This is a genomic window from Cellulomonas sp. (assembly GCF_035634735.1).
GTDB lineage: Bacteria > Actinomycetota > Actinomycetes > Actinomycetales > Cellulomonadaceae > Cellulomonas.
This window is the reverse complement of the sequence record NZ_DASQCJ010000234.1, coordinates 1-56,695: the sequence shown is the minus strand read 5'-3', so window position 1 is coordinate 56,695 and position 56,695 is coordinate 1. Positions and strand designations below refer to the sequence as shown.

Annotated in this window: 51 protein-coding genes (1 of these 51 cut by a window edge); 17 read left to right on the top strand and 34 right to left on the bottom strand. The window is 76.9% G+C overall.

What is annotated here, in order from left to right; genetic code table 11:
• From VER05_RS19180 to VER05_RS19160, 5 genes are all read left to right on the top strand, one after another.
• Positions 1-925, top strand: partial view of a hypothetical protein gene (locus tag VER05_RS19180; RefSeq protein ID WP_324846907.1) — the 3' portion only. The gene continues 257 nt to the left of window position 1, outside the view; 925 of the gene's 1,182 nt are visible here — the last part of the coding sequence; its start codon lies off the left edge, out of view; its stop codon occupies positions 923-925.
• Positions 926-1,031: 106 nt separating this feature from the next.
• Complete coding sequence (locus VER05_RS19175; protein ID WP_324846906.1) at positions 1,032-2,258, top strand: inorganic phosphate transporter; 1,227 nt, start codon at positions 1,032-1,034, stop codon at positions 2,256-2,258.
• Positions 2,258-2,560 carry a hypothetical protein gene (locus VER05_RS19170; protein ID WP_324846905.1) on the top strand — a complete coding sequence of 101 codons (303 nt, stop codon included), beginning with the start codon at positions 2,258-2,260 and terminating at the stop codon, positions 2,558-2,560. The genes VER05_RS19175 and VER05_RS19170 overlap by 1 nt, the downstream gene beginning before the upstream one ends.
• Positions 2,561-2,570: 10 nt before the next feature.
• Positions 2,571-2,897 (top strand): DUF3349 domain-containing protein, encoded by a 327-nt coding sequence (locus VER05_RS19165; RefSeq protein WP_324846904.1) that lies wholly within the window; start codon positions 2,571-2,573, stop codon positions 2,895-2,897.
• A gap of 52 nt (positions 2,898-2,949) precedes the next feature.
• Positions 2,950-3,183 (top strand): hypothetical protein, encoded by a 234-nt coding sequence (locus VER05_RS19160; RefSeq protein WP_324846903.1) that lies wholly within the window; start codon positions 2,950-2,952, stop codon positions 3,181-3,183.
• 93 nt (positions 3,184-3,276) lie between these two features.
• Here the strand turns inward: VER05_RS19160 and VER05_RS19155 are convergent, their stop codons facing one another.
• The 18 genes from VER05_RS19155 to VER05_RS19070 all read right to left on the bottom strand — a co-directional run bounded on the left by VER05_RS19155 (position 3,277) and on the right by VER05_RS19070 (position 26,462).
• Entirely contained in the window at positions 3,277-3,573 is a 297-nt protein-coding gene (locus tag VER05_RS19155) for a hypothetical protein (RefSeq protein WP_324846902.1), read from the bottom strand.
• Positions 3,574-3,641: 68 nt separating this feature from the next.
• Positions 3,642-5,138, bottom strand: a complete 1,497-nt coding sequence (locus VER05_RS19150) for an RNB domain-containing ribonuclease (protein ID WP_324846901.1) — start codon at positions 5,136-5,138, stop codon at positions 3,642-3,644.
• Positions 5,139-5,340: 202 nt separating this feature from the next.
• Entirely contained in the window at positions 5,341-6,747 is a 1,407-nt protein-coding gene (locus VER05_RS19145) for an alkaline phosphatase family protein (protein ID WP_324846900.1), read from the bottom strand.
• Positions 6,744-7,973: a metabolite traffic protein EboE gene (eboE, locus tag VER05_RS19140; protein WP_324846932.1), complete on the bottom strand. Its 1,230-nt coding sequence runs from the start codon at positions 7,971-7,973 to the stop codon at positions 6,744-6,746. Before eboE ends, VER05_RS19145 begins: the two co-directional genes overlap by 4 nt.
• Positions 7,974-7,975: 2 nt before the next feature.
• Entirely contained in the window at positions 7,976-8,851 is an 876-nt protein-coding gene (locus VER05_RS19135; RefSeq protein ID WP_324846899.1) for a TatD family hydrolase, read from the bottom strand.
• Positions 8,851-9,600, bottom strand: coding sequence for an EboA domain-containing protein (locus VER05_RS19130; protein ID WP_324846898.1), 750 nt, complete (start codon positions 9,598-9,600; stop codon positions 8,851-8,853). Before VER05_RS19130 ends, VER05_RS19135 begins: the two co-directional genes overlap by 1 nt.
• A gap of 152 nt (positions 9,601-9,752) precedes the next feature.
• On the bottom strand, positions 9,753-10,652 hold the full coding sequence (locus tag VER05_RS19125) for a sugar phosphate isomerase/epimerase family protein (RefSeq protein ID WP_324846897.1): 900 nt from the start codon (positions 10,650-10,652) through the stop codon (positions 9,753-9,755).
• Entirely contained in the window at positions 10,649-11,812 is a 1,164-nt protein-coding gene (locus VER05_RS19120; protein ID WP_324846896.1) for an SCO3242 family prenyltransferase, read from the bottom strand. Before VER05_RS19120 ends, VER05_RS19125 begins: the two co-directional genes overlap by 4 nt.
• Positions 11,809-12,978 carry an inositol-3-phosphate synthase gene (locus VER05_RS19115; protein WP_324846895.1) on the bottom strand — a complete coding sequence of 390 codons (1,170 nt, stop codon included), beginning with the start codon at positions 12,976-12,978 and terminating at the stop codon, positions 11,809-11,811. The genes VER05_RS19120 and VER05_RS19115 overlap by 4 nt, the downstream gene beginning before the upstream one ends.
• Positions 12,975-13,985, bottom strand: a complete 1,011-nt coding sequence (locus VER05_RS19110) for a sugar phosphate isomerase/epimerase family protein (RefSeq protein ID WP_147796588.1) — start codon at positions 13,983-13,985, stop codon at positions 12,975-12,977. The genes VER05_RS19115 and VER05_RS19110 overlap by 4 nt, the downstream gene beginning before the upstream one ends.
• 79 nt (positions 13,986-14,064) lie before the next feature.
• Complete coding sequence (locus tag VER05_RS19105; RefSeq protein ID WP_324846894.1) at positions 14,065-15,222, bottom strand: DUF916 domain-containing protein; 1,158 nt, start codon at positions 15,220-15,222, stop codon at positions 14,065-14,067.
• A 166-nt stretch (positions 15,223-15,388) separates the two neighbouring features.
• A complete protein-coding gene (locus tag VER05_RS19100) occupies positions 15,389-16,663 on the bottom strand; it encodes a hypothetical protein (protein WP_324846893.1) in 1,275 nt (424 codons plus the stop codon).
• 19 nt (positions 16,664-16,682) lie between these two features.
• Entirely contained in the window at positions 16,683-17,690 is a 1,008-nt protein-coding gene (locus VER05_RS19095) for a sugar phosphate isomerase/epimerase (RefSeq protein WP_324846892.1), read from the bottom strand.
• 75 nt (positions 17,691-17,765) lie between these two features.
• Complete coding sequence (locus VER05_RS19090; protein WP_324846891.1) at positions 17,766-21,167, bottom strand: PQQ-dependent sugar dehydrogenase; 3,402 nt, start codon at positions 21,165-21,167, stop codon at positions 17,766-17,768.
• A gap of 254 nt (positions 21,168-21,421) precedes the next feature.
• On the bottom strand, positions 21,422-22,609 hold the full coding sequence (locus tag VER05_RS19085; RefSeq protein WP_324846890.1) for a Gfo/Idh/MocA family oxidoreductase: 1,188 nt from the start codon (positions 22,607-22,609) through the stop codon (positions 21,422-21,424).
• A gap of 58 nt (positions 22,610-22,667) precedes the next feature.
• Entirely contained in the window at positions 22,668-23,726 is a 1,059-nt protein-coding gene (locus VER05_RS19080) for a substrate-binding domain-containing protein (protein WP_324846889.1), read from the bottom strand.
• Between the two features lie 94 nt (positions 23,727-23,820).
• Positions 23,821-24,939, bottom strand: a complete 1,119-nt coding sequence (locus tag VER05_RS19075; RefSeq protein ID WP_324846888.1) for an ABC transporter permease — start codon at positions 24,937-24,939, stop codon at positions 23,821-23,823.
• A complete protein-coding gene (locus VER05_RS19070; RefSeq protein WP_324846887.1) occupies positions 24,936-26,462 on the bottom strand; it encodes a sugar ABC transporter ATP-binding protein in 1,527 nt (508 codons plus the stop codon). Before VER05_RS19070 ends, VER05_RS19075 begins: the two co-directional genes overlap by 4 nt.
• A 116-nt stretch (positions 26,463-26,578) precedes the next feature.
• On the opposite strand from VER05_RS19070, the gene VER05_RS19065 reads away from it, so the two are divergent.
• The 3 genes from VER05_RS19065 to VER05_RS19055 all read left to right on the top strand — a co-directional run bounded on the left by VER05_RS19065 (position 26,579) and on the right by VER05_RS19055 (position 28,885).
• Positions 26,579-27,775: an ROK family transcriptional regulator gene (locus VER05_RS19065; protein ID WP_324846886.1), complete on the top strand. Its 1,197-nt coding sequence runs from the start codon at positions 26,579-26,581 to the stop codon at positions 27,773-27,775.
• Between the two features lie 143 nt (positions 27,776-27,918).
• Complete coding sequence (locus VER05_RS19060; RefSeq protein ID WP_324846885.1) at positions 27,919-28,206, top strand: hypothetical protein; 288 nt, start codon at positions 27,919-27,921, stop codon at positions 28,204-28,206.
• Positions 28,199-28,885 (top strand): DUF6338 family protein, encoded by a 687-nt coding sequence (locus tag VER05_RS19055; protein ID WP_324846884.1) that lies wholly within the window; start codon positions 28,199-28,201, stop codon positions 28,883-28,885. Before VER05_RS19060 ends, VER05_RS19055 begins: the two co-directional genes overlap by 8 nt.
• A gap of 245 nt (positions 28,886-29,130) precedes the next feature.
• Here VER05_RS19055 and VER05_RS19050 read toward each other — a convergent pair whose 3' ends face one another.
• The 4 genes from VER05_RS19050 to VER05_RS19035 form a co-directional block, all read right to left on the bottom strand.
• On the bottom strand, positions 29,131-30,093 hold the full coding sequence (locus VER05_RS19050; RefSeq protein WP_324846883.1) for a 3-methyladenine DNA glycosylase: 963 nt from the start codon (positions 30,091-30,093) through the stop codon (positions 29,131-29,133).
• The gene (locus VER05_RS19045; protein ID WP_324846882.1) at positions 30,090-31,124 is read right to left on the bottom strand and encodes a DMT family transporter; all 1,035 of its coding nucleotides are present in this window, start codon (positions 31,122-31,124) and stop codon (positions 30,090-30,092) included. Before VER05_RS19045 ends, VER05_RS19050 begins: the two co-directional genes overlap by 4 nt.
• Before the next feature lie 308 nt (positions 31,125-31,432).
• Positions 31,433-32,131 (bottom strand): TetR/AcrR family transcriptional regulator, encoded by a 699-nt coding sequence (locus tag VER05_RS19040; protein WP_324846881.1) that lies wholly within the window; start codon positions 32,129-32,131, stop codon positions 31,433-31,435.
• A gap of 63 nt (positions 32,132-32,194) precedes the next feature.
• Positions 32,195-33,898 (bottom strand): bifunctional 3'-5' exonuclease/DNA polymerase, encoded by a 1,704-nt coding sequence (locus tag VER05_RS19035; protein WP_414647660.1) that lies wholly within the window; start codon positions 33,896-33,898, stop codon positions 32,195-32,197.
• A gap of 50 nt (positions 33,899-33,948) precedes the next feature.
• On the opposite strand from VER05_RS19035, the gene VER05_RS19030 reads away from it, so the two are divergent.
• Positions 33,949-34,812 (top strand): PAC2 family protein, encoded by an 864-nt coding sequence (locus tag VER05_RS19030; protein ID WP_324846879.1) that lies wholly within the window; start codon positions 33,949-33,951, stop codon positions 34,810-34,812.
• 83 nt (positions 34,813-34,895) lie between these two features.
• Positions 34,896-35,393: a hypothetical protein gene (locus VER05_RS19025; RefSeq protein ID WP_324846878.1), complete on the top strand. Its 498-nt coding sequence runs from the start codon at positions 34,896-34,898 to the stop codon at positions 35,391-35,393.
• A 43-nt stretch (positions 35,394-35,436) separates the two neighbouring features.
• On the opposite strand, the gene mshC is transcribed toward VER05_RS19025, so the two are convergent.
• Positions 35,437-36,699, bottom strand: coding sequence for a cysteine--1-D-myo-inosityl 2-amino-2-deoxy-alpha-D-glucopyranoside ligase (gene mshC / locus VER05_RS19020; protein ID WP_324846877.1), 1,263 nt, complete (start codon positions 36,697-36,699; stop codon positions 35,437-35,439).
• 148 nt (positions 36,700-36,847) lie between these two features.
• On the opposite strand from mshC, the gene VER05_RS19015 reads away from it, so the two are divergent.
• Positions 36,848-37,837, top strand: a complete 990-nt coding sequence (locus VER05_RS19015) for a CorA family divalent cation transporter (RefSeq protein ID WP_324846876.1) — start codon at positions 36,848-36,850, stop codon at positions 37,835-37,837.
• A gap of 30 nt (positions 37,838-37,867) precedes the next feature.
• Here VER05_RS19015 and VER05_RS19010 read toward each other — a convergent pair whose 3' ends face one another.
• Positions 37,868-38,749, bottom strand: coding sequence for an undecaprenyl-diphosphate phosphatase (locus VER05_RS19010; RefSeq protein WP_324846875.1), 882 nt, complete (start codon positions 38,747-38,749; stop codon positions 37,868-37,870).
• 112 nt (positions 38,750-38,861) lie between these two features.
• On the opposite strand from VER05_RS19010, the gene VER05_RS19005 reads away from it, so the two are divergent.
• Complete coding sequence (locus VER05_RS19005) at positions 38,862-39,824, top strand: aldo/keto reductase (RefSeq protein ID WP_324846874.1); 963 nt, start codon at positions 38,862-38,864, stop codon at positions 39,822-39,824.
• A gap of 53 nt (positions 39,825-39,877) precedes the next feature.
• Here VER05_RS19005 and VER05_RS19000 read toward each other — a convergent pair whose 3' ends face one another.
• The gene (locus VER05_RS19000; protein WP_324846873.1) at positions 39,878-40,195 is read right to left on the bottom strand and encodes a primosomal protein; all 318 of its coding nucleotides are present in this window, start codon (positions 40,193-40,195) and stop codon (positions 39,878-39,880) included.
• A gap of 62 nt (positions 40,196-40,257) precedes the next feature.
• Here VER05_RS19000 and VER05_RS18995 point away from each other — a divergent pair, with 62 nt between their 5' ends.
• The gene (locus VER05_RS18995; protein ID WP_147796572.1) at positions 40,258-40,503 is read left to right on the top strand and encodes a DUF5703 family protein; all 246 of its coding nucleotides are present in this window, start codon (positions 40,258-40,260) and stop codon (positions 40,501-40,503) included.
• An 81-nt stretch (positions 40,504-40,584) separates the two neighbouring features.
• Here the strand turns inward: VER05_RS18995 and VER05_RS18990 are convergent, their stop codons facing one another.
• From VER05_RS18990 to VER05_RS18970, 5 genes are all read right to left on the bottom strand, one after another.
• Positions 40,585-41,934, bottom strand: coding sequence for a M20/M25/M40 family metallo-hydrolase (locus VER05_RS18990; protein WP_324846872.1), 1,350 nt, complete (start codon positions 41,932-41,934; stop codon positions 40,585-40,587).
• A 152-nt stretch (positions 41,935-42,086) separates the two neighbouring features.
• Entirely contained in the window at positions 42,087-44,168 is a 2,082-nt protein-coding gene (locus VER05_RS18985) for a M3 family metallopeptidase (RefSeq protein WP_324846871.1), read from the bottom strand.
• 8 nt (positions 44,169-44,176) lie between these two features.
• Positions 44,177-44,764 carry a GNAT family protein gene (locus VER05_RS18980; RefSeq protein WP_324846870.1) on the bottom strand — a complete coding sequence of 196 codons (588 nt, stop codon included), beginning with the start codon at positions 44,762-44,764 and terminating at the stop codon, positions 44,177-44,179.
• Between the two features lie 59 nt (positions 44,765-44,823).
• Positions 44,824-45,942: an alanine dehydrogenase gene (gene ald, locus VER05_RS18975; protein WP_324846869.1), complete on the bottom strand. Its 1,119-nt coding sequence runs from the start codon at positions 45,940-45,942 to the stop codon at positions 44,824-44,826.
• Positions 45,943-46,117: 175 nt separating this feature from the next.
• On the bottom strand, positions 46,118-47,203 hold the full coding sequence (locus VER05_RS18970; protein ID WP_324846868.1) for an aminoglycoside phosphotransferase family protein: 1,086 nt from the start codon (positions 47,201-47,203) through the stop codon (positions 46,118-46,120).
• A gap of 54 nt (positions 47,204-47,257) precedes the next feature.
• Between VER05_RS18970 and VER05_RS18965 the strand changes: the two genes are divergently transcribed.
• Positions 47,258-48,022 carry a fructosamine kinase family protein gene (locus VER05_RS18965; protein WP_324846867.1) on the top strand — a complete coding sequence of 255 codons (765 nt, stop codon included), beginning with the start codon at positions 47,258-47,260 and terminating at the stop codon, positions 48,020-48,022.
• A 300-nt stretch (positions 48,023-48,322) separates the two neighbouring features.
• On the opposite strand, the gene VER05_RS18960 is transcribed toward VER05_RS18965, so the two are convergent.
• The 3 genes from VER05_RS18960 to VER05_RS18950 form a co-directional block, all read right to left on the bottom strand.
• Positions 48,323-48,715: a PASTA domain-containing protein gene (locus VER05_RS18960; protein WP_324846866.1), complete on the bottom strand. Its 393-nt coding sequence runs from the start codon at positions 48,713-48,715 to the stop codon at positions 48,323-48,325.
• 295 nt (positions 48,716-49,010) lie between these two features.
• Entirely contained in the window at positions 49,011-50,144 is a 1,134-nt protein-coding gene (locus VER05_RS18955; protein ID WP_324846865.1) for a cytochrome P450, read from the bottom strand.
• Between the two features lie 228 nt (positions 50,145-50,372).
• Positions 50,373-51,347, bottom strand: coding sequence for a cation transporter (locus VER05_RS18950; protein WP_324846864.1), 975 nt, complete (start codon positions 51,345-51,347; stop codon positions 50,373-50,375).
• A gap of 98 nt (positions 51,348-51,445) precedes the next feature.
• On the opposite strand from VER05_RS18950, the gene VER05_RS18945 reads away from it, so the two are divergent.
• From VER05_RS18945 to VER05_RS18935, 3 genes are all read left to right on the top strand, one after another.
• Complete coding sequence (locus tag VER05_RS18945) at positions 51,446-53,266, top strand: metallophosphoesterase family protein (protein ID WP_324846863.1); 1,821 nt, start codon at positions 51,446-51,448, stop codon at positions 53,264-53,266.
• 262 nt (positions 53,267-53,528) lie between these two features.
• The gene (locus VER05_RS18940) at positions 53,529-53,957 is read left to right on the top strand and encodes a winged helix-turn-helix domain-containing protein (protein WP_324846862.1); all 429 of its coding nucleotides are present in this window, start codon (positions 53,529-53,531) and stop codon (positions 53,955-53,957) included.
• A 91-nt stretch (positions 53,958-54,048) separates the two neighbouring features.
• Positions 54,049-55,122 carry a YihY/virulence factor BrkB family protein gene (locus VER05_RS18935; protein ID WP_324846861.1) on the top strand — a complete coding sequence of 358 codons (1,074 nt, stop codon included), beginning with the start codon at positions 54,049-54,051 and terminating at the stop codon, positions 55,120-55,122.
• Positions 55,123-55,147: 25 nt separating this feature from the next.
• Here the strand turns inward: VER05_RS18935 and VER05_RS18930 are convergent.
• Positions 55,148-56,695: heme peroxidase family protein (locus VER05_RS18930; protein WP_324846860.1), on the bottom strand; the 1,548-nt coding region annotated here is incomplete at its 5' end.

Sequence of the window (56,695 nt, the reverse complement as noted above, 5' to 3'; positions counted from 1 at the left end):
GACGCGGCGCTCGGTCCAGTCCGTCCTCGCCATCGCGCTGGGCGCCGTCGTCGCGCGGCTGGTCGACGCCCTCGACCTGCCGGGCGTCGCGGGGCTGGCGCTCGTCGTGCTGGTCGGGGTGCTGCTCTCCGGCTGGCGGCTGCTCGGCGACATGGGCTCCTGGGTCCCGACGGCCGCGCTGTTCGTGCTGATCATCGGGAACGCCGACCCGGTCGGGTACATCTCGGCGTACGTCGGCCTGACCCTGTTCGGCGCGCTGGTCGGCGTCGCCGTGAACCTCGTCGTGCCGCCGCTCCCGCTGACCCCCGCGGAGCGGTCGCTCGACCGGCTCCGGGCGGCCACCAGCGAGCATCTCGACGCCCTGGCGGCGGCGGTCCGCGACGACGACGCCCCGGTGCCGCCGGACCGCGCGCTCCGCGCGGCGCGCGCCGACGCCCAGGCCGCGGTCGCCGACGCCCAGGAGGCGGCCCGCGGCAACTGGACCGCCCGGCACTACCGGTCGTGGCGGCAGCGGCAGGACCGGCACGCGTCGTCCCTCGACGCCGCCGCCGTCGTGGCGCTCGACGTGCGGCGCGCCGTCGCCACGTCCCGCACGGTCGCGCAGGCCGGGGCGACGCCCCCGGAGGAGCGGTCGGTGCACGTCCCGATCCTGGCCCGCGCGGGCGACCAGGAGCGGGCGGACGCGGTCCGCGAGGGGACGGCGCGGGCGATCGAGGCCGGCGCCGCCCTGGTGCGGGCGCTGCGGCCGGACGGTCCCGGCGCCGGGACCGAGGACGCGGACGACGCGGACCACGCCGCCGCGGAGCTCGCGCAGGCGCTCGACGAGCTGCAGGAGGCGGTCGCCGCGGACCGGGCCACCGCCGCGGGCGCGACGCGGCCGGCCGACGGCGTGGTGGTCGCGCTCACCCCGCTGCTCACCGGCTGAGGCGCCGGGCCCGGGTTCCCGGGCGCGGGTGAACGGCGGGCGACGACTCGCCGACGGAACCGTGCCCCTGGTGCGCGCCGCGGGGGCCGGGAGCACCGTGGGCGCCGTGGACGCTGCAACCGTCATCCTCGTGCTGGTGGTCGTCGTCGCGCTCGCGTTCGACTTCACGAACGGGTTCCACGACACGGCGAACGCGATGGCCACGTCCATCGCCACGCACGCGCTGCCCCCGAAGGCGGCCGTGACCCTCTCCGCGGTGCTCAACCTGGTGGGCGCCTTCCTCTCCGTCGAGGTGGCGCTCACCGTCACCAACGCCGTCGTGCGGATCCAGGAGCCCGACGGCGCGCCCAGCCCCGACCTCGTCCAGGACGGCGGCGCGGGGCTGCTGCTGATCGTGCTGACCGGACTGGTCGGGGCGATCGTGTGGAACCTGCTCACCTGGCTGCTCGGCCTGCCGTCGAGCTCGTCGCACGCGCTGTTCGGCGGGCTGGTCGGCGCGACCGTCGCCGGCCTCGGCTGGGGCGCGGTGCACTGGACCGGGGACGGCGGCGACCCCGACGGCATCCTGGGCAAGGTGGTGATCCCGGCCGTCGCGTCGCCGGTCATCGCGGGCGTGGTCGCCGCCACGGGCACCTGGTTCGTCTACCGGGTCACCGTCGGCGTCGCCGCGCGGTCCACCGAGCGCGGGTTCCGCTGGGGCCAGATCGGCTCCGCCTCGCTGGTGTCGCTCGCGCACGGCACGAACGACGCGCAGAAGACGATGGGCGTGATCACGCTGGCCCTGATCGCCTCGGGGCGCTGGACCAGCACGACGGCGATCCCGCTGTGGGTGAAGGTCTGCTGCGCGCTGGCGATCGCGCTCGGCACCTACCTCGGCGGCTGGCGGATCATCCGCACGCTCGGCAAGGGCCTGATCGACATCGCGCCGCCGCAGGGCATGGCCGCCGAGACCGCCTCCGCGGCCACGATCCTGGTGTCCAGCCACCTGGGCCTGCCGCTGTCGACGACGCAGGTCACCACCGGCTCGGTGCTCGGCGCGGGCGTCGGGCGGCCGGGTGCCACGGTGCGCTGGCGGGTCGCCGGCCGGATGGGCGTCGCCTGGCTCATCACGATGCCCGCGGCCGGGCTGGTCGGGGCCGCGACGTGGTTCCTCGCGCACGCGCTCGGCGGCGGGGTGCTCGGGGCGGCCGCGGTGGTCCTGGTGCTGGTCGCGCTGAGCGGCGCCATGTACGTGCGGTCGCGGCGGGACGCGGTGCACGCGGGCAACGTCAACGACGAGTGGCAGGAGCCGGCGCGCGAGCGCCGCCCGGCCGCGGCGGGAGGGGTGCGCTGATGCTGGCGACCGAGACGGGGATGCTGGGCCAGGTGCTGCTGGTGTCGCTGGCGCTGGGCGCCGGCCTGCCGGTGCTGTTCGGGCTGGGCCTGCGCGCGACGGCGTGGGGCACCGGCGGCGACGCCGAGGAGCACGCCGCGGGCGAGGCGCCGCGGCCGCACCCGCTCGGGCGGGCGCTCGGGGTGCTCTGCTTCGCGCTGACGGTCGCGGGGGTGCTGCTCGGCATCACCGTCGTCGTGGCGTCCGGGCTCGGCTACGAGGTGAGCCTCGGTGGCGGGCCGCTGCTGGTCGAGAAGGCGTGAGGGGCCCGCGATGACCGAGACGGGGACGGGGGCCGGCACCTGGCCCGCCCGGGTGCTGCGGTGGCTGCGCGCGGGCTACCCCGCCGGCGTGCCGCAGCAGGACTACGTGGTGCTGCTCGGGCTGCTGCGGCGGTCGCTCACCGACGCCGAGGTGCACCAGATCGCGGGCGACCTCGCCGTGCTGGCGAGCCGGGGCGCGGAGATCACCACAGCGGACGTCGAGCGGCTGGTGGGGGCGGCGACGCTCGACGCCGCGTCGGAGGAGGACGTGGCGCGCGTCTCGGCGCACCTGGCGCGGGGCGGCTGGCCGCTCGCGGGGCCGGACGCGCGCGGGTAGGTGGGCGCCGGAACCCGCCCGCGGGTCGCCGGCGCGCCGGTAGCGTGGCGGGATGTTCGAGCTGTCGGTCGCGTCGGTCGCGGTCCTCGTCCTCGCGTGGCTGGTGCCGGCCGCCGTCGTCGCGCTGGTCCTCTACGCCGTCGTGCGCCGCGGGGTGCGCGACGGGATGCTCGACGCGCGCCGGGTGGACGCGGAGGAGGCGGCGGGGCGGCGGGCCCGGGCGGCTCGGGCAGCGGCGCACCCGGACGACGGCGCGCCGTCGGACCCCAGGGCGCCCGTGGTCTGACGCCGTACCCGGTCGGCTCGGAGCGACCTCGCGGGCGGGCGCCGCGCCGTCGTCGGACGTCCCCGGCCGGCGCCACGGGCCGCGCGGCCCCGCCTACGGACGCGGGTCGACCCGGCGCCACGGCTTCTCGTCGCGACGCCGCCCCGTCCCGGCCGCGCAGCGCGGGCAGACCCGGCCGACCGCGTCGGCGTGCCGACCGGTGGCGGGCTGCACGTCGGCCCACCGGACGTGCGGGAACCGCTCCAGCGCGGACCGGTGCAGCGACAGCCCGCAGACCGTCTCGTTGCGCCCGGGCTCCCAGGCGTGCACCTCGCCGGCGGGGACGCGCACCCCGTCGGGGTCGGTCCACCGGCTCGACGCGGCGACGGCCGCGGACGTCGGACGGGGCACCCGGCCGACGCTAGCCCGCGGCGTCCGCGCCGGCACCCGGGGCGGTGCGCTCCTGCCTGCGACGGCCGTCAGCGCGCGGCGGCCTCCCCGTCGAGGACGAACCGGACCGTCCGCTCCGGCACCGACACCGCGTCCAGCCGCACGCGCACGTCGGTGCCGAGCGGCAGCGCCGCGCCCGCGACCCGCCCGCGCACCGCCGGGTCCCGGAGCTGCACGACGCCGCTGTCCCCGCCGTCCCGGACGTCGACCACGACGCCGTCGAACTCCTCGCCGACCCGCGAGGACAGCAGCGCCGCCTCGACGAGGTCGACGCAGCCCCGCTCGTACGCGGACGCCCGCCGGTCCCCCGCGGCCATCAGCGCGGGCAGGTCCGGCAGCGCCGCGCGGGCCCACGCGGGCACCTCGTGCCCCGCCGACGCCGCCAGGCACACCTCGCCGACGAACCGGTCGACCAGCCGGCGCAGCGGCGCCGTGGCGTGCGCGTACGGGGCGGCGATCGCCGCGTGCAGCGGCTGCTCGGGCGCCTCGCCGTCGAACGCGACGTACGCGGCGCCGCGCAGCAGCGTCGTGGCCTCGGTGAGCAGCGCGGCGTGCGCGGGCACCGCGGCGTCCAGCCCCCGGACGACCTCGGCGTGGTCGGCACCGTCCGGCCACGGCACGCCCAGCGCCCGTGCCGACGACCGGAGCCGCTCGACGTCGCGCGGGTCGGCCGGCGGCAGGGTGCGCAGGACGCCGACCCGGGCGTCGAGCATCATCGTGGCCGCGCACATCCCGGTGAGCAGCGACACCTGGGCGTTCCACTCCTCGACGGGCAGCGTCGCCCGGCTGGTCAGGGTCCACCGGCCCCGGGCGTCGACCTCGACCACCTGCTCGGGCGTCGGCAGGGTCAGGCCGCCGCGCGCGACCTCGGCGGCCTGCCGCAGCCGCCCGACCGCGCGGAGCAGCACGAGGGTCTCGTCCGCGGTGGCGTCGTCCAGCGCGCGCTGCGCGCCCTCGTAGGTGAGCTGGGCCCGGCTGCGGACGGTCGCCCGGCGGACGTGCGCCTCGGTGGGCGCGCCGTCGGCGTCCAGGTCGATCTCCCAGAGCAGCGCCGGCGCGTCCTGGCCCGGCAGCAGGCTCGCGGCGCCCTCGGAGAGCTCGGGCGGGTGCAGCGGGGTCCGGCCGTCCGGGGCGTAGAGGGTGACGACCCGGCGGCGGGCCTCGGCGTCGACGGCGCCGCCCGGGCGGACCCAGGCGGCCACGTCGGCGATGGCGTACCGCACCCGGTAGCCCGCCCCGCGGCGCTCGAGGTGCACGGCCTGGTCGAGGTCCCGCGAGCCCTCGGGGTCGACGGTGACGAACGGGACGTCGGTCGCGTCGACCCGCTCGGGCGCACCGGCGGGTGCCGAGGCGGGTCCGGCGGCCAGCACGGCGTCGACCTCGGCCCGCACGTCGGCCGGGAAGGCGGCGGGGACGTCGAGCTCGGCGCGCAGGGCGTCGAGGCCGGCCCGGACGTCGGCGTCCACCCGGCGGGCGTCGTCGGCGGCGGTGGGCGCGGGGCGGAGGCGGACGTGGCGTCGGGGCACGCCGCGAGCCTAGGGCGGGACGCGAGCGGGTGCCCGGCGGTCGCGCGGGCCGGGCCGCCGATCGCGGTCCGGGGTCGCGGGCCGGGTGGGCGCGCCCGCCGGGTCCCCACCCGATTCTCCCCGAGGCCCCCGATCTTCCGGGGGACGGAGCGAGAATCGGGTGGGGGTGGCTCCCGCCCCAGCACGCGCGCGGCGCGGCCCCTTAGGCGGCCGCCACCGCCCCCAGGCCCTGGAGCTCCAGCACCGCCGACCGGATCGCCGCCGCCGGCACCGAGTCGCCCGCCGCCAGGGCGGCCGCGACGGTCGGCGGGACGTCCGGGTCGGAGCACAGCACCACGGGCGCGTCGGCCGCGGACGTCGGGAGCCGGCCGTGGCTGCCCGCCACCCGCCCGGGGTCGAGCGGGGTCGTCGACATCGCGTACCGCAAGCCGAGCTTCTTCTTCAGCAGGTTCAGCCCCGCGCGGGCCTTCGCCGCCCCGTCCGCGAAGAACAGCTCGGCCGGGTCGTAGCCGGGCTTCCGGTGGATGTCGACGCCGCGCGCGTAGTCCGGCGCCCGGTCGTCGTCGAGCCAGAACGGGTAGGTGAACCAGGCGCCCGGCTCGGCGACGACCACGAGCTCGCCGGACCGGTCGTGGTCCAGGCCGTAGCGGGCCTGCGCGGCGCGGTCGAGCACCTCGTCGACGCCCGGGACGCCCCGGAGCAGCGCCGCGACGCGCGGGACGTCGGCCGGGTCGGCGACGTAGACGTGCGCGACCTGGTGGTCGGCGACGGCGAAGGCGCGGGAGGTCCACGGGTCGAGCTGCTCGCCGTTGGCCTGGGTGTAGACGTGCAGCAGCCCCTCCGCGCGCAGCAGCCGGTTGAGGTGCACAGGGCGGGAGGCGGGCTCGATGCCGTACTCCGACACCGCGAGCACCGTGGCGCCCCGGGCCTCGGCGTCGTCCAGCAGCGGGGTCAGCGCCCGGTCGAGGTCGGCGGCCGCGGCGTCGGCGCGGGGGTCCAGCGGGCCGAAGCGCTGCAGGTCGTAGTCGAGGTGCGGGACGTAGGCCATCGTCAGGTCGGCGGGCCGGGTGGCCATGAGGTGCCGGGTGGCGGCGACGATCCACTCGGACGACGCGATCGACGCGGTCGGGCCCCAGTACTGGAACAGCGGGAAGGCGCCGAGCCGGTCGACCAGCTCGTCGTGCAGGGCCGGCGGCCGCACGTAGGCGTCCGGGGACTTGCGGCCGTCCGCGTGGTAGACCGGCCGCGGCGTGACGGTGACGTCGGTGGACATGCCCATCGCGTACCACCAGCAGACGTTGGCCGCGGTGTACCCGGGCTCGGCGCGGCGGGCGGTCTCCCAGACCTTCTCCCCCGCGACCAGCCGGTTGTGCTGCCGCCACAGGTGCACCTCGCCGAGGTCGCGGAAGTACCAGCCGTTCCCGACGATCCCGTGCCCCGACGGCGCGCGGCCGGTGAGCATCGTCGACTGCACGGAGCAGGTGACCGCCGGCAGCACGGTGCGCAGGCCCGCGCGCCAGCCGCCGTCGGCGAGCCGGGACAGCCGCGGCATGTGCGCGAGGGCGCGCGGGGTCAGCCCGACGACGTCGAGCAGGAGCAGGGGCTTCATGCGGTCCTCCGGGTGGTGCGGACGTCGCGGTCGGTGTCGCCGGCGCCCGCGCCGCCGGCGCCGGCGTCGGCGTCCCACCAGGACCCGCGGTCCAGGTGCTCGACGGCCCACCGCAGCTCGGCGGCGATGCCGGCCACGAGGTCGTCGGCGGCGCGGGCGGCGAGGTCGTCCGGCAGGACGGCCCAGGTGTAGGTCTCGACGTCGAGGTGGGCGGCGTCGCCGTGCGGGCCGCGCAGGACGGCCGTCACGGCGTCGCGCAGGACGTCGGTGGTGGCCTCGAGCGGGGCCGCGGGCCGCGCGTGCAGGGGGACGTGCACGTGCACCCGCCAGGGGCCGGCACCCGGGAGCCCGGTGCGGGCGTCGAGGGCGTCCGGCAGGTCGTCGGCCGGGTGGACCGCTCCCCCGCTGCGCTCGCGCACCTGGTGCAGGTAGCGGGGCTCGGCGAACCGCGCGACGGCGGCTCGCGACGCCGGGTCGGCGGGGTCGACGACGTGCAGGGCGGCGGACGCCTGCACCTTGACCACCCGGAGCCCCGCCTGCCGGATGCGCCGGACGGCGGCGACCGGGTCGGCGAACGAGACGGCCAGGTGGCAGGTGTCGAGGCAGACGCCGACGTGCTCCGGGTCGATCCGCCCCGGCCCGGCGCCGAGCCGCGGCTCCAGCCAGCCGACGACGTCGGCGACGGTGTCGAGGACGCAGCCGGGCTCGGGCTCGACCGCCAGCCGCACGGTGCGGCCGGTGCGCGCGGCGAGGGCGCGCAGCCCCGCGGAGACGTCGGCCAGCGCGGCGGTCGCGGCGGCGTCGTCGGCCGCGGACCACGGCTCGCGCCAGGCGAGCGGCAGGGTCGAGATCGAGCCGTCGACCCCGTCGGGCAGCAGGTCGGCGAGCACCTCGGCGCACGCCAGGGTGTACGCGGCCCGGGCCGGGTCCGCCCAGGTCGGCGAGTACACCGCGCGCTTGACGACCTCGGCGTGGAAGCCGCCGTACGGGAACGCGTTGAGCGTGTGCACGGTCAGCCGGTGCCGCGCGAGGGCGGCACGCAGCCGGTCCCGGTCGGCCGGGCTCGCCGCGAGCCGGTGCGCGAGGTCGGCGGGCAGCCACAGGCCGACCCCGAGGGTGTCGAGGCCCGCGGCCGCGCGGACCGGGCCGGCGTACCGGTCGAGCTGGGCGAGGACGCCGTCGAGGTCCTCGGCCGGGTGCACGTTGGTGCAGTAGGACAGCGGCATGGTCACGCGCGCACCCCCCGCAGGACGGAGGAGCCCTCGAAGGTGGCCGGCGCCGGAGGAGCCTCCGCCACGAACCCCGGCACCGGGTCGAGGACGAGGTTGCCGGACTGGCCGTAGAACTCGACGGGGTTGCGCCACAGCACCCGGTCGACGTCGTCCTCGGTGAAGCCCTGCTCCAGCATGGTCATGCCGGTGCGCCAGGTCTTGAGCGGGTCGGACCGGCCCCAGTCGGCCGCGGAGTTCACGATCATCCGCTCGGTGCCGTACTCCCGCAGGATCGCGACCATCCGGGTCTCGTCCATCTTGGTGTCGGGGTAGATCGAGAACCCGGCCCACGCGCCGGCGTCCCGCACGGCGGCGACGGTGGTCTCGTTGAGGTGGTCGACGAGCACGCGACCCGCGGGCAGGCCCGACTCCCGGACGACGTCCAGGGTCCGGCGGGTGCCCGCCTGCTTGTCCCGGTGCGGCGTGTGCACGAGCACCGGGAGCTCGGCGTCGAGCGCCAGGGCCAGCTGCCGGCTGAACGCCTCGTCCTCGGCGGGGGTCATGGCGTCGTAGCCGACCTCCCCGACCGCGACGACGCCGTCCTTGGCCAGGTACCGCGGGATGACGTCGAGGACCTCGGTGCACCGGGGGTCGTTCGCCTCCTTCGGGTTCAGGGCGATCGTCGCGTGGTGCCGGATGCCGAACTGGGCGGCCCGGAACCGCTCCCAGCCGAGCAGGGCGTCGAAGTAGTCGACGAACGAGCCGACGCTGGTCCGCGGCTGCCCCAGCCAGAAGGCGGGCTCGACGATCGCGCGGACGCCGGCGGCGTACATGGCCTCGTAGTCGTCGGTCGTGCGGCTGGTCATGTGGACGTGCGGGTCGAAGATGCGCATCACGGCTCCTCGGTGTCGACGGTGCGGGTGGGTCCGGCGGCGGCACCGGCCGGCGCGGGGGTGGTCAGGCGGGACAGGTCGTCGGGGACGGCGCGGCCGGCGGCGCGGCGCTCCGCGGCCAGGTCGCGCGCCATCCGGGCGAGCTCCGCGTCGGCGCGGTCGTCCAGCGCGGCGACGGCGTCGAGGCCGGTGCCCTGGAACACCAGCTTCACGACGGCGTGCCGCCAGGTGTGCTGGTCGAGGTGCGCGGCCGCGAACGGGCCGACCGCGGCGGCGACGAGCGAGGTGTCGTTGGCGCGGAGCGCGTCCGCGGCCAGGTCCCGGCCGACCGCGACGACCGGGGCCGGCAGGTCGCCCCCGGACGCGACCGCGAGGGCGTCGAGCCCGCGGAGCACGCCGCGGCGCTCGGCGGTGTCGCCCGCGCGGTACAGGTCGGCCAGGTGCGCGGCGAGGCGGTCGGCGTCGCCGCGGTGGGCCGCGCCGAGGGCCAGGACGAGCGCCGCGCGCGCGGCGTCGTCGACGGTGCCGTGCACGACGCCGGCCGGGTCCGTGGCCGGGCGGAGCGGGGCGCGGCCGACCCGGCGCCCGGCGAGCGGGAACGCCCCGTCGGCGGCGCGCGGGTCGCGGCGGACCTCGGCCAGGGCGTCGGCGAGCCAGCCGGCGTGCGGGGCGCGGGCGGCCGCGACGACGGCGGTGAGCGGGGGTGCCGCGGCGCGCGCGGCCGCGGTGGGGGCGGGTGCGGCGGGCACCGGTCCCGCAGCACCGGCGACACCGCCGGCGGCAGGCGCGGCGGGTGCGCGGGGCGGGGCAGGCGCCGCCGGCCCCCCGGTGGCGGCGGTCGGTGCGGCGGGGTCGGACGACGTCGTCGGCGTCACGGTGTCACTCCCTCTCGGCGAGCGGGTCAGGGCAGGGGTACGGGGACGGGTGCGAGGTCGCGGGCCTGCGCCCAGGCGCGGCGGATCGCGTCGGCGGCGGCGGCGACCTGCCGGGGCGCGTCCCACGAGTGCCGGGGCAGCTCGACGGAGACCACCCCGGCGTAGCCGCCCGCCCCCGCGGCGACCCGGGCGATCGCCGCCACCGCGCCGGACAGGTCGAGGTCGCCCTCACCGAACGGCCGGTGGTCGTGGTGGGTGCGCGGCATGTCGTCGATCTGCACGTGCGCGAGGTTCCGGCCCGCGGCGGTCAGGGCGCCGGCGACGCCGCCCGGCTCGACGACGAGGCAGTGCCCGACGTCGACGGTCAGGCCGAGCGCGTCCGGGTCGCCGAGGTCGGACCGCAGCCGCAGGGCGTCCGCGACGGTCTCGACGTGCATGCCGGGCTCGGGCTCGAGGGCCAGCCGGACCCCGTGCTCGGCGGCGTGCCGGACCAGCCCGGGCAGCCGCCCCCGCAGCCGGTCGTCGGCCACGGCCGCGGGCACGTCGGGCGCGCGCACCCCCGAGAACAGCTGCACCGCCGGGGCGCCCAGCGCGGCGGCGACCTCGACAGCCCGGCGCAGGTAGGCCAGCCGCGGGCCGGCGTCCGCGTCGACCAGCGCCGGGGCGTGCTTGCGGCGCGGGTCGAGCAGGTACCGGGTGCCGGTCTCGACGACGACGCGCATCCCCCGGCCGTCGCGGGCGCGGGCGAGCCGGTCGCGCAGGGCGGCGAGGTCGGCGGCGGGCGCCCACGGGTCGAGGTGCGGGAAGCCGAGGGTGAGCGCGACGGCGTCGTACCCGGCCTCCGCCAGCAGGTCGAGCGCCGCCGGCAGCGGGTGGTCGCCGAGCCCGTTGGTGCCGTACCCGAGGGCGAACGGGAGCGCCGTCACGTCTCGCTCACCGCCCGCGGCCCGGTCGCCCGGCGGAGCAGCGAGCCCGCCGCGGCGACGGCCCCGAGCGCGAGCGCGGCCCCGGGCCGGCCGGCGCGGGCGGCCCACGAGGCCTGCAGCGGGATCATCGCGCGGATGCCGGCGCCCGTGGCCGCGCGGGCGGCGGGGGCGGTCGGCGCGCGCGCCGCCGCGACCTGCGGGGGCAGGCACTGCGCGAGGTAGGCGGCCACGGTCGCGGCCGTGGCGAGGTCCGAGCCGACACGGCCCGCCGTACCGAGTCCCTGGTCAGTGGAACGTCGTGACGGACACGCCGTCGGCGTGTCCGTCACGACGTCCCACCCGAGGGCGCCGGGCGGCGACGTCCCCGCGGTCGCCCGGCGTGCGGGGCGGGCGAGGACCGCGCCCGCCACCGCGAGCGAGCCCGCGGCGACCGCGCCTGCCACCGCGCGGGTCGTGCCGTGCACCTCGCCGCGGGACAGCACGGTGACCCCCGCGGTGTGCGCGGCCAGCGCCGCGGCGGCCGGGGCGGCGGCGCGCAGGTGCCCCACCCCCGCGCCGAGCAGCACGTCCAGCCCCCGGCACGCCGCCATCGCGACCGGGCCGGCGGCGGTGTCCTTGAGCCGGGCGTCGTACAGCCACACCGCCGCGGCCAGCGGGACCGCCACGGCGAACGCCCGCCGGCCCCCGCCCACCGCGGCGAGCGCGAGCCCCGCCGCGCCGAGGCCGCCCGCGACGCGCAGGGCGTGCCCCGGAGTGATGCGGCCGGACGGGATCGGGCGCTCGGGGCGCTCGGCGGCGTCGACCTCGCGGTCGGCCCAGTCGTTCAGCGCCATGCCGCCCGCGTACAGGCAGGCGGACGCGAGCGGCAGCAGCGCGCGGCGCCCGGCGAGCGGGAGCCCGACCGCCGCCGCGCCGGCCACCGTGTCGCCGAGCACGGTCAGCACGGCGGGCGCGCGCACGAGCTCGGCGTGGTCCCGGAGCGGGCTGCGCAGCGCGCCGGGCCCAGGCGCCACGCCCACGCGCGCAGGGCCGCCGAGGTCGGCGGGTGCGCCCGAGGTCGACGGTTGCGCCGGGCCGCCGGGGCCGGAACCGACGACCTCGCCGGGCGCGGCCGCCCCCAGCACGGCCGCGCCTCCCCCGCCCGGCAGCACGGCCGTCACGCGGCCAGCCCCCGGGCCCACCGGACGAGGTCGCCGGCCTGGTCGGCGGCGGCGTGCCGGTCGGAGCCCCAGGGGTCCTTGAAGAAGAACCCCAGCTCGGGCACCACGCCCGCGACCCCGCCGGCGTGCGCGAGCGCGAGCAGCCGCGCCAGGTCGAGCACCATCGGCGCCGCGAGCATCGAGTCGTACGCGGACCAGGTGGTCTGCAGGGTGATCCGCGACCCGAGGAACCCCTCGGCGTGCACGTGGTCCCACGCGACCTTGACGTCCCCGAGGTCGGGCACGTGGTCGATGTGCAGGGGCGTCACGTCGGACCCGGTGAGGTCGCGCAGCCCGCGGGTCTTGGAGGCGAGCTTGGAGCGCACCGCCTCCGGGTCGGCCAGGGTGGCGCCGTCTCCCCCGCCGAGCAGGTTGGTGCCGGCCCAGGACAGCACCCGCAGCCCCCGGTCGGCGAAGGCCGGCGCGAGCACCGTGCGCAGCCAGGTCTGGCCGGTCTTGCCGTCCTGCCCGGCGACGGGGACGCCCGCCTCGGCGGCGAGCGCCTGCAGCGCGGGCAGCCCCAGGCCGGCGGACGGCGTGAACCCGGCGTAGGCCGCGCCCGCGAGCACGGCGGCGTACGCGGCGACGGACGACGGCGGCAGCACGACCCGCCCGGGCTCCTGCACGGCCGCGGCCAGCGCCGCCGGGTCCTCGTGCGCGGGCGTCGGGTGCGCGGGCGGCTCGGTGGACGAGACGTCGACCACGACCACCCGCGCCAGGTCGTGCCGCGCGGCGAACCCCGTGATGTCCGCGGCCAGCCGCTCGGCGACCTGCTGCTGCGACCCGCCGGGCACGAGCGGCCCGCGGTGCCCGGGCCGGACCTCGGCGTCGGCGGCGTCCAGGGCGTGCGCGGTGGCGGCGAGCAGCGGCGCCGGGATCATCCCCGCGTCGACCAGGGCCTCCGCGCGCTTGGCGAGCGACACGTCGCTGACGTCGTGCCCGCCGACGACCAGGTCCCCCCAGTCCGGCAGCGGCAGCCCCGCGAACGCCGGCGCCGCCGTGACGCAGCCGGCGGCGCCCGCGTGCCCGGCGGACAGCGCCGCCAGGCCGAGGGCCGCGGTGGTGCCGACCGACCCGCGCGCGCCGACGAGCCACAGCCCGGTGCGCGCGCGGGCGTCGGCGGTCACGCGTCGCCCTTCGTCGAGAACGCGGCGTCGAACGCCGCCTCCGGGGCGTCGAACGCGAGCCGCTTGACGAACGCCAGCGCCTCGGGCGCACCCAGCAGCCGGTCCATGCCGGCGTCCTCCCACTCGACGGAGATCGGGCCGGTGTAGCCGATGGTGTTGAGCACCCGGAACGCGTCCTCCCACGGCACGTCGCCGTGGCCGGTGGAGATGAAGTCCCAGCCGCGCCGCGGGTCGGCCCACGGCAGGTGCGAGCCGAGCCGGCCGTTGCGGCCGTTGCCCATCCGCTTCTTCGTGTCCTTGCAGTCGACGTGGTAGATCCGGTCCCGGAAGTCCCAGAGGAACGCGACCGGGTCCAGGTCCTGCCAGACCATGTGGCTCGGGTCCCAGTTGAGGCCGAACGCCTCGCGGTGCCCGATCGCCTCCAGGGTGCGCACCGTCGTCCAGTAGTCGTAGGCGATCTCGCTCGGGTGCACCTCGTGCGCGAACCGGACGCCCACCTCGTCGAACACGTCGAGGATCGGGTTCCAGCGGTCGGCGAAGTCCTGGTAGCCCGCCTCGATGACGGCGGCCGGCACCGGCGGGAACATCGCCACGTACTTCCAGATCGACGACCCGGTGAACCCGACGACGGTGTCGACGCCGAGCTTCGCCGCGATCCGCGCGGTGTGCTTCAGCTCCTCGGCGGCGCGCTGCCGGACGCCCTCGGGGTCGCCGTCGCCCCACACGCGCGCGGACAGCATGTCCTCGTGCCGCAGGTCGATCGGGTCGTCGCAGACGGCCTGGCCCTTGAGGTGGTTGGAGATGGCCCAGACCTTCAGGCCGTAGCGGTCCAGGATCTCCAGCCGGGAGGCGACGTAGGCGTCGTCGTCCCAGCGCCAGGGGTCGAGGTGGTCGCCCCAGCAGGCGATCTCGAGGCCGTCGTAGCCCCACTCGGACGCGAGCCGGGCCACCTCCTCGAACGGCAGGTCGGCCCACTGGCCGGTGAACAGGGTGATGGGGCGGGTCATGTCGGTCTCCTCGTCGAGAGCGGAACATCGATGCTGGGGGGCGCCGCCGCGCGGCGTCCAGGGGTGCGGGCGCCTCACGTCATGTCGTGGCCCCCCGGCGGGCGAGGGCGTCGGCGACGGCGGCGTCGACCGCGCGCTGGTGCCGGACCCGGCGTCGGCGGCCGGCGAGCACCCGGAGCGCCACGAGCGCGACGACCAGGGCCAGCGCGCCGATCAGGGCCCACGGGACCGCCCAGGCGGTGCCGGTGGCGACGACGCCGGGCACCGGCGGCGCGGCGTCGGCGGCCGCGGCGCCCGGGAGCGCGACGACCTCGCCGCCGAGGGCGATCGTGGCGGTGGTCCGCACCAGCGGCCACACGCCGTCGACCCGGACGCTGCGCTGCACGGAGGCGCCGGGGATGAGCTCGGGCACGTCGACGGCCGCCGCGCGCGCCCGGCCGAGGCCGAACAGGCCCGCGACCTGGACCTGCTCGGTGGGCGCGAGGCGGGCGTTGCCGGTGTTGGTCACGGTGAACGTGACGGTCGCGGCGCCCGGGGCGACCGGGTTGCCGCCGGCGTCGTAGTCGACGCGCAGGCCGGTGACGGCCAGCGCCGGCGCCAGGTCGCCGGACACCCGCAGGTGCACGCGCGAGCCGAGCCGCCGGTCGACCGAGACGCCCGCGGCGTTCTCCACGAGCAGGCTGGACACGATGCCCGCGGCGTAGTCGCCGGGCTGCGCGTCGTCCGGGACGGTCAGGGTGAACGGGACCTCGGCGGCGGCGCCGGGCTCCAGCACGATCTCGGGGGTGTCGACGCGCACCCACGCGCCGAGCGCGGTCGACTCCTCCCCCGCGCCCAGCACGTCGAGGGTGCCGTCCGGGGTGAGGAAGCCGTCGGCGGCGTACACGTCGAGGGCCAGCGGGGCGTCGCCCTTGTTCGTCACGACGAGGGCGTCGGAGAGCGTGCCGCCGGGCGGGAGGGTGTACGCGAAGTTCGGGCGGGCGGCGCCGTGCACGGTGTCGGCCGGGCGCACGCCCCAGGTCACCTGGGTGCTCGCGGCGGCGGGGTCCGCCGCGGGGTCGGCGGCGGCGCCGGCCGCGGGGTCCGCCGCGGGGTCCGCGGCGGCGGGCGCGACCAGCGCGGCCGGGGCGGCCGGGGCAGCCGCGGCGCCTGCGGCCGGCAGCGCGCCGCCGAGCGCGAGGGCGACGGCGGCCGCCAGCGCGGCGAGGGCGGCGGGGACGCGGCGGGTCGGGGTCACGGCGGGGCCTCCGGGTCGACGGTGACGACGGGTGCGGGTGGTGCGGGTGGTGCGGGGTGGTGCGGGGCGGCGCGGCCGGCGCGGGCCGGGTGGCCCGTGCGGGTGGTGCCGCCCCCGCCCGCCCGGGACGAGGACCGGGCGGGCGGGGACGGGGACTGCGGGTCCGTCAGCTGAGCGCGGTGAGCGTCAGCGTGGCGGTGTAGGTGCCCTGCGGGGCGTCGAGCGGCAGCTGCAGGTCGAGGTCGGCGCCGACGAGGGACGAGCCGCGGGCGTGCCCGGCCTCGGCCTCGGCGAGGGTGCGGGCCACGGACAGGCCGTCGCCCTCCTCGAACCCGGACGGCACCGCGGGCCCGGCCACGGCGTCGCCGCCGTTCTCGAGCACCTCGGGCGTCCAGCCCAGGTACTTCGACGACAGGGTCTCGCCCCCGGCGACGAAGTCGCTGACCTGCGCGGTGATGGACCACTCCGGGTCGCCCGCGCGGGTGTCCTGCACGCGCACCGGCACGATCTCGCCGGTGGCCCGGTACCGGTCCTCGAGCTCCTCGGCGACGCCGAGGTTCACGAGGCCGGACGTGCCCTCGAGCGACCAGACGAGCTCGCCCGCCCGCTGCTCGGGCACGGTGACGGCCAGGGCCTGGTCGCCGGCGGCCACGGAGCCCGGCGCCTCGCCGGTGTGGTCGCCCTCGACGCCGCCCGCGGTGTTGCCCGGGCCGAACGCGGCGGCCGGGTCGTTGTCCGCGAGGCGGATGGTGCCGAGGACCGTGGTGCCGGCGACCCGCAGGTTCGCGGTGTTACCGGTGAGCACCAGGTCGCCGCCCACGGTGTTGCCGAAGGTGTCGGCCGCGCCGTCGACGGTGGCGCCGATCAGGACGTCCCGGCTGGAGCCGGTGACCGACAGGGTGCCGCCGACGACGGCCCCCGCCACGTTCACGCCCCAGTCGGAGTCGGCGATCGACACCTCGCCCGTGACGCCGGTCTGCAGCAGGTCGACGTAGGTCGCCGCCTGCGTGGTCAGCCCGCCGCCGATGGACGAGCCGGTCACCTCGACGTCGAGCCCGCCGGCCGCCACGCTGCCGCCGACCTCGAGGTCGTTGAGGTAGAGGAACCCGACGCGCGAGCCCGAGGTGTAGGCGCTCACGTCCCCCTCGACCCGGGTGCCGTCCAGCAGGACGCCGTACGCGTCGGTGGCGACGACGTCCCCGCCGACGGTCACCGAGGTGGCGTCGAGCCAGGCGTCGGCGCCGACGGTGATCGAGCCCTCGACGGTCGCGCCGGCGAGCACGCAGTCCGCGCCGGCCGGGACGACGAGGTCGCCCGCGATGGTCTGGTCCCCGAGGTCGGTGGTGCAGTCGGTCGAGGCCGCCTGCGCCACGGTGCTGCCGAGGGCCACGAGCCCGAACGCGCCCACGAGGGCGGCCGGGACCGAGTAGATCCGCTTCATGTCCGTCTCTCCTTCTCGCTCAGCCGCGCAGGCCGGCGATGGCGTCGTAGCTGCGGTCGGCGTTGCCGAGGGAGTCGAGCGGGTTCGGCGGCTCGGCGACCGTCGAGGCGTTGTCCTGCTCGTACAGCCCGAAGTGCTGGCCGCGCGTGCGGAGCTGGGACAGGAACTGCTGGTACGGCAGGTCGCCGGCGCCGAACTCGATGATGTCGTAGCCGTTGGCGCTGGCCTCGTTGGCCTTGCCGTCCTTGAGGTGCAGCAGCGGGTAGCGCCGCGGGTTGCGCAGGACGTAGTCGACCGGCTCGAACCCCGGGTACTTGTGCTGCCCGACGTACGCCCAGTAGATGTCCATCTCCAGGTAGACCAGGTCCGGGTCGGTGTTGTCGTAGAACACGTCGTAGAGCCGGACCGACGGGTCGACCGGGTCGAACCGGAACTCGCCGTCGTGGTTGTGCTGGTAGATCTTCATGCCGGCGGCCTTGACCTGCGCGCCCCAGCCGTTCCACTCCTCCGCGGCGGCGAGGTAGCCCTCCTTCGTCGCGGTGTTCGTGGGCGCGTTGCCGGTGCCGAGGTGCGGCATGCCGAGCGTGTGCGCGATGTCGATCTGGTTGGCCAGGTCGGTGCGCAGCAGCTGGGTGCTGACGTGCGAGCCGACCGCCTTGAGGCCGTTGTCGTCGAGCAGCTGGCGGATCTGGGCCGGGGTGATGGCGCCGACGTTGCCCTGGGTGTAGCCGGCGAACTCCACCTCCGCGTACCCGATCCGGCCGAGCTCCTCGAACACGGCCCGGAAGCCGAGGGAGCTGACCTTGTCGCGGATCGTGTAGAGCTGGATGCCGATGCGGTTGGCGGGGACGAGGCGGGTCCGCCCGGTCGTCGGCGCGGCCGCGGGCGCGAGTCCGGCGGCCGAGGCCCCCGAGGCGCCGAGGGCGGTCCCGAGCCCCACGGCCACCGTGGAGGCGCCGAGCGCCTTCATCAGGGACCGCCGGCTCATCGGCCGGTTCGGGATCGAGGCGTGCTGGTGCGTGCTCATGTCTCTCCTTCGAGACGGCCGGTACCCCCGGGCGGGGCTGCGGGTCGCAACCCCGCCCGAGGCACCGGCGCGCGGTCAGCTGCGGACGGTGAGGGTGGTGCTGGTGGTGGAGCCGGAGATGCCGGCCGTGCCGCCGTAGGCGACGTCGACCTTGTAGGTGCCCTCGGGCAGCCGCCCGAGGGAGACGACGCTCGCGCCGGAGGCGTCGAGGGTCCCGGTGAGCGTGGCGACGGTCTGGTTGTTGCGCTTGACCGTGACCGTGACGTCCCCGGCGGCGGCGACGCCGCTGCCGGTGGTCACCTGGACGGTGGCCTTGGCGGCGACGGCGGGCTTGACCGGGTTCGGCGACACCGTGGCGGCGACCGTGGAGGTGGTGCGCGCCACCGTGAGCCGGACCGTGCCGGACGAGGGCTTGAAGACCTCGCCGCCGGCGAAGGAGGCGGTCACCGTGTGGGTGCCGACGCCCAGGGCCGGGTCGAGCGCCACGACCGCGGTGCCGTCGGCGCCGAGCGTCCCGCGGCCGACCTCGGTCTCGCCGACGGTCAGCACGACCTCGCCCGCGGCGACGCCCTCCGCCGCGGAGACCGCGACCGTGACCTCGCCCGGGGCGCCGAACGGCACCCGGCCCGCGGCCACGGTGGCCGTGGTCGTGGTGTCGACCGTGGGCTCCTCCGGGGCGTCGAGATCGATCGCGAACTGGACCGAGCCGACCTCGGAGACCAGCCCCTGGGTGTCGGTCGCCCGGTACCGCAGGTCGTACGCGCCGCTCTCGGAGAACGTCACGCCGTACTGCTGGTTCGCGGCGAGGTTCGTCCACGTGGCGCCGCCGTCGCGCGAGTACTGCACGCTCGCCAGCGCCCCGTTGTCGGCCGGCTGCACGGCGAACCGCACCGGCTCGGTGAAGACGCCGCCGGCACCCGTGGGCGCCGCCGGGGTCAGGGTGTGCGCGACCGTCGGCGCCTCGACGTCGGCGACGCCCGGGCCCACCATCGTGATCGCGTCGACCGCGAGCTCGTCGGCCGAGGTGACGACCAGGTCGCCGGTGCCCTCGGGGGCGTCGAACGCGATCTCGACGTCCTTCCAGCCCGCGCCCGCCGGGATCGTGGCGGTGGCGAACGGCGCGGCGTCGGCCGCACCCCAGCGGAGCTGGACCTCGCCGCCGCCGCTGGCCCGGACGACGGCGCCGGTGATCCCGCTGAAGCTCACCGGGGTGAACGTGAGCGAGTCGCCGGTGCCGAGGCCGCGGACCGCGTTGCCGGCCAGGGCGGTCTCGTCCGCGTACACCGTGACGCCGGTGCGCGCGGCGTGCTCCGCCTGCTGCTCGCGCGGGTTGAGGCGCAGCGTGGCCTCGCCCGTCGCCGCCGGCAGGCCGTTGGCGCCCGCGTCGCGGTACGTCACCACGACCGCGCCGTACAGCAGCGCGCCCGGGCCGTGCTCCGGCGAGTTGGGGTCGGTCTTGAACGCGCCCTGGCAGCCCGTGCCCGAGACCTCGGGGTGGGCGTGCTCGTCGTGGCCCAGGCCGTACGTCCAGGACACGCGGGTGCAGTCCGTGGCCGCGCCGTCCTCGGCGTCCTGGGTGGTGACCCGGAACGGCACCGCGTCGCCCCAGGTGAAGAAGCCGCCGTTCTCCGGGTAGGTGAGCGCGACCTCGGGCGCCTGGTTGCCGACCGAGATGGGGTGCGAGGTCAGCGTGAACTTGCCCTCGGGGTCGGTCACCTTGAGCCGCGCCGTGTAGGCCGCGATCTCGGTGTAGGTGTGCTCCGCCTCGACGCCGGTCGCGTCGAAGGTGCCGTCACCGTCGAAGTCCCAGTCGTAGCGGAGCTCGCCGCCCTCGGGGTCGCTCGACGCGGACGCGTCGAACTGCACGGTGAGCGGCGCGGTGGACGACGACGTCGGCGTGGCGGTGAACTCCGCGCGCGGCGCCTTGTTCCCCTCGGCGTAGGCGATCCGGTGCAGGCCCGCGTCGGGGTTGGCCCGGAAGAAGCCGTCGCCGTAGTCGAGCACGTACATCGACCCGTCCGGGCCGAACTCGATGTCCATCGGGTTGTCGATCGGCGGCCAGCCCTCGGCCGTGATCGCCGCGTTCGGCGTGACGTCCTCGATGTGGGTCACCTCGAAGGTGTCCCAGTCGACGGTGAACGCCGCGATGTAGTCCTGCGAGAACTCGCCGAAGAAGGCCTTGCCCTCCCAGTAGGCGGGCCACGCGTCCGCGCCCGCGTCGGCGGGCCGGTGGTAGACCGGGCCGCCCATCGGGCCCTGGCCGTTGCCGGTGCCGAAGTTCACGAGCTCGTCCCAGGGCTGGTCGCCCGGGTTGTCGCCGTAGTAGACGGTGGCCGGGCGAGCTGGGGGCAGGGTCGTCAGGCCGGTGTTCCAGCGCGAGTCGTTGACCAGGTTCTCCGGGTCGAAGAACGCGCCGGGCGTCCCGGTGGCGAAGTCCCAGTCGTTGTAGGCGAAGTTGTCGCCCGTGACGAAGGGCCAGCCGGCGTTGTGCGGGTCGTCGAGGCCGACGACGTTCCACTCGACGAGGCCCATCGGGCCCCGGCCGGCGGTCTCCGCGACGGCCTTGGTCGCGTCCGGGCCGTAGTCGCCCCAAGACAGGGAGCTCGTCTCCGGGTCCACGTCCAGCTTGAACGGGTTCCGGACGCCCATCACGAAGATCTCGGGCCGGGTGCCCTCGGTGCCCTCCGGGAACAGGTTGCCCTCGGGGATCGTGTACGACCCGTCCTCCTCGACGTGGATCCGGAGGATCTTGCCGCGCAGGTCGTTGGTGTTCCCCGCGCCGCGGCGCGAGTCGAAGCCGGGGTTCATGCCCGGGGCGTCGTTGTTCGGCGCGAAGCCGTTGGCACCCGGGGTGCCGGCCGGGGTGTTGTCGCCGGTGCCGAGGTACAGGTTGCCGTCGGCGTCCCAGTCGAAGTCGGCGCCCACGTGGCAGCACTGCCCGCGCTGGACCTCGACGTCGAGGATCTGCTGCTCGGAGGCCAGGTCCAGGCCCTCCCCGGTCCACTGGAACCGCGACAGCCGGTTCACGCCGACCCACTGGTCCCAGTAGGACTCGTCCGCGCCGGCCGGCAGCGTGTTCGGCGCCGAGCCCGCGGGGGTGTTCCCGGGCGGGGCGTACACGAGGTACACCCAGCCGTTCTCCTCGAAGTCCGGGTCGATGCCGATGGACTGCAGGCCGTCCTCCGAGTTCGCGTACACCGGGATCGTGTTGGTGATCCGGGTGACGCCGGTGGCCGGGTCGGTGAGGCGCACGTCGCCGTTGCGGGCCGTGTGCAGCACGCGGCCGTCGGGCAGCACCGCGAGGTCGATCGGCTCGCCGACGTCCTTGGTCAGCGTGGTCTTCTCGTAGTTGCCCCAGTCGAGCGCGGCCTCGGCGCCGGGCTCGGCCCCGTGGTCCACGCCGTCGTGGGCCACCACGGGTCCGGCGCCGAGCGCCAGCCCCGTCACGGTGAGCACCCCGGCGAGGGTGAAACCCACCAGTTTCCTGCCGCGCTGCGAGCGCGGCTGCGTACGATCCATGAGTGATGCAGCTCCTTACGGGATCTCGTCACAGAGGTCGGGCTCCTGCGTCGTCCCCACGGTTCGGGAACCCGGCCTCCTCAGCCGACCGGCGGCTCTGCCGGTCGTGGCGCGGTCCCACCTCCTCCCCCTCGAGCGGTGAGCTGATCGTCGTCTGACGGGTGGTGCTGGTGCGGGCGTGCCGCCCCCGGGGGCGGGTCGCCCCCGGGCGGTCAGCCCAGGGCGACCCACCTGCTGCCGTCGGCAGCGCTGCGCTCGACGGCGTCGAGCACGCGCTGCACGGCGAGTCCCTCGGCGAACGACGGCGACGGGTCCTGGCCCGCCGCGATCGCGCCGACCAGGTCGACGACCTGGTGCGTGAACGCGTGCTCGTAGCCGAGCCCGTGCCCCGCCGGCCACCAGTGGCCGACGTAGGCGTGCTGCGGCTCCGTGACCACGACCCGCCGGAACCCCGCGACGGCGGCGTCCTCGGTGGCGTCGTGGAAGTGCAGGACGTTCATGTCCTCGAAGTCGAACGACAGCGAGCCGCGGTCGCCGTTGACCTCGAGCCGGATGGCGTTCTTGCGGCCGGTGGCGAACCGGGTGGCCTCGAAGACCCCGAGCCCGCCGCCGGACAGCCGGGCGAGGAACACCGCGGCGTCGTCGACGGTGACCGGGCCGCGCGCGGCGTCCGGGCCGGCGGCCGAGCCGTGCAGGCCCGCGAACTCGGCCGCGACGGGCCGCTCGTGCACGAAGGTCTCCAGCAGGCCGGAGACGCCCGTGAGCCGCTCGCCGGTGATGAACTGCGCCAGGTCGACGGCGTGCGAGCCGATGTCGCCCAGCGCCCCGGACCCGGCCTGCTGCTTGTCGAGGCGCCAGGACAGCGGCGCCTCGGGGTCGGCGAGCCAGTCCTGCAGGTACTGCACGCGCACGTGCCGCACGGTGCCGATCCGGCCGTCCGCGACCAGCTGCCGGGCGAGCTGCACGGCCGGCACCCGCCGGTACGTGTAGCCGACCATCGACCGGACGCCCCGGGCCGCGGCGGCCTCGGCCGCGGCGACCATGGCCTCGGCCTCCGCGATCGTGTTGGCCAGCGGCTTCTCGCACAGCACGTGCTTGCCCGCCTCGAGGGCGGCCACGGCGATCTCGGCGTGCGTGCGGCCCGGCGTGCAGATGTCGACCAGGTCGACGTCGTCCCGCGCCACCAGCTCCTGCCACGACCCGGCCGTGTCCTGCCAGCCGAGCCGGTCCGCCGCGGCCTTGACCGCCGCGGCGTCCCGGCCGCCGAGCACCCGCATGACCGGCGTGCGCGGCAGGTCGAAGAACCGCGGGGCCGTGCGCCACGCCTGCGAGTGCGCGGCGCCCATGAACGCGTACCCCACCATGCCGACGCCGAGCGGCGCGGCCGTCGTCCCGTCCATCACGAGACCTCCTTGCCTGGGCGCAGGGGGCGCCGGGTGGCGCCCCCCGCGGTCCGGATCAGGACTCGAAGGCCGAGTCGATGTACTGGTCGACGTTGTCCGCCGTGACGACGGGCGCGAACAGCTGGACGGTGCGCGGGACGCCCGAGGACGCCAGGTCGCTCAGCGACTTCTCGTGCGCCACGAGCCGGGCGAGCTTGATGCCGTCCGCCGCCTGGGTCGACGGGTAGATGACCGTCGCCTCGACCACCGACGCGTCGTCCTGGATCTCGCGCATCATGTTCGCCGAGCCGGCGCCGCCGACCAGGAAGAACTCGTCGCGGCCGGCGTTCTCGATGGCGGCCAGGACGCCGACGCCCTGGTCGTCGTCGTGGTTCCAGATCGCGTCGATCTGCGGCGCGGCCTGCAGCAGGTTCGCCGCCGCCTGCTCGCCGCCCTGGACGGTGAAGTCCGCGGCGACCCGGTTGTCGACGTCGAGGCCGCAGTCGTCCAGCGCGTCCGCGAAGCCCTGGCTGCGGTCCTGGGTCAGCGGCAGCGAGTCGATGCCGGCGATCTCGGCGACCACGGCGTCCGGGTTGTCGCCCAGCCGCTCGCAGATGTAGGTGCCGGCCGAGACGCCCATGCCGTAGTTGTCGCCGAGCACGGTGGCCCGGGACGCGAACGGGCTGGAGAACTCGCGGTCGACGTTGATGACCGGGATGCCGGCCTCCATCGCCTTGGTCGCCACGTCGGTGAGCGCGCCGCCGTCGAACGGCAGCAGCACGATCGCGTCGACGCCGTCGTTGATGAAGCCCTCGATCTGGCTGATCTGCACGTTGACGTCGTTGGTGCCCTCGGCGACCCGGAGCTCGACGTCCTCGTAGTTCTCGGCCTCCTTCTGGGCGGCCGTCGTGATCGCGCCCATCCAGCCGTGGTCGGCGGCGGGGGCCGAGAAGCCGATGACGACCGTCTCGCCGGCCTCGTCGTTGTCGGACACCGCGACCGGCGCGGCGTCGGCGCCGGAGTCGTCCTCCTCCGCGGGGGCGTTGGAGGTGCAGGCGGCGAGGAACGCGACGGACAGCACGGCGACCGGCGCGAGGACGCGGCCGCGGCGGCGCGTGGTGCGGGTGGTGGACATGGGATCTCCTTCGACGATGTCCGGGGTCGTGCGGGCAGGGTGGGGCGTGCGAGCGGGTGGGAACCCGGTCGCGTGGGGGTGGTGCGTCTGGGGGCTAGGTGCGCGAGGTGCGCGACGTGAAGCGCTGCTGCAGCAGGACGGCGACCACGATGATCGCGCCCTTGGCGATCTGCTGGACCGACGAGTCGAGGTTGTTCTGCACGAACACGTTGGTCAGGGTCGCGAAGATCAGGACGCCGAGCACGGTGCCGACGATCGTGCCGCGGCCGCCGGACAGCAGCGTCCCGCCGACGACCACCGCCGCGATCGCGTCCAGCTCGTAGAGCAGGCCGTTGGTGGACGAGCCGGCGCCGGTGCGGCCCAGCATCATGACGGCGGCGATGCCGGCGGCGAGCCCGGCGAGCGCGTACAGGTACATGGTGTGCCGCTTGACGGCGATGCCGGCCAGGCGGGCCGCCTCGGGGTTGCCGCCCACCGCGACGGTGCGGCGGCCGAACGTGGTGCGGTTGAGCAGGAACCAGCCGGCGACCGCGACCACGGCGAAGATCCACACGATCTTCGGCACGCCCAGCAGGTCGCCCCGGAACGTGTCCTGGAACGACGACACGTTCACCAGCTGGGTCCGCCGCTGCGCGATCAGCTCGGCGAGGCCGCGGGCGGCGACGAGCATCGCGAGCGTCGCGATGAACGCGACGACCCGGCCGTAGGCGATGAGGACGCCGTTCACCACGCCGGCCGCCGTGCCGACCGCCAGCGCGCAGAGCACCATGACGATCCAGCCGTACTGGTCGGCCATCGTCTGCGTCGCCACCGTGGTGGCCCACACCGACGCGAGGCCGAGCACCGACCCGACCGACAGGTCGATCCCGCCCGCCGTGATGACGAACGTCATGCCGATGCTCAGGACGCCGATGATCGACGCCAGGCTGAGGATGACCAGCATGTTGTCGATGCTGGCGAACCGGCTGCCGGCGGACACGTAGCCGACGACGCAGATCGCGGCGAGCGCGACGACGAGGCCGAGGATGCGGGCGGAACCGCCGCCCGTGCCGCCGCGGCGCCCGCCGGACCCGCGGGCGACGCGCTCGACCCGGGCGGACTCGTCCGCGGCGGGCGGCGCGGGGGTGGCACCGGCGGAGCCGGGCGCGGAGGTCGGGCCCGACGGGGCGCCCGGCGTGCCCGGGGGCGGGGCGGAGAGCTGGTGCTCGCTCACGCGGCACTTCCTTCCATGACGAGGTCGAGCACGGCGTGCTCGTCGATGGCGGTGGCGGGGCCCTCGTGGACGACCCGGCCTTCGGATACGACCAGCACCCGGTCCGACAGACCGAGCACCTCGGGGATCTCGCTCGAGACGACGACGACGGCCGCGCCCTCGTCGGCGAGCCGGCGGACGAGCGCGTAGATCTCGGCGCGGGCGCCGACGTCCACGCCGCGGGTCGGCTCGTCCAGCAGCAGCACCCGGCAGCCGTGCACCAGCCAGCGGGCGAGCATCGCCTTCTGCTGGTTGCCGCCCGACAGGGTGCGGATGGCGCGGTCGACGCCGGTGGGGCGCAGGTCGAGCGCCTCGGCCTGCTCCTCGGCGATCCGGCGCTCGGTGCGCTCGTCGAGCAGGCCGCCCTTCGAGAACCGCCCGAACGTCGACAGCGTGATGTTGCGGTAGACCGGCTCGTCGAGGAGCAGGCCCTGGGCCTTGCGCTCCTCCGGGGCCAGGCCGATCCCCGCGCGGACCGCGGCGGTGACGTCGCCGGCGCGCAGCCGCCGCCCGCCGACCTGCACCGTGCCCGCGCTCGCGCGGCGGGCGCCGTAGATCGTCTCCAGGATCTCGGACCGGCCGGAGCCGACCAGGCCGGCCAGCCCGACGATCTCCCCCGCGCGGACCCGGAGGTCCACGCCCGTGAAGGCCCCGCGCAGCGCCAGGCCCTGCACGTCGAGCACCACCGGGGCGTCGGGCGCGAGCTCCTGGCTCGGCGGGAAGACGTACTCGACGTTCCGGCCCGTCATCAGGCGGATGAGCTCCCGGGTCGGGGTGTCGCGGGCCGGCAGGTCGCGGGCGACCGTGCGGCCGTCCTTGAGCACCGTGATCCGGTCGCCGATCGCGCGGATCTCCTCCATGCGGTGCGAGATGTAGACGATCGCGACGCCGGCGGCGGTGAGCTGGTGCACCACCCGGAACAGGTTCTCCACCTCGTCCGAGTCGAGCACCGCCGACGGCTCGTCCATGACGATGACGCGGGCGTCGTGCGACAGCGCGCGCGCCATGGAGACGATCTGCTGCGCGGCGGCGGGCAGCGAGCCGACCTCGCGGTGCGGGGAGATCTCGGGGTGCCCGAGCCGGGCCAGGATCTCCCGCGTGCGGCGGCGCGCCTCGCGGCGGCGGGAGACGCCGCCGGTCGCGAGCTCGTGGCCGAGGAACACGTTCTCCGCGACGGTCAGGCCGCCCACGACGTCCAGCTCCTGGTACATCGTCGCGATCCCGAGCTTCAGCGCGGCGACCGGGGTGGCGATCGTGACGGCCTCGCCGTCGACCAGCACCTCCCCCTCGGTGGGCTGGTGCGCGCCGGCGAGCACCTTGATGAGCGTCGACTTGCCCGCCCCGTTCTGCCCGAGCAGGCAGTGCACCTCGCCCGGCAGCACGTCGAGGTCGACACCGTCCAGGGCGCGGGCGCCGGGGAACTGCTTGACGATGCCCCGCATCTGGAGGAGCGGGGGCCGGTTCGGTGGGTCCACGGTGACCATGTGAGGAACCTATGAGGGACTTTCGTCCCGGGTCAAGCAAAAGTTGCTCCGGGTTTGTCCGAGTTACCCGATCGTGACGAACACAAGTGGGGGGACTTTCTGGTTCACTAGGCGCCATGCAGGACGTCGTGAAGCTCCCACCGCGGCAATCGGGCGCCGGAGACCTGTTCCAGCTCCTCCGCGACGGCCGGCCGCGCACCCGCGCCGACCTGGCCGCCGCGACCGGTCAGGGACGCTCCACGATCAGCGCGCGCGTCGAGGCGCTCATGTCCGCCGGGCTCATCGCGCCGGCCGGCGAGGCCTCGTCCACCGGCGGACGGCCGCCCGCGACCTTCGCCTTCGAGCCCAGCGCGCGGGTCGTGCTCGCCGTCGACCTCGGCGCCACCCACGTCCGCCTGGCCGTCACCGACCTCGCCTCGCACGTCCTCGTCGAGGGCGAGGCGGCGCTGGCCATCGCCGACGGGCCGGACGTCGTCCTGCCCTGGGTCGCCGAGCACGGGCGCAAGCTCGTCGCCGAGGCCGGCCGGACGCTCGACGACCTGGTGTCCGTCGGCGTCGGCCTGCCCGGGCCGGTCGAGCACGCCACCGGTCGTCCGATCAACCCGCCGATCATGCCGTCCTGGGACGACGCCGACGTGCGCGGGATCCTGTCGGCCGAGCTCGGCGGCGCCGACGTCCTCGTCGACAACGACGTCAACCTCATGGCGCTCGGCGAGCACCGGTCCGCCTGGCCCGACGTCGACGACATGCTGTTCGTCAAGGTCGCCACCGGCATCGGCTCCGGCATCATCTCCGACGGCGAGCTCCGGCGCGGGGCGCAGGGCGCGGCGGGCGACATCGGCCACATCGCGGTGCCCGGCGCCGAGGACGTCCCCTGCCGCTGCGGCAACCTGGGGTGCCTCGAGGCCGTCGCCTCGGGGCGGGCGCTCGCCGAGCAGCTCAGCCGGGACGGGGCCGAGGCCCGGGGCGGCGCCGACGTCGTCGCGCTCGTGCGGTCCGGGGACCTCGCCGCCGGGCGGGCCGTCCGGCAGGCCGGGCGCGAGATCGGCGGCGTGCTCGCGGCCTGCGTCAGCCTGCTCAACCCGTCGCTCGTCGTCATCGGCGGCGTCGTCGCCGAGGCCGGCGAGCACCTCATCGCGGGCATCCGCGAGGTCGTCTACCAGCGGTCGCTGCCGCTGGCCACGCAGCACCTGCGGATCGTCACGTCCCAGGCGCGGTCCGAGGTGGGGATCCTCGGGGCGTCGGCGATGGCGGTGGACCACGTGCTGTCGCCGGTGGCGATCGACGCGCTGCTGGAGGCGCGGATCGCCTGACGCGGGGCTGGTCCGGCTGGGCGGGACCGAGCGCCGCATCACGGGCGGGCGCCGAGTCCTCCACAGGCGCCGGCGCGTGCGCGGTCCCCAGCCCCGGCCACGCGGCCCGGTGCCCGACCGCCGACCCGATCTAGCGTCCCGGCATGCCTCCCATCTTCCACCGCGACCCGCACCACCCGTCGCTCCGCACCTTCGTCCGCGATCCGTCGCTGATCACGCGGCCACCGCTGTGGACGCTGCCCGTCGGCGGTGAGCTCCTCCGCCGAGCCGTCGAGGCGCGGCGCGACGTCGGGTCGGCGGAGGACGCCCTCGCGGCCTGGGTGGCCCACCGCCGTGTCCTCGCCCTCCTGCGGGACCTCCGCCGCGGGCGGTGCGGCAGGTGCGGCGGGCGGTTCCCCACGGTGGGGCGCGCGGGTGGACCCGGTGCCTGAGACGTGGGCGCAGGCGGCCGTCGTCCTCACGCTGGTCGTGCCGGGCTTCGTCTACCGCGCGTCCTGGCAGGCCGTCGCCGGGTCGGACCCAGGGCGGCCGGACTTTGGGACGCGGGTGCTGCACGCGATGGTCGCCACGGGGGTGTTCGCCGGGGCGTACGCGACGGTGCTCGGGCCGGTGCTCGCGGCCTACGCGCGCGATCCGGAGTCCGTCCTCGACGACGTGCGCGGCGTCGCGCTGGCGTTCCTGCTGCTCGGCACCATTCTGCCCTGGGCAGGCGCACGGGTGGCGTTCTCCGTCGTGTCCAGCCGGCGCTACCGCGATGTCGTGCGGCGCGTCGTCGCGGTCCTCCACCTCCACCCGAGCCGAGCGGCGGCCCCGAGTCCCTGGGACCACGCGTTCAGCCGGCTCGGCGAGGGCTGGGTCCGGGTGCGGTTCCCGGACGGTCGGTGGCTCGGCGGGTGGTACGGCGCGCTGTCGTCGGCCAGCTCGTGCCGCTCCCTCCGGGAGCTGTTCGTCGAGGAGGCCTGGGTCCTGGACGCGGACGGCGGGTTCACCGGCCGGATCCACGCGTCAGGCGGCATGGTGATCCACTGCGCCGACGCGATCGCCGTCGACTTCCTGCCGAGCCGCCGGGATACTCGACCCGGGGCCGACGACCGTGAGGACGGCACGTGATGCGCAGACGCAAGGACCGACGCCCCGAGCCCGCGACCCTGTGGTTCCCGCCCCCAGGGGGCCTTTACCGCGGAACGGGCCCGCGCGTCGGTCTCCCCCCGACCACTCCGGCCACCGCCGAGGGCTTCCGGCGGCAGGAGCGCGAGGCACGGGAGCGCGAGGAGGCGGAGCGCGCGGCGGCACCGGGCCCCACCGCGGACTGAACGGCCCGCGGCCGGCGGTTCAGGAACCGGCCGGCGCGGTCGTCAGGAGCTCCCGGACGCTCCGTCGTCGCAGGTCGCCCCATCGGGCGGGGCCTCCCCGAGCGCCGCGTCGCACACCGCCACCAGCCGCGCCCGGAGCGCCTGCGAGGCCGCCGCGAACCCGCGCTGCCGCCGCACGTACTCCGCCTTGCCCTCGGTGGTCTCGATCGCGATCGGCGCCAGCCCGTAGGACGACACGTCGTAGGGCGACGCCTGCATGTCGACCGTGCGGATCTCGCGGGCGAGCGCGAACGCGTCCAGCAGCAGGTCGCCCGGGACCGCAGGGCCGAGCTTGAGCGCCCACTTGTACAGGTCCATGTTCGCGTGCAGGCAGCCGGGCTGCTCCATCGCGACCTGGGTCTCGCGGGTCGGCTGCAGGGTGTTCCGCGGCGCGGCGTCGGGGGTGAAGAACCGGAACGCGTCGATGTGGGTGCACCGGATGCGGTGCCGCTCGACCACCTCGTCGGTGCCCGCGCCACCGAGGCGCAGCGGCAGCGGGTGCCGGTGCTCGCCGTCGCCCTCGCGGTACACCATCGCCCACTCGTGCAGTCCGAAGCAGCCGGTCGCGGCGGGCCGGACGGCCGTGGCGGACAGCAGGGCGCGGACGTACCGGACGGTGTCGCCGCGGTCGGCGAGGAACGCCGCGGCGTCGAGGCCCACCGTGCCGTCCGCCTCCGCGCGGTACCAGCGCCAGCCGGCCTGGGGGGCCTCCGCGGCGTCGGCCAGCGCGACGCCGGCGCCCGGGTGCCAGCGGCGGAGCTGGGCCGGCTTGGCGGGGTAGTACTCGAAGAGGAAGTCCTCGATCGCGTGCCGCTCGCCGCCGCGGGCCCGGCGGTCGCGGTGGCCGGCGGTGAGCTCGTCGGCGCGGGCGCCGTGCGCCTCGGCGCGGGGCCGCCAGTCGGCGGCGTCGAGCGGGGCACCGCCGGGCGCGGACGCACGCGGCGCGGTGCCGGCGGTGACGATCATGGCGTCCAGGGTAGGCGGCTCCGGGCGCGCAGCCGGCGCTCGGCCCGGCCCGCCGACGGCGCGGGCACGGACAGCACGGCCAGGCAGACGACGACGAGCCCGACCCCGGCCCAGCCCGCCGCGGGGAGCCGCTCCCCCACGACCAGCACCGCGAGCACGGCGGCGACGGCCGGCTCGAGAAGGGTCAGGGTGGTCGCGGTGCTGACCGGCACCCGCGCGAGTCCCCACCCGAACAGCACGTACCCGGTGAACATCGGCACGAGCGCCATGTACGCACCCACCCCGGCGTTCCCCCACGACGCGAGGAGCGCGGCGCCGGTGGCCGCGAGCACCGGGAGGAGCAGCAGGCCGCCGACGCCGAACACGGCGCCCATCGCCGCGCGCGACGGCACGCCGCCCCGCATCAGCCGGTGCGCCACCCAGGAGTACAGCGCGTAGGTGGCTCCCGCGAGGAGCCCGAGCAGCACGCCGCCGAGGGCGCCGGCGGGCGAGGCCGCGCCCGGGACGTCCGCGCCGTGCCCGCCGCCGAGCGCCTGGGCCGCGCACAGCAGCACCATGCCGAGCAGCCCGACCGCCGCCCCGGCGAGCCACCGCCGCGGCAGCCGGCGCCGGTCGACCAGGCGCTCGACGAGCGCGGCCGCCAGCGGCGCCGACCCCAGCGACACGACGGTGCCGACGGCCACGCCGGCGAGCCGCATCGAGGTGTAGAAGGCCAGCGGGTAGGCGGCCACGGCCGCGGCCCCGAGCAGCACGAGCGCGGCGCGGGCCCGCAGCGCGGCGGCGTGCGCGGCGATCGCCCGGCCGGCGACGGCCGCCTGCAGCAGCCCGCCGATCCCCATCGCCGCGGCGCCGATCGCCAGGGGGCCGACGTCCGGGGCGAACGTCGCGGCCGTGCCGGTGGTGCCCCAGAGGACGGAGGCGGCGAGGACGGCGAGCGTCCCGACGCCCGCGCCCCGCACCGCCCCGGCCGGGGCGGACGACGCCGGAGAGCCGGGCGCGCCCGCGGTGGGCGGGGCGACCGCAGCGGGCACGGCCGACCGGCGGTCGGCCGCCGTGCGCTCGGCGACCCCCGGCACAGCCGCCCCAGCCACCGCCGCCCCAGGCACGGCCGCCCCGGGCACGACCCCAGCGGAGACAGCCACAGCGGCTGGCGTGGACACGAGCGGCGCATCGGCCGCGGTCCGCTCGGGGGCCCCCGGCACAGCCGCCCCAGGCACCGCCGCCCCGGGCACGGCCCGGGCGGACACCGCCGCGGCGGTCGGCGTGGACACGAGCGCCGCATCGGCCGCCGTGGCGGCCGGAGCCGCGGCCGCCGCGGTCGGCGAGCGGCGCTCGGCGCTCACGTCGCGCCCAGCAGGTCGGCGGCCAGCGCCCGGGCGTGCCGCAGGCGGGTGTCGTCGCCCTCCAGCCCCGCGCGCGCCATCGAGCCCTCCAGCAGGAACGCCAGGTGCTCGGCCAGCGCGGCGGCCCGCCCGGGGTCGTCCGGCAGCAGGTCGGCAAGGTGGCCGGCGACGATCGCCTCGACGTCCTCCTTGTGCGCGCGCACGACGGCCCGGCCGGGGTCGCCGGCGGGCAGCTCGGCGGCGGCGTTGAGCAGACCACAGCCGCGGAACCCGTGCGCGTAGCCCGCGTTCGCGTGGTCGGCGTACGCGTCGAAGACGGCGAGCACGCGCGCCCGCGGGTCGTCCCCGGCCGCGGCGAGGCGCGCGGCGTACAGGTCGAGCCACTCGGCGTGCCGGGCGACCAGGTACGCGGCGACGAGGTCGGCCTTGGAGGCGAAGTTGTTGTACAGGCTCATCTTGGCGACGCCCGCGTCGGCCGTGATGGTGTCGATGCCGGTCCCGGCGATGCCGTCGGCGTAGAACCGCGCGGCGGCGGCCGCGAGCAGCCGATCCCGCGCCGGCCGCCGCCGGCCCTCCGCGCCGGACGACGATCCCGCCCGCGCCGTCGCGACCGCCCGCGTGCCCCCACCCGCGCGCGTCACCGCACCCGCCGTCGCACCCGCCCGCGCCCCCGCGCCCGCCGCCGTCGCCGCCATGCCCGATCCCCTTCTGCCCGCCGCCCGGACTAGGTAGACCTGTCTACACACCGAGTCGCAGCATCACACGGCGTCGGCGTAGCTGTCCACCACCGAGACGTCGAGCGCGAACTCCACCGGCGTCGCCCCGAACAGCAGCCGCCCCGCCTCCACGGCCGACTCCCGGACGGCCTCGGCGACCCGGTCGGCGACGTCGGCCGGGGCGTGCACGACGATTTCGTCGTGCAGGAAGAACGCCAGGTGCGGGCGCCCGGGCAGGTCGAGCAGCCGGCGCCGCAGCACCGCCATCCAGCACAGCGCCCACTCGGCCGCCGTCCCCTGCACGACGAAGTTCCGGGTGAACCGCCCCCAGTCGCGCGACCGGCGCCGGGCGTCGCGGGCGTCCTCCGGCGCGGCCCCCTCGGCGGACGCGGCCTGCCGGGCGGCGAGCCACGCGGCGCCCGGCGCGGGCGAGGACCGGCCCAGCCAGGTGGTCACCTGCTCGCCGCGCTCCCCGGCCCGCGCCGCCTCCTCGACGAGCGCCACGGCCCGCGGGTAGGCCCGCCCGAGCTGGGGCATGAGGACGGCGCTCGCGCCGGTGGTCGCCCCGTAGATCGCGCCGAGCATGGCGTACTTGGCCTGCTGCCGGTCGGCGACGATGCCGGCCGCGACGACGGCGGCGTACAGGTCGGCCTGGCGCCCCGCCGCGGCCATCGCGCCGTCCCCGGACATCGCGGCGAGGACGCGCGGCTCCAGCTGGGCCGCGTCGGCGACGACGAGCCGGCGGCCGGGGTCGGCCCGCACCGCGTCGCGGATGACGCCGGGCAGCTGCAGGGCGCCGCCGCCGCTGCTCGCCCACCGCCCGGTGACGACGCCGCCCGGCACGTAGTCGGGCCGGAACCGGCCCTCGTGCACCCAGCGGTCCATCCAGGCCCAGCCGTTGGCGGACAGCAGCCGGGCGAGCTTCTTGTACTCCAGCAGCGGCTCGCGCACCGGGTGGTCGAGCGCACGGATCTCCGCCGTCCGGGTCGACGCCACCTCGAGGCCCGCCGCCCGCAGGGCGCGCAGCAGCTCGGGCTGCGAGTCGGGGTTCAGGCCCGGCCGGTCGAGCGCCGCACCCACCCGCTCGGCCAGCGCGGCCAGCCGCTCGGGCCGGGCGCCGTCCCGCGGGCGCGGCCCGAGCAGGCCTGTCAGCAGGGCGTCGTGCAGGTCGGGCCGGAACGGCAGGCCGTCGTGCCGCATCTCGGCGGCGATCAGGGCGCCCGTCGACTCGGCGGCGAGCAGCAGCCGCAGCCGGCCGTCGTCGCCCGCCTCGGTGAGCGTCGCGAGCTGCCGGGACAGCTCCGCGGCGACGTCCCGGGCCGCGTCGGGGACCGCGGCGGGCAGGGCGTCGAAGAGGCTCGGCGCGTCGGCCTCGTGCGGTCCGGTCCCGCCCGCGGCGGCGGCGCGGTCCCACGGACCCTCCGGCTCGCGCGCGAGCGCGGTCGCCGCGCACCGGGTGGACCCGCGCAGGATCGTCCGGCACAGCCGGAGGTCGTGCGCCCGCTCGACCCGGACGCCCGCGGCGAGCAGGTCCGGGTACCAGTGCTCGGTGTCGTCCCAGACCCACCGGGGGTGGTCGGCCGCCTCGCGCTCGGCGACGGCGCGCGGCAGGTCGTCCCCGGCGACCGGCACCGGCGGGCCGACGTCCCCGGCCTCCGCGGCGGCGGCGTCCCGGGCCTCGCGCAGCACGACGCCGCCCGGTCGGTCCGGGTCGACGGCGACGAGGACGAGCGGCACGCGTCCCATTCTCCCCGCCCGGTCCGACATCGGGCGCCGCGGGGTCCTACGCTGGCCCGATGACCGAGCAGGCAGACGCACCGGCGGGGCTCCCGGAGCGCGAGACCATCCTCCTGGCGGCCTTCGAGGGCTGGAACGACGCCGGGTCGGCGGCCAGCCAGGCCCTGGAGCACCTGCACGAGGCGTGGGGCGCGGAGCAGGTCGACGAGCTGGACCCCGAGGAGTACCACGACTTCCAGGTGAACCGCCCGGTGATCGGCCCCGGCGAGGACGGGCGCCGCGAGATCACCTGGCCGACGACGGCGGTGGCCGTCGCCACGACCCCGAACGCGCGCCGCCAGGTGGTGCTGGTGCACGGCATCGAGCCGTCGATGCGCTGGCGCCGGTACTGCGGCGAGCTGCTGGACATCGCCGCCACGCTGCGGGTGACCACGGTCGTGACCCTGGGCGCGCTGCTGGCCGACGTGCCGCACACCCGCCCGATCCCGGTCACGGCCACCAGCGAGGACGAGGCGGTGCGCGAGGCGCTGGGGTTCGAGCCGAACTCCTACGAGGGCCCGACCGGGATCGTCGGGGTGCTGCAGCACGAGGCGGCCGCGCGCGGGCTGCGCACGGTGTCGCTGTGGGCGGCGGTGCCGCACTACGTCGCGCACCCGCCGTCGCCCAAGGCCACGCTCGCGCTGCTGCACCGGATCGAGGCCCTGACCGGCGAGCCGATCCCGCTCGGCGACCTGCCGGAGGACGCCGCGGCGTGGCAGGACGGCGTGGACGAGCTGGCGAGCGAGGACGCGGAGATCGCCGAGTACGTGCACCAGCTCGAGGAGGCGAAGGACACCGCCGAGCTCCCCGAGGCGTCCGGCGAGGCGATCGCGCAGGAGTTCGAGCGGTACCTCCGCCGGCGGGACAAGGGCACCGGCGGCTGACCGGCGCGGCCGGCCGCCGCCGCGGCCCCGCCCCGACGTCGATCCGCCCTCCCGGGGGCCCTCGACCCCGCTAGCCTGCGCCCATGCGGACGAGACGCCTGGCCGTGCTGTCGACGGTGGTGCTGGGCGCCGCCCTGCTCGCGGCGTGCAGCCCCGGGTCCGGGGAGGACGCGAGGGGCGGGGAGGGGGCCACGGCGGGCACCGCGGCCGAGCAGCCCGCACCGGCAGCGGCGGACGCGGCCGAGGACGACGCGGCCGCCTGCGTCGCGTTCGGCGACGTGCTGACCATCGTCGAGAACGCGGACGTCGCCCTCGCCGAGGGCCGGATGGCGGCGCAGGAGCAGCAGGGCTGGTACAAGCTGGCGACGCGCGTGCTCGACCGCCTGCCCTCCGGTGGCGGCACCGACGTGCTGGCGGCGATCGGCGCGCTGCAGGCGGCCGCCCCGGCCATCCCCGCCGGGACGTTCGCGGAGTCGACCGGGGTGGGCTCACCCGCGTGGTCGCAGGCCGCCGCCGACCTCGGCGACGCGTGTGACGCGGCCGGCGCCCCGCTGGCGATCAGCATGTTCACCGGCGGGTAGCCGTCCGGCCGCCGCCCGCGGGCGCCGCGGGGGCGCGGACCCGCTAGAGCCGCACGCCCAGCAGCGCGTTGACGGCGCGGGCCACCACGCCCGGCGCGCCCTCCTCGACCTCGGCCGCCGCACCGCCGGCCAGCGAGGCGTCGGCCCAGGCGTCGACGGCGCGCAGGGCGCGGGGCGCGTCCAGGTCGTCGGCGACGGCGGCGCGCACCTCGGCGAGCAGGGCCGCCGACGCGGGGCCGCCGTTGCCGGACACGGCGGCGCGCCACCGGTCGAGCCGGGCCTGCGCGGCGTGCAGGACCTCGTCGGTCCACTCCCAGTCGGCCGCGTAGTGGTGGTCGAGGATGGCGAGCCGGACGGCCATGGCGTCGACGCCGTCCGCGCGCAGCTGGGAGACCAGCACGAGGTTGCCGAGCGACTTGCTCATCTTCTGCCCGTGCAGGCCGACCATGCCGGTGTGCACGTGGGTGCGGGCGCCCTCGCCGGCGTCGAGCAGCCGGGCGTGCGAGGTGCTCATCTCGTGGTGCGGGAACCGGAGGTCGGAGCCGCCGCCCTGGACGTCGAACGGCAGGCCGATCCCGTCGCGCGCGATGACCGCGCACTCGATGTGCCAGCCCGGTCGGCCGGCGCCGAGCCCGTTGCCGTCCCAGGACGGCTCGCCGGGCCGCGCGGACCGCCAGAGCAGCGGGTCGAGGGGGTCGCGCTTGCCGGGCCGGGCCGGGTCGCCGCCGCGCTCGCCGAACAGCGCGAGCATCTCGGCGCGGTCGAGGCGGGCGACCTGGCCGAACGCCGGGTCCGCGGACAGGTCGGCGTAGACGTCCCCGGCGCCCGCACCGTGCGCGTCGGGCGCCCCGACGACGTAGGCGGTGCCGGCGGCCAGCATGGCCTCGACGGCGGCCACGACGTCCGGCACGGCCTCGACGGCGCCGGTGTAGACGTCCGGCGGCACGACGCCGAGGGCGGTCATGTCCTCGAGGTAGAGCGCGGTCTGGTCCGCGGCGAGCTCGCGCCAGTCGACGCCGGTGGCCTCGGCGCGCTCCAGCAGCGGGTCGTCGACGTCGGTGACGTTCGACGCGTAGCGGACGCGCTTGCCCTCGTCGAGCCAGCCGCGGACCAGCAGGTCGAAGGCGACGTACGTGGCGGCGTGGCCCATGTGGGTCGCGTCGTACGGCGTGATGCCGCAGACGTACACCGTGGCGTCCGGGCCCGGGGCGGCGACGACCAGGTCGCCGGTCGAGGTGTCGCGCACGCGCACCGGGCCTCCCTGGCCGGGGAGCTGCGGGATCTGCGGGGCGGGCCAGGTGAGCACGGCGTCGAGCGTACCGGCCGGCGCGGGGCGGGGCGGCCCGCGGCCGGGCCGGGGTGACGGACGCCACCGCTCCCCCGTCCGGGTCACGGCGCGCCCGCGGCGGCGCGTCGGTGGCCCGGGCCGCGGGTGGCGCCGGGAGAATGCCCCCGTGGAGAGAGCGTGGGTGCACCAGGGCGACGGCTGGGCCGAGACGGACCCCGACGGGCTGCTGGCCCTCCTGGCCGCACCGGAGCCGCCGGTGGCGTGGGTGCACGTCGACTCGCTCGACCTGCTGGCCGACGCGGCGCGGCAGGCGGGCGTCCCGGAGTCGGTGGTGCACCGCGCGGTCGCCGACCACGGCCCCGCCGCCCCGGGCGACCCGCGGCGCCCGCAGCTCCGCCGGCTGCCCGGCGGCGGCCGCTACCTGGTGAGCCCGACGCTGGCCTACGACGGCAGCACCCGCGACGTCACGACCGGCGTCTGGGCGGCGCTCGTGGTGGACGAGGTCACGATCACCGCCGAGGAGGGGCCGGGCGCCCTGCTGGCCGACGTCCGGGACCACCTGGGCGAGGGCGACCACCTGCCGCAGGACCGCGAGAGCCACGTGTTCGCCGCGGTGCTGATGGCGCTGGTCCGGCGGGCCGGCGACGTCGAGATGGGCATCGGCGAGGCGGTCGCCGACGTCGAGCAGCTCGTGTTCAGCCCGCAGGCGCAGGACCCGGCCGAGGTGGTCTACGACCTCAAGCGGGAGATCGGCGAGGCGCGCCGCGCGCTGGTGCCGCTGCTGTCGGCGTTCCCCGACCTGGTCGCGGAGCAGGAGGACGCGCAGCGCGAGACCCGCACGATGCGCTGGCTGCGCCGGCTCGACACCGTGCTGACCAAGGTCGACCGCCACCTCGACGCCCACGACGCGCTGCTCGGCGACATGCTGTCCGTGCACCTGTCCCGGGTGTCCGTGCGGCAGAACGAGGACATGCGGAAGATCTCGGCCTGGGCGGCGATCATCGCCGTGCCGACGCTCATCGCCGGGGTGTACGGGATGAACTTCGACCACATGCCCGAGCTGCACTGGCTGCTCGGGTACCCGGCGTCGATCGTCCTGATGGGCGCGGCCGCGGGGCTGCTGTTCCGGCTGTTCAAGCGCTCGGGCTGGCTGTGACGCCGCCCCCGGCGCCCGCGCGCCCCGGGGTCAGGCCCCGGCGAGCGGGTCCAGCACGCCGGTGAGCAGCAGCAGGGAGACGACGACCGCGAGCCCGATCCGGTAGATCACGAACGGCCGGTACGAGTACGTCGACACGATCTTGAGGAACCCGATGATCACGACGTACCCGACGACGAACGCGATGAACGTCGCGATCAGCGTCGGCAGGACGCCGGGCGTGCCGGCCTCTCCGAAGGTGCCCACGCTCTTGGCGAGCTGGTACAGCCCCGAGCCGAGCACGGCCGGGATGGCGAGCAGGAACGAGTACCGGGCCGCGGCCGTCCGGCTGTAGCCCATCAGGCGGCCGGCGGTGATCGTGCCGCCCGAGCGGGAGACGCCCGGGACGAGCGCCATCGCCTGCGCCAGCCCGAAGTACAGCGCGTGCCGCGGGGTCAGGTCGGTGAGCTCGCGGGTGCTGCTGCTGCGCCGGTCGGCCCAGTCCAGGACGAGCGCGAACACCGTGAGGGTCAGCACGATCAGCCACAGGTTGCGGAACGGCGCCTCGATCGCGTCCTGGAACAGCAGGCCGAGCACGACGATCGGCACGGAGCCGAGCGCGATGTACCAGGCCATCTGCGCGTCCCGGTCCGGGGTGCCGCCGACGGGGGCGCCCACGCGGGACCGCCAGTCGCCGCCGAGGTCGCCGCGCACCGCGCGCCACCAGTGGGTGCAGATCCGCGCGATGTCGCGCCGGAAGTACAGCAGGACCGCGGTCTCGGTGCCGATCTGCGTGATCGCCGTGAACGCCGCGCCCGGGTCGCCGGAGCCGATCAGCTCGCCCACGATCCGCAGGTGCGCGCTGGACGACACGGGCAGGAACTCGGTGAGCCCCTGGACGAGGCCGAGGACGATCGCCTCCCAGACGCTCATGCGCCGGTGCCGATCGGGGACGGGGTGCTCGGGTGCGCTGCCACGAGGCGCCACGATAGCCGCTGGTCACCCCCGTGCCCGGACGACCCGGCGGCCCGGATACCCTCACGGCATGGAACAGCGCCAGCTCGGACGGACCGGCCTGCGGGTCTCCCACCTCGGACTCGGGACGCTGACCTGGAGCAGGGACACCGACGAGCACGACGCGGCCGAGCAGCTGCGCGACTTCGCCGAGGCGGGCGGGACGCTGGTCGACACGTCCGCGTCGTACGCCGACGGCGGCGCCGAGGAGCTGCTCGGGTCGCTGCTCGGCCGGGTGGTCCCCCGCGACGAGGTCGTGCTCTGCACCAAGGCGGGCGTCCGCCGCACGCCGGAGGGCGGGGTGGTCGACGCGTCGCGCGGCGCGCTCCTGGACGGCCTGGACGCCTCCCTGCGCCGGCTCGGCACCGACCACGTCGACCTGTTCCTGGTGCAGACCCCCGACCCGCGCACGCCCCTGGCCGAGACCGTCAGCGCGCTGCGCCGGGCCGTCGACTCGGGCCGCGCCCGGTACGTCGGGCTGTCGAACCACGCGGGCTGGCAGGTGGCGCGCGCCGCGACGCTGCTCGGCGACGACCCGGGGCTGGCCGCGGTCGAGGCGGAGTACTCGCTGCTGCAGCGCGGGATCGAGCGCGAGGTGCTGCCGGCCGCGGCGGACCTGGGCGTCGGCGTGCTCGCCTGGTCGCCGCTCGGGCGCGGCGTGCTCACCGGCAAGTACCGGCGCACCGTGCCCGCGGACTCCCGTGCGGCCTCGCCGCACCTGGCCGGGTTCGTGGAGCCGTACCTCGGCTCGGTCGCGGCGGCGGTCGTCGAGGCGGTGGTCATCGCGGCCGACGGGCTGGGCCGCGCGCCGCTCGAGGTCGCGCTGGCCTGGCTCCGGGTGCGCGCGCAGGTCGCCTCGGCGGTCGTGGGCGCCCGGACGCCCGCGCAGCTGCGCGCGTCGCTCGCGGCGGAGGACGTCGAGCTGCCGCCGGAGATCCTGCGGGCGCTCGACGAGGTCAGCGCGCCGGCGACCGGGTACCCCGAGCGGCGCTGACGCCTCGCGCGGCGCGCGGGCGCACCGGCCGCACCGGGCCGGCCCGCCCGGCGTCAGCCGTGCAGCGCGCCGTCGTGCTCGTCGTCGTCCTCGTCGGACTCCTCGGGCAGGTCGTCCGCGTCGTAGTCGTCGTCCTCGTCGTCGTCCTCGTGCTCGTCGTCCTCGTCGTCCTCCTCCGCGAGGTAGAACGGCGTGGCCTCCCCGTGCACGGTGCCGAGCGCGTCGTCGTAGACCTCGAACGCGTCCGCGAGCACGTCGTACGCGTCGTCGACGGCGGGGTCGTCCTCGCCCCGCCGGGTGGACACGGCGGTGTAGTGCGCCTCGAGTGCTGCGATGAGGCGGTCCAGTGCCGCGCGCGGGTCGATAGCCATGCGATGACCGTAGCGCCGCACCAGGCACAATGGCACCACGACCCGATCGGAAGGCGGTGGGCATGGCAGGCACGACGCGCTCGGGACGCCCGGGCGGCCCGGAGCAGGCGCGGCAGTACGAGTACCGCGTCCTCACGATCCCCCGGACGACCAGCCGCGGCGACGCCCGACGCCTGCTCACGGAGCAGGCGGAGTACGGCCGCTGGGAGCTGGCCCGCACCCTCCTCTACGCGGGCGGCGAGCGGAAGGTGTGGCTGCGGCGCCGGATCATCCGGGTCCGGTCCACGCTCGGCGCGCTGGGCGACTGACGACCGGAACCCCGCGGGCTCGCCGCCTCAGGTCGTGGCTCCCACGGCGGCCGGCGTCCCACGGGCCGGGCGCGGGGCGGGTCACGCCTCGCGCAGCAGCCCGTCCAGCACGCGGACGCCGAACCGGAGCGAGTCCGCCGGGACGCGCTCGTCGACGCCGTGGAACAGCGCGGTGAAGTCGAGGTCGGCCGGCAGCCGCAGCGGCGCGAAGCCGTAGCCCTCGATGCCGAGCCGGGCGAGCGACTTGTTGTCCGTGCCGGCCGAGAGCATGTACGGCAGGACGACGGCCCCCGGGTCCTGCGCGCGCAGCACGTCGGTCATCGTGTCGACCAGCGAGCCGGTGGCCGGGACCTCCAGGCCGATGTCCAGGTGCTCGGGCTCCACCCGCACGTGCGGGCCGGCGAGCTCGCGGACCTTCGCCAGCACCGCCTCGTGGTCGCCGGGCAGCGGCCGGACGTCGACGGTCGCGGTGGCGCGGCCCGGGATGACGTTGGTCTTGTAGCCGGCGTGCAGCTGGGTCGGGTTGGCCAGCGTGCGGATCGACGACCCGACGAACCGCCGGGCCGGCCCGAGCGCGCCGATCAGCCGGTCGATCGCCAGCGGGTCGTCGACGTCGAGCGGCAGGCCCGTGAGGTCGGCGACGCCCTCGAGCAGCGCGAGCACCGTCGGGGTGAGCCGGGTGTCCCACTGGTAGGCGCCGATCCGGGCGATCGCGCTGGCGAGCTCGGTCACGGCGTTGTCGGGGTTGACCGCCGAGCCGTGGCCCGCGGTGCCGTCCGCCACCAGCCGGAGCCAGGCGATGCCCTTCTCGGCGGTCTGCAGCAGGTAGGCGCGGCGGCCCTGCACGTCGACGGAGAACCCGCCGACCTCGGAGACGGCCTCGGTGGCGCCCTCGAACAGGTCGGGGCGGTGGTCGACGAGGTGCCGCGCGCCGTACCTCCCACCCGCCTCCTCGTCGGCGAACATGGCGACGACCACGTCCCGGGCCGGGCGGCGCCCCTCGCGGACCATCTGGCGGACGACCGCCAGGATCATCGCGTCCATGCCCTTCATGTCCACGGCGCCGCGGCCCCAGACCATGCCGTCGAACTCCTCGCCGGCGAACGGGTCGACCTTCCAGTCCTTCGCCTCGGCGGGGACGACGTCGGTGTGGCCGTGCAGCACCAGCGCCGGGCGGCTGCCGTCCTCGCCCGCGAGGCGCACCACGACGTTCGCGCGGCCCGGGGCGGACTCGATCAGCTCGGGGTCGAGGCCGACCTCGTGCAGCAGGGCCATGACGTGCTCGGCGGCGGAGCGCTCGCCGGGGCCGGAGCCGTCGCCGTAGTTCGACGTGTCGAACCGGATGAGCTCCTGCGCGATCCGCACGACCTCGCCCTCGGCCGCCGCGGTGTCGTGCTGGTCGGCGGGCGGGGCGGCGGGTGCGTCGGTCATGCCCCCACGCTACCGGCCGCACGGGCGCGCCCGGCCCGCGCGTCCACTCCGCCCGCACCCCGCGCCGAGGTAGGACCGTCACGCCGAGATAGGGCCGGGGACGGTCCTCCCTCGGCGCGCAGGCCCTATCTCGGCGGCAGGAGGCGGGCCGCTCAGGCCGAGGTCAGGCCCCGGCGGGCCAGCAGCGGGGCGATCTCCGGGTCGCGGCCGCGCAGGTCGCGGAACGCCTGCATCGGGTCGACCGAGCCGCCGCGCGAGAGGAGCTTCGCCCGGAACGTGTCGCCGTTCTCCCGGCGCAGGCCGCCGTTCTCCTCGAACCAGGTGACCGTGTCCGCGTCCAGGACCTCGGACCAGATGTACGAGTAGTACCCGGCGGAGTAGCCGCCGCCGAACACGTGGTTGAAGTACGTCGTGCGGTACCGCGGCGGCACCGGCGCGAACGCGATGCCGGCGGCCTCCAGCGCGGCGGCCTCGAACGGCACGACCTGCTCGACGTCCGTCGGCACGTCCTCGGGCGCCAGCCGGTACCAGGCCTGGTCGAGCAGCGCCGCCGCCAGGTACTCGGTCGTGGCGAAGCCCTCGCCGTCCTGCCGGGCGGCGATCAGGGTGTCCACCCACTCCTGCGGCATCGGCTCGCCGGTGACGTGGTGCACCGCGTACGCGCGCAGGATCGCCGGCTCCCAGGCCCACATCTCGTTGACCTGCGAGGGGTACTCGACGAAGTCGCGCGGCACGTCGGTGCCGGACTGCGACGGGTACCGCACCGCGGAGAACAGGCCGTGCAGCGCGTGGCCGAACTCGTGGAACAGCGTGATGACCTCGTCCCAGGTGAGCAGCGTCGGCTGGCCGGCCGGCGGCTTCGGGATGTTGAGGTTGTTCACCACGACCGGCGCCTCGCCGAGCAGCGTCGACTGGTCGACCAGGTTGTTCATCCACGCGCCGCCGCGCTTGGAATCGCGGGTCCAGTAGTCGCCGAGGAACAGGCCCAGGCCGGTCCCGTCGGCGTCGGTCACCTCGAACACCCGGACGTCCGGGTGGTAGCCGACCAGGTCGGCGCGCTCGGTGAAGGTCAGGCCGTACAGCTCCCCGGCGGCGCGGAACACGCCGTCGTGGAGCACGCGGTCCAGCTCCAGGTACGGGCGCAGGGAGGAGTCGTCGAGCGAGCGGCGCTCCTTGCGGACCTGCTCGGCGTAGTACGCCCAGTCCCAGGCCTCGAGGGTCGCGCCGGGGACGTCGCGGCGCAGCGCCTCGGCCAGGTCGGCGGCCTCGGCCCGGGCGTTCGCGACGGCGGCGGGCGCGAGCCGGCCGAGGATGTCGGCGACGGCCTCGGGGGTCTTCGCCGTGGCGTCCTCGGCGATGTACGCGGCGTGGTGCTCGTACCCGAGCAGGCGGGCGCGCTCGGCCCGCAGGCGCGCGAGCGCCAGCAGCGTGGCGCGGGTGTCGTGCTCGCCCCCGCGGCCGCCGCGGGCGACCGACGCGGTGTGCAGCCGCTCGCGCAGCGCGCGGTCGGTGAGCTGGGCCAGCGCCGGCTGCTGGGTCGGCAGGATCAGGTCGATCAGCCAGGCGCCCTCGTGCCCGCGGCGGGCGGCGGCCTCGGCGGCGGCCGCGCGCGCGTCCTCGGGCAGGCCGTCGAGCTCGGCCTCGTCGGTGACGAGCACCGCGGAGTCGTTGGTCTCGGCGAGGAGCTGCCGGCCGAACACGGTCTCGAGGCGGGTGATCTCGGCGTTCAGCTCGCGCAGCCGGGACTGGGCGGCGTCGTCCAGCCGCACGCCGGCCCGCACGAACTGGGTGTGCTGGCGGTGCAGCAGCCACGCGGTGTCCGGGGCGAGCTCCAGGTCGCCGGCCTCGGCCGCGGCGCGCAGCGCCTCGAGGCGCGCGAACAGCCGGCGGTCCAGGTAGATGGCGTCGCTGTGCGCGGCGAGCAGCGGCGCGACCTCCTCCTCCAGCGCCTCGAGCCCGGGGGTCGAGTCGGCCGACGACTGGTTGAAGAACACGATGGCCGCGCGGTGCAGCAGGCGCCCGGAGCGCTCGAGCGCGTCCAGGGTGTTCTCGACGGTCGGGGCGTCGGCGGAGGCGGCGATGGCCTCGACCTCGGCGCGCTGCTCCGCCATGCCGGCGAGCAGCGCGGGCCGGTGGTGCTCCTCGCGGATCGCGGCGAAGTCGGGCAGGCCGTACGGCAGCGCGGACGGGGCGGCGAACGGGTTGTCCGCGTCCAGGGTGGTGGGGGTGCTCATGCCCGCCATCATCCCTCGTTGCCCGAGGCAGCCGCCGGAGAGCGCTCGCCGACACGCCGGGGCCGGACGTCGGTGGCGAGCAGGCTGCCGAGCCACTCGTCCCGGCGGACGCCGCGCTGCACGGCGCCCAGGCGCAGCTCCCCCTCGACCCGGAACCCGGCCCGCTCGGCGACGGCGCGCGAGGGGCCGTTGCCGACGTAGGCCCGCCAGGACACCCGGACCAGGTCCAGCCGGCCGAACGCCGCGTCGAGCACGAGGTCCACGGCGCGGGACATCAGGCCCCGGCCGCGGGCCTCGGGCGCCAGCCAGTAGCCGATCTCGGCGGAGCCCGCGCCCTCCATCCCGAGCCCGACCATGCCGAGCAGCGCGTCGTCCGCCGCGTCGCGCACGGCCCAGTTGCACGAGGTGCCCCGCGCCCAGCCGTCCGCGACGTACCCGGTCACGAAGGACTCGGCGTCCGCCCGCGCGTACGGGCTCGGCACGGTCGTCCACTCCTGGATCGCCGGGTCCTGGCAGAGCGCGTCGATCCGGTCGACGTCGGCGGGGCCCGGCGCGCGCAGGACGACGACGCCGTCCGTCAGCTCGAAGATCTCCATCGGCCCACCCTGCCACGGACGCCGGGCGCGGGTCCCGGCATTTCGTCCGTCGCCGCTGGTCAGGCCGCCAGCACGACCCCGGGATCGGCGACCGGCAGCCCGTGGGCCGCGCCGACGCCCGCGTGGTAGAGCCGCCCGGCGTGCGTGGCGAGCCCCGCCGCCAGCGCCGGGTCGGCCGCCAGCGCCTCCCGCCAGCCGCGCGCCGCGAGGGCGGTGAGGTAGGGCAGCGTGGCGTTGGTCAGCGCCTGCGTGGCGGTGACCGGCACCGCGCCCGGCATGTTGGCGACGCAGTAGAACACCGCGTCGTGCACCGCGAACGTCGGGTCGTCGTGCGTGGTCGGCCGGCTGGACTCGAAGCAGCCCCCCTGGTCGACCGCCACGTCGACCAGCACCGAGCCCGGCCGCATCGCGGCGACCATGTCGTCGGTGACGAGCTTCGGCGCGCGCGCCCCCGGCACCAGCACGGCCCCGACGACCAGGTCCGCGTCGGCGACCGCCTCCCGGACCGCGTACGCGGACGACGCGAGGGTGCGCACCCGGCCGCCGAACGCGGTGTCCAGCTCGCGCAGCCGCGGGACGGACACGTCCAGCACGGTGACGTCGGCGCGCATCCCGAGCGCGACCTCCGCGGCGTGCTGCCCGGCCACGCCGCCGCCGATCACGACCACCCGCCCCGGCGCGACGCCCGGGACCCCGCCGAGCAGCCGGCCGGAGCCGCCCGCGCTGCGCATCAGGTGGTACGCGCCGACCTGCGCGGCGAGCCGGCCGGCCACCTCGCTCATCGGGGCGAGCAGCGGCAGCGAGCGGTCGGGCAGCTGGACCGTCTCGTAGGCGATCGCGGTGGTGCCGGCGGCCAGCAGCGCGTCGGTCTGCCGGCGGTCCGCGGCGAGGTGCAGGTAGGTGAACAGCACCAGGTCGTCGCGCAGGTACCCGTACTCGGACGGCACCGGCTCCTTCACCTTGCACACCAGGTCGGCGCCGCCCCAGACCGCGGCGGCCCCGTCGACGACGGTCGCGCCGGCGGCGGCGTACTGCTCGTCGGTGATCGCGGAGCCGCGCCCGGCGCCGGCCTGCACCAGCACCTCGTGCCCGGCGGCGGCGAGCTGGTGCACCCCGGCGGGGGTGATGGCGACGCGGTACTCGTGGTTCTTGACCTCGGCGGGGATCCCGACCCTCATCGCAGCCTCCTGGGGCGTGGCGTGGCGCGGCGCGCGCCGGTCGGGCGCACGTCGGTCCTGCGGCGACGGGCCGCCCGGCGGGGTCGCCGCGCTCGCGGTCCGTCGGGGCCAGGGTAGGCACCGGCGCGCGCGGTCGCCCGCGGCGCGCGGCTCCTGCGCGCCGGCGCGGGCAGGGTCAGCCCGCCAGCCGGTCCGCGACGCGCGCCCAGTCCCGCGCCCGGGCGAGGCCGCGGTCGACCTCCCGCGCCGCGGCGGGCCGGCCGCCGCCGTGCTGCCACGCCCAGAGCGCCGCCTCCGTCCCGCGGGCGACGGCCCACCGCGCGGCGCCCGCGGCGTCCAGGCCGGCACGGTCGGCGACGAGGACGAGCCGCTGCCGCAGGGTCCGCACGGGGTCGCCGGTGCGCCACGGGTCGGCGACCTGCTCGAGCAGCGGCCAGAGGTCGTAGCCCGGGTCGCCGGACAGCGCCTTGGGGTCGAGCGCGACCCAGCGCGCTCCCCCGGCACCCGCGACGCCCGCGGCGTCCGCGGTGTCCTCGGTGCCCGCGGCCAGGAGCAGGTTGCCCGGGTTGAGGTCGCCGTGCAGCGTGGCGACGGCCCCGGCCCCGGCCCCCGCCCCGCGCAGCGTCGCCTCCGCCGCCCGCAGCAGCCCCCGGTCCAGCGGGACCCCGGCGTGCACCGCCCGACCGGCCCGCTCCGCCGCGACGTCCGCCAGCCGCGGCCCGACGTCCGCCAGCGCGGGCAGCCCCGCCGGCGCGGGCGCGGCGTGCAGCGCGCGGAGCACGTCGGCCGCCTCGGCCAGCCGCCGCGCCACCGGCGTGCGGACGGCGCGCATCGGCGTGCCCGGCCGCGCGCGCCCGAGCAGCAGCGCCCAGTCGTCCGGGTGCGCGTCGACCAGCGGGACCGCCCCGCGCCCGCCCCAGGCGCGCAGCACGGCCGCCTCGTCCCGGGCCTCGTCGTGCGGGAACGACACCTTGAGGACCAGGTCCCGTCCGGCGGCGTCGCGGGCGGGCGCGCACCAGGAGGCCGAGCCGGATCGGAACGGCTCGCCGAGCGCGAGGCCCCAGCGGTCGACCGCGCGGTCGACGAGCCCCGGCAGGCGGGTGAGCCACGCGGCGCCCTCGGGCGTGCGGCCCGCGCCGGCGAGCAGGGCGGCGGGCAGCACGGGACCGGGCCGCCCCCGGACGCCGCTCCCGCCGGCACGGCGCGCCTCCCCCGGCGCGCGGGCCCCGCTCAGCAGGATCGGCTCAGCGTCGGGGGGCACGGACGCCAGGCTAGCCGGACCGCGCCCGCGCCCTCCCCGCGCGGAGGAGGCCGCATGGACACGTACCGGAAGCGCCGCGCGGGCGCGCCGCCGGGGTTCTTCGCGTGCGAGGCGGCGGGGCTGCGCTGGCTCCGGGTGCGGGGAGGCGCGCCGGTCGTCGAGGTGCTGGGCGTGGGCGCGGACCACCTGGACCTGGCCGCGCTGACGGAGGTCGCGCCGTCCCGCCGCGCGGCCCGCGACCTCGGCCGGGGGCTGGCCGTCACGCACGACGCCGGGGCGCGCCGGTTCGGCAGCCCGCCGGACGGGTGGTCGGGCGACGGGTTCTTCGGCCCGCTGGACCAGCCGCTGCCGATGCCGGCGGGCGACCACGAGCGGTGGGGCGCGTTCCTCGCCGACTGCCGGGTCGAGCCGCTGGCCGCGGCGGCGGAGCGGCGCCGGGCGCTCGGGCCGGACGACGTCGCGCTGCTGCGTCGGCTCGCGGACCGGCTGCGCGCGGGCGACTGGGACGACGACGACGGCCCCGCGCGGCTGCACGGCGACCTCTGGTCGGGCAACGTGCTGTGGACGCCGACCGGCGCGACGCTGATCGACCCGGCGGCGCACGGCGGCCACCGGGAGTCCGACCTCGCGATGCTCGCGCTGTTCGGCTGCCCGCACCTCACCGACGTCCTCGACGCCTACCAGGAGGTGCACCCGCTGCGCCGCGGGTGGCAGCACCGCGTCGCGCTGCACCAGGTGTACCCGGTCGGCATGCACGCCGTGCTGTTCGGCGGCGGGTACGCCGCCCAGCTGCGCCGGCTCGCGGCGCCCTACGTCTGAGGGCCCGCGCGTGGCGGGCCCTGCGCCCGGCGGGGCCCGTGGCCCCGCCCGGGCGGGTCAGCACCTGTACGCCACCGTCCGCCGCGCCCGCTTGTCCTTCTCCCGCGCGACCTGATCCGCCCCGGCCTCGTTGAGGGCCGTCGGTGACGAGCCACCCGTCCCGCGTCCGTCCACCCCTCACGAGGGGCGCGTGCTCCGCGTCCGGGCCGGTCCCTCCGCGGCGGGATGCTGCACCGCCGCGCGGACCGGGAGCTCTGAGTCTCACCCCGTCCAGCGCGGCGGCGCCAGCGTTTATTCCGGTCAGCCCACCGGGTCGGTGGTCATGCGGACCGTGAGGGTGACCTCGGTGCCCCGCTCGACCGAGCCCGACGTCGGGTCCTGGGTGACGACGACCCACTGGGTCGGGTCGTCGATCGGGCGGCCCTGGCCCGACGCGTCGGCGGCCTGGACCTCGAGGCCGCGGGCCTCGAGGGTCTCCTGCGCGGTCGCGAGCAGCAGGTTGGTCTGGTCGATGACCTGGACGTCCTGGGACTCGGACGACGCGGTGGTGGTGTCGTCGGAGGCCGAGCCCGCCGACGTGCTGCCCTCGGAGGAGGCGCAGGCGGCGAGCAGGGAGACCGTCGCGACGGCGGCGGCGGCCACGCTGAGGGTGCGCGTGGTCCGACGACCGGCTCGGGCGATGGACATGTTCATCGAGGGCCCTCCTGGGCTGTTGCGGTGCGTCACGGACCGCGGTCCCCGGGGTCGCCGGTCGCCGCGGAGGGCGCGGGACGGGCGAACGCTCCGCGCTGCGGCTCGCAGGCGGCCGTCGTCGGCAGTCGAGCGGCCGCCCGGGACGTGCCCCGGCGGGCGACGCGCCCTCGGCCCACAGCCTACGCCTGTCGACCGACAGGTTTCGTCCGTATGTCGGCGATCTGTGACGCAGCCACCAGCGCCGACGCCCGGACGGCGCAGGGATTCACCCGCGCGCGCACCCCGGGCGGGTGCGTCAGGCCGCCGCCCGGGCCCGGGCGGCGGTGCGGAACCGCGCGCCGTAGTGGTCGAACGTCGCCGGCAGCGGGTCCGTGGCGAGGTGGCGGGCGCGGGGGAACACCAGGTCGGCCTCCGCCAGCCGGGCCAGCAGCCGGCCGGCGACGAGCAGGACGACGTTCCGGCCCGGGCAGGACACGGGGCCGCCGCTGAACGGGACGAGGCCCCAGTCCGCGTCGGCCCGCCCGTCCAGCCACGCCTCCGGCGCCCAGGCGTCGGCGAAGTCGAGCCGCTCGGGGTCGCGGTGCACGTGCGCGCTCACGACGGCGAAGCTCGTGCCCGCCGGGAGCTCGCGGTCGCCCCAGGTGGTCGGCGCGGTGCTGTCCCGCAGCACGACCAGGGTCGTCGGCCACAGCCGGACCGACTCGAGCACCGCCGCCCGCGCGTACGGCTGCAGGGCGGCCCCCGCGGCGGCCTCGGCCCGCAGCCGGTCCCGCACCGCCGGGCGCGCGGCGGCGACCGCGAGGGCGCGCAGCACCGCGGCGCCGGCCGCGTCGAACGCGAACAGCCACTGCGGCACCTGCCCGGCGGGGTCGACGCCCCGGTCCGCCTGCGCGGCGGCGGCGTGCGCGATCAGGCTCCCGGGCTCGGCGCGGCGGACGTAGGCGTGCAGCCGGTCCGCCAACTCCGCGCGCAGCCGGGGTCGGCGCGGGTGCAGGTAGGCCCAGTTGGCGGCCCGGCGGAGCGTCCCGAGCACGTCGGTGATCCGGTCGTCGTCCCGCGCGGACTCCCCCAGCACGACGGTCCGGACGGTGCGCCAGAACGCCGGGGCGAACGTCTTCCAGTCGAGGACGCCGGCGCGGTCCACCTCCGCCAGCAGCGCGCCGGCCTCCCGGTCCACCGCCGCCAGCAGGGCGGCGGCGTCCCGGTGCACCGGTTCGGAGGTGTCGAGCGCCTGCTCGTTGAGCAGCCGCCGGGCGGGCCGCCGCCCGGTCGGCGAGATCAGCACGCCGTCGGGCTCGAAGTGGCCGAGCGCCGCGCGCTTCTCGACGGTGGCCGGGCTGAACGGCTCCGGCGACCCCGCGAGCAGCGCGCCCACGTCCCCGGCGTCGAGCGGGAGCACGAGGCGGCGCGGGCCCAGCCGGAGCACCACGGGCGCGCCGCCGTGCTCCCGCCGCAGGTCGCGCAGCAGCGCGCCGGCGGACCGGTCGGTCTGCCGGCGCTCGGCCCGGGCGGTCGCGCGCGGCCGGCGGACGATCGCGCCCTGCGCGACGAGCGGACCGGCCCCGGCCCAGGTCGACGGGAGTGCGCGGGCTGACGGCGGGGGCGAGGGGCATGCGGGTCCTCCGGGGGTGGGGTGCGGCGGGCGTGCTGCGGGGCGTCACGGGGTCAGCGCGGCCTCCTCCGGCTCGGACAGCGACAGCACCGCCCCGACGACGCCCGGCACCGCGGTCACCTGCCGCTCGACCGAGGCGAGCACGTGCGACGCCTCGTCCTCGGCGAGGTTGCCGGCCAGGTCGACGGCGCCGACCAGGAACAGCTGCCGCGCCCCGACCACCTCGAGCCGGAGCTGGGTCACCCGGGCCACCTCGGGCATCCCGAGCAGCGCCCGCACGGCCGCGCCCTGGAGCGCCGGGTCGGCGGTCTCCCCCACCAGGAACCGCCGGTTCCGGTCGATGAGGAGCACGGCGACGACCGCCAGCAGCACGCCGACCAGGATCGAGCCGATCGCGTCCGGGACCGGCGAGCCGGTGATCTGGTGCAGCGCGATGCCCGTGCCCGCGATGACGAGGCCGACCAGCGCCGCGGCGTCCTCGAAGAACACCGCCCGGACCGTCGGGTCGGACGTGGCGAGGACGTGGTCCCACAGGTCCATGTCCCGGCGCGCGGCCGCCCGGCGCGCCTGCCGCCAGGCCTGCAGGAACGACGTCCCCTCCAGGAGGAAGGCGACGCCGAGCACGACGTACGCGACGACGTAGGACGACGCGGGCTCCGGGTGCACGAGCTCCTGGACGCCGTGCGTGATGGAGACGCCCGCGCCGACCGCGAACAGGCCGATCGCCGCGAACAGCGACCACACGTAGACCTCGCGCCCGTAGCCCAGGGGGTGCGCCCGGTCCGGCGCCCGCGCCGCGCGGCGCTGCGCGACGAGCAGGAAGACCTCGTTGCCGGTGTCGGCCCAGGAGTGCGCCGCCTCGGCGAGCATGGAGGCGGCGCCGGTGAGCACCGCCGCCACGGTCTTGGCCACGGCGATCAGCGCGTTGGCGGCGAAGGCGACGACCACGGTGAGGGTGCTCTCGGCGTGGCCGTCCGCCGGGGCGCGCGGGCCGTCCGGCGTGGTGACGGGGCTGGTCATGGTCCCGGACTAGCACAGCGCCGTCCCGCCCGCACGGCCGGGCGGGTGCCGGGGGGACCGCAGGACGGCGCGTCGCGGTCCCGTCTACGCTCGTCGGGATGCCCGCACCCGACGACGCCCCCGAGACCCCCGCGGCCGCGCCGCCCGCCCGACCCGCCGGTCCCGCCCGCCCCGCGCGCGCCGGCCGACGCCGCCGGTGGCTGCTGCACGGCCTGCTCGCGCTCGTCGCGCTGCTCGCCGCGCTGGTGTTCGGCGTGACGACGGCGACCGCGGAGTCCAGCCTCGGCCCGCACGAGGCCCGGTACGACGTCACGACGGACGCGACGGTGACGATCGACCTGGGGCCGTTCGGCACGCTGCAGATCGACTCGCCGCTGCCGCTCGGCCTCGGCGCGCGCGTCACGGTCGAGGAGATCCCGGCCGACGTCGACGCGCTGCACGACATCGACACCCTGCAGGCCCTCACCGGGGACCTGAACTCCTACCTGCAGTTCTTCACCGGGCCGCAGGCCACCATCGAGGACGCGGCGCGGGCGCTCGTCGCGAACGCGCTGTGGCGGACGCTGGGCGCGCTCGTCGTGCTCGTCGCGCTGTGGTTCGCGGGGCGCTGGCTCCTCGGCCCGGGGCGGCGGGAGGAGCTCGTGGACCGGCTCGCGCCGCACACGGCGCAGCTCACGGCGGGCGGGCTGGCGGTGGTGCTCGTCGGCACGCTGGTCACGGCGAGCGAGCGGGGCGACGCCGCGGAGCGGACGGTCTCGCAGACCGCGTCGGCCGTGTTCGACGGGACGCCGCTGGAGGGCGCGCGGATCACCGGCCGGCTGGGCGGCATCGTCGACACCTACGGCGGCCTGGTGGTCAAGGCGTTCCGGGAGAACGAGGAGTTCTACGACCAGGCCGACGACGCGCTCGTCGCGGCCTGGGGCGACTGGGAGACCCGGCGGGACGCCGAGGCGGCGGCGGACGAGGACGCCGGCGCGGGCGCGGACGCCGGCCAGGGCGACGCGGCCGGCGGCGGCGCCGCCCCGGGCGCCACCGCCACCGCCGGCCCGGGCGGCTCGCCCTCGCCGACTCCCGCGGAGTCCACCGACGAGGAGGCGGAGCCGCTCACCCTGCTCCTGATCTCCGACCTGCACTGCAACGTCGGCATGGCGCCGCTGATCACCTCCCTCACCGAGATGTCCGGCGCCCAGGTCGTGCTCGACGCCGGCGACACCACGATGAACGGCACCTCGGTCGAGCAGTACTGCGTGACCACCTTCGCAAGGGCGATCCCGGACGGGGTCGACCTCATCACCGCGCCGGGCAACCACGACTCGGCCGAGACCACCGCCCAGTACGCCCGCGCGGGTGCGACGGTGCTGGACGGCGGCGTGATCGACGTGCGGGGCCTGCGGATCCTGGGCGACCACGACCCGAAGGCCACCCGCCTGATCCAGACGCAGACCCAGGACGAGTCGTACGCCGAGGTGGGCACCCGGCTGTCCGAGGTCGCCTGCGAGGACCCCGACGGCGTCGACCTGGTGATGTTCCACAACCCGCGGGCGGCCCCGGCGATGCTCGCCGACGGCTGCGTGCCCGCCCTGCTGTCCGGGCACATGCACACCCGCACGGACCCCGAGCAGATCGGCGAGGGCATCCGGTACATCTCCTCGTCGACCGCCGGCGCGCAGGAGAACGAGCCCCGGATCGGCCCGCTCAAGGGCACGGCGGAGATGACCCTGCTGCGCTGGGACCCCACCACGCGCGAGATCCTCGACTGGCAGCTGGTGGAGATCGGCACGGACGCGAGCGCGGTCGTGCACGACCCGGAGCGCTGGCCGGCCGTCGTCCCGCTGCCCGACGACGAGGACGACGGCGCGGCCGGGACCGGCCCGACGGCGACCCCGACCGGCGCCGCCACGGAACCCGCGGCGGGCTGACCCCGCCCCTGCCGGTCCCGGCCGCCCCGCGACACGTCCGTCCGCCCCCTGAGACGGGGGCGGCTGACCCGTGCGGCTGCGCGGCGGCCCGTGCCACACTCGCGACCATGACCACCGCGCTCCCGACGTGCCGCTCCCTGCGGCGCGCCTGCGCGTGTCCGCTCTGTCGGGCCTGACCGCCTCCCCCTGCCGTCAGATCCGCGCGGGACGTCGACGTCCCGCCCCGCCGCCCGCGAGCGGCGGACCCCCGAGGAGCACCCCCGTGAGCGTCCTGACCCCTGCCACGCCCGCCCGCACCGCCGGCCACCCGGCCGCCGCGCCGGCGCCCGACCTGCCGACCCGGGCCGGGCTCCGCCGGTTCGAGGAGCTGCTGGCCGCCCTGCCGCTGACCCCCGCCGTCGTGGTCGACCTGCCCGCCCGCCGCCTCGTGGTCGACGGCGCGGACGTCGACCTGACCCGCCAGGAGTTCGACCTGGTCGCCTACCTGGCCCGCTCCGCCGGCCGCGTCGTGAGCCGCGACGAGCTGTACGACGGCGCCTGGCGCAGCCAGGACCTGTCCGACCGCACCCGGACCGTCGACGTCCACGTGCGCCGGGTCCGCGCGAAGTCGGGGCTGGGTGGCCTCATCGCGACCGTGCGCGGCGTCGGCTACCGCCTCAACGCCCTGGACGGCCTGCGCGTCGTGGCCTGAGGGGCCCGGCGGGTCGCCCTCCTGTGGCGGGCCGGGCGCCGGCGGGTGACGCTGGCGCTCGGAACACCCCCGCACGCCCCTGGAGGTCCCCGTGGCCCACACCGACGACGAGCAGACGAGCACCGAGCGCGCCGACGCCCCCGCGCCGGACGACCCGCGCAAGCCGGACTCGCCCGACGACCTGACCAAGCGGTCGTGGAAGTACGTGCTGCGCACCACGGCCCGCGAGTTCAACCACGACCAGTGCACCGACCTGGCCGCCGCGCTGACCTACTACGCGGTGCTGGCGATCGCGCCGGGGCTGCTGGCCGTGGTGTCGATCCTCGGCCTGGTGGGCGACGGGCAGCAGCTCGTCCAGCGGCTGGTCGAGACGGCGACGGGCCTGATCGGGCAGGACCAGGCCGAGAAGACGCTCCAGCCGATCCTGGAGAACCTCACCAACTCCCCCGGCGCCGGCCTGACGTTCGTCATCTCGCTGGTGGTCGCGCTGTGGTCCGCCTCCGGCTACGTGACCGCGTTCAGCCGCGGCATCAACCGGGTCTACGAGATCGACGAGGGCCGGCCGATCTGGAAGCTGCGCCCGGTGCTGCTCCTGGTCACGCTCGTGCTGGTCCTGTTCGCCGTGATCATCACGGTGGCCGTCGTGCTGTCGGGCGGCATCGCGCGGACCGTGGGCGACGCGATCGGGCTGAGCTCGGTCGCGGTCACCGCCTGGAACATCGCCAAGTGGCCCGTCGTGCTGCTGCTGGTGATCGTCGCGGTCGCGATCCTCTACTACTTCACGCCGAACGTCCGGCAGCCGAAGTTCCGCTGGATGAGCGTGGGCGCGCTGGTCGCCGTCGTCGTCTGGATCCTGGCCTCCGTCGGGTTCGGGTTCTACGTCGCGAACTTCGGGTCGTACGGCAGCACCTACGGCTCGCTCGCCGGCGCCATCGTCCTGCTGCTGTGGCTGTGGATCACCAACCTGGCGCTGCTGTTCGGCGCCGAGCTGGACGCCGAGATCGAGCGCGGCCGGGAGCTCCAGGGCGGGATCGAGGCCGAGCGCACGATCCAGCTGCCGCCGCGGGACACCCGCGCGAGCGACAAGAAGCGGGCCAAGGCCGAGGAGGACGTGCGTCGCGGCCGGCTGCTGCGCGAGGCGCGCCGGACGCGCCCGCCGCGCTGACGGCCCCCTCGGCCCGCGCCCGGGCTCAGGCCGCCGTCACCCCCGCGACGTCGAGCAGGTCGGCCAGGCCGCCGATCGTGCGGGCGCCGTTCCCGCCCGGCACGACCGGCACCGGCCCGGTCCCCCAGGCCGGGACGCTGGTGAGGAACGACTCGGGGTCGTGCCGCATCAGGCCGATGATCGTCTCGGCGACCAGCCGGCTGCCGACGGGCCCGAGCGAGTTGCCCGACGTCAGGACCTCGGCCTCCTTGAGCACGTAGTACCAGAGCGGCGTGCGCCCGGTGAGCTCCGGGCTGGTCAGCGCGGACCGCACTCCGGCCGGCGCCCCGCGCAGCAGCTCGGCGCGGGTCAGCGGGCGGATCCGCAGCGCGCGGGCCACGGCCTCCCCCGTCGGCACGCCGAGCAGGTAGCCGCGCAGCAGGTTCCGCTTGGCCAGGTGCTCCTGGATGCCCGCGAGGTCCCGGGGCTCGTTCCGCATCACCGACAGGTCGTCGGCGAGCTGGGTGTCGATCGCCCGGGCGAAGTGCCGCGGGTCCGGGTCGCCCTTGTCGACGAACCGGTCCCACTCGATCGCCCAGTTCTCCGGCAGCGTCTGCGCGCCGCCGATGAACCCGCCGCGCCCGGTGAACTGGAACAGCTGGTCGAGCGTGGCCCGCGGCGCGACGAAGCCCGGGTCGCCGAAGTTGCGGTTGTAGTCGTAGGCGTTCCGGACCTGGGAGTGCCCGAACCGGATCGCCGCGACGGAGAACTCGAGCGGCATGACCGGCCCGCGCTTGGCCGGGAACCGCTGCAGGTACAGCCCCTTGAGCTCGGACAGCACCCAGTCGACCGTCCCCGGCACGGTCACCGTGCGCAGGTAGTCGTGCACGATCAGCCACTGGTGGGTGTGCCGGACGAACTGCTGCGCCCGGGCCAGCAGGTCGGCGTCGGACAGGCCCGGCTCCGCCGTGCGGATCGCGGTCACCACCGCGTTGTGGAACCGCAGGTAGGCCGTGTGCAGCTGCCCGACGACCAGGTTCTCGTCGTTGCGGGAGTCGCCGATCGTCGCCGGGAACTGCGTCCGGCCGGTCGCCGGGTCGGTCACCGGGTGCCGGCCGGGCAGGTCGCGGGCGGCGGGGTCGGTGGCCGCCGGCACCGGCTGGCCCGGCGCGGGCGCCGCGAGGGTGCCCACCCGCAGGAACGGCCCGTCGTAGAACGCCGCCGACCGGTCGCCGTCGGGCCCGTCGCCGTAGACCGAGTCCAGGTTGAGGTACGGCTGCCGGGCGTTGCCGAGCGCGTGCCGCACGGTGTCCGCGTCGACGGGCCGCAGCCCCGGGTCCGCGATCGCCGGCTGCTGCAGCCGCGGGTCCGCCGAGTCCTCGAGCGTGAGGTCGTGGTCGATGAACTGGCCCCAGTACGTGTAGGCCGCCGGGATCGTCGACGGCGGGGCCGGGCTGGCGGCCGGCTCGGCCATCGCACCGCCGAGGCGGCGGAGCAGCGCGATCACCTGCGGCGGGTCGGCCGACGGCAGGTGGGCCTCGGCGTCGCCCACCAGGTCGGCGAACAGGTAGCCGAAGTCCGAGGCGCGCGCCTG

Coding starts and splice junctions, on each gene's coding strand:
- VER05_RS19170 (WP_324846905.1), top strand. CDS start 2,258: ATGCTGGCGACCGAGACGGGGATGCTGGGCCAGGTGCTGCTGGTGTCG.
- VER05_RS19165 (WP_324846904.1), top strand. CDS start 2,571: ATGACCGAGACGGGGACGGGGGCCGGCACCTGGCCCGCCCGGGTGCTG.
- VER05_RS19160 (WP_324846903.1), top strand. CDS start 2,950: ATGTTCGAGCTGTCGGTCGCGTCGGTCGCGGTCCTCGTCCTCGCGTGG.
- VER05_RS19145 (WP_324846900.1), bottom strand. CDS start 6,747: ATGAAGCCCCTGCTCCTGCTCGACGTCGTCGGGCTGACCCCGCGCGCC.
- eboE (WP_324846932.1), bottom strand. CDS start 7,973: ATGCCGCTGTCCTACTGCACCAACGTGCACCCGGCCGAGGACCTCGAC.
- VER05_RS19135 (WP_324846899.1), bottom strand. CDS start 8,851: ATGCGCATCTTCGACCCGCACGTCCACATGACCAGCCGCACGACCGAC.
- VER05_RS19110 (WP_147796588.1), bottom strand. CDS start 13,985: ATGACCCGCCCCATCACCCTGTTCACCGGCCAGTGGGCCGACCTGCCG.
- VER05_RS19100 (WP_324846893.1), bottom strand. CDS start 16,663: ATGAAGCGGATCTACTCGGTCCCGGCCGCCCTCGTGGGCGCGTTCGGG.
- VER05_RS19095 (WP_324846892.1), bottom strand. CDS start 17,690: ATGAGCACGCACCAGCACGCCTCGATCCCGAACCGGCCGATGAGCCGG.
- VER05_RS19085 (WP_324846890.1), bottom strand. CDS start 22,609: ATGGACGGGACGACGGCCGCGCCGCTCGGCGTCGGCATGGTGGGGTAC.
- VER05_RS19080 (WP_324846889.1), bottom strand. CDS start 23,726: ATGTCCACCACCCGCACCACGCGCCGCCGCGGCCGCGTCCTCGCGCCG.
- VER05_RS19070 (WP_324846887.1), bottom strand. CDS start 26,462: ATGGTCACCGTGGACCCACCGAACCGGCCCCCGCTCCTCCAGATGCGG.
- VER05_RS19065 (WP_324846886.1), top strand. CDS start 26,579: ATGCAGGACGTCGTGAAGCTCCCACCGCGGCAATCGGGCGCCGGAGAC.
- VER05_RS19060 (WP_324846885.1), top strand. CDS start 27,919: ATGCCTCCCATCTTCCACCGCGACCCGCACCACCCGTCGCTCCGCACC.
- VER05_RS19050 (WP_324846883.1), bottom strand. CDS start 30,093: ATGATCGTCACCGCCGGCACCGCGCCGCGTGCGTCCGCGCCCGGCGGT.
- VER05_RS19040 (WP_324846881.1), bottom strand. CDS start 32,131: ATGGCGGCGACGGCGGCGGGCGCGGGGGCGCGGGCGGGTGCGACGGCG.
- VER05_RS19035 (WP_414647660.1), bottom strand. CDS start 33,898: ATGGGACGCGTGCCGCTCGTCCTCGTCGCCGTCGACCCGGACCGACCG.
- VER05_RS19030 (WP_324846879.1), top strand. CDS start 33,949: ATGACCGAGCAGGCAGACGCACCGGCGGGGCTCCCGGAGCGCGAGACC.
- VER05_RS19025 (WP_324846878.1), top strand. CDS start 34,896: ATGCGGACGAGACGCCTGGCCGTGCTGTCGACGGTGGTGCTGGGCGCC.
- VER05_RS19010 (WP_324846875.1), bottom strand. CDS start 38,749: ATGAGCGTCTGGGAGGCGATCGTCCTCGGCCTCGTCCAGGGGCTCACC.
- VER05_RS19005 (WP_324846874.1), top strand. CDS start 38,862: ATGGAACAGCGCCAGCTCGGACGGACCGGCCTGCGGGTCTCCCACCTC.
- VER05_RS19000 (WP_324846873.1), bottom strand. CDS start 40,195: ATGGCTATCGACCCGCGCGCGGCACTGGACCGCCTCATCGCAGCACTC.
- VER05_RS18995 (WP_147796572.1), top strand. CDS start 40,258: ATGGCAGGCACGACGCGCTCGGGACGCCCGGGCGGCCCGGAGCAGGCG.
- VER05_RS18990 (WP_324846872.1), bottom strand. CDS start 41,934: ATGACCGACGCACCCGCCGCCCCGCCCGCCGACCAGCACGACACCGCG.
- VER05_RS18985 (WP_324846871.1), bottom strand. CDS start 44,168: ATGAGCACCCCCACCACCCTGGACGCGGACAACCCGTTCGCCGCCCCG.
- VER05_RS18980 (WP_324846870.1), bottom strand. CDS start 44,764: ATGGAGATCTTCGAGCTGACGGACGGCGTCGTCGTCCTGCGCGCGCCG.
- ald (WP_324846869.1), bottom strand. CDS start 45,942: ATGAGGGTCGGGATCCCCGCCGAGGTCAAGAACCACGAGTACCGCGTC.
- VER05_RS18965 (WP_324846867.1), top strand. CDS start 47,258: ATGGACACGTACCGGAAGCGCCGCGCGGGCGCGCCGCCGGGGTTCTTC.
- VER05_RS18960 (WP_324846866.1), bottom strand. CDS start 48,715: ATGAACATGTCCATCGCCCGAGCCGGTCGTCGGACCACGCGCACCCTC.
- VER05_RS18950 (WP_324846864.1), bottom strand. CDS start 51,347: ATGACCAGCCCCGTCACCACGCCGGACGGCCCGCGCGCCCCGGCGGAC.
- VER05_RS18945 (WP_324846863.1), top strand. CDS start 51,446: ATGCCCGCACCCGACGACGCCCCCGAGACCCCCGCGGCCGCGCCGCCC.